Raw genomic sequence first — 55,099 nt, forward strand, 5'->3', positions numbered from 1 at the left:
CGGACCGATCTCGCCGCCCTGCACGCCAGCCGCGCCTACCGCAGCCTGCGCGAACTGTCGGAGCGCCGCAGCACGGTGGAGGCACTGCACACCGCCGCCGCGGCCGCCTTCACCGCCCTCGGCAACGCACACGGCGCAGAAGAAGGCGCGGCCGAGCGGCTGGCCGACGGCGTCGAGCATTTCGGGAGCCGGCTCACCGAACTGGGCACCGAACACCGGGAACTGCTGGCGCAGGCGGAGAAGGCCGGGCTTCCCACCGGCCATCTCGGCGAGGCAGTCGCTCTGCCCCGCACGGTCCGCTCCCAGGCCGTCGAGACCGAGCTGACCGCTCCGGACGGGGAGACGCACATCGTGCGGCACCGGCCGGTTGTCCGCGTGGACACGGCCACGGTGCGGGACGGGCTGCGCTCCTGGCAGGACCAACTGGAGGGCGCCGAGACGGTCGTGAAGAACCGGACCCGGATGGTCCAGGAGGTGACGCGCCTCATCAAGCGGGCCGAGGAGGTCCGGACCCGGGCAGCACAGGCCGATGCCGAGCGGGAACGGCTGGAGGGTGAGACGGAAGAGGCCGCCGGCCGACTTGAGGCCGGCCGCGAGAAGGTCGCCGAGGAGAGCGGTGCATATGCCCACCAGGTCGCCGAGTGGGTCACCCGCACGCAGGCCGCCGTCGGACCCGACTGCCCGTCGCTGGACGCCGTCCGCACCGCGGTCACCCGCGAGAGCTCCACCGACGCCCCGTTCGCGGACCGCACGCTCCCGCCCGACATCGACAGCCAGGTGCGGCAAGCCGCTCACGCCGCACTGGAGCCTTACGGCGAGGAACTCACCGGGCGCCGGGACGCCCTGGCACTCGCTGCCGGCCGGCTCGACGAAGAACTCGACCGCCTGGCGAGTCAGAAGCAGGACTGGGAGCGGCGTACCGATCCCGAGCCGCCGGTCCCCTACCACCGCGTCGCCGAAAGGACACCGGGCAGCGGAGCACCCTTCTACCGGCTGGTGGACTTCACGGATGACCTGACTCCCGCCGACCGGACCGGTCTGGAGGCGGCACTGGAGGCCGGTGGGATCCTGGACGCGTGGGTTGGCGCGGACGGCGCCCTTGTCGATCCCCGCACCCGTGACACTCTGCTGCGCCCCGGTCCCGCGTTGCCGGACGGGCCGACCCTCGCCTCGGCCCTGCACCCGGTGCCCCAGGCGGGGTGCGGCGTCGCATCCGAGCAGGTGGAACGCCTGTTGGCCGCCATCGCGCTCGCACCGGCCGAGGAAACGAACGCTCACGACGCGGTGTACTACGACGGAAGCTGGCGTCTGGGCGTGCTCAGCGGCCGGCACCACAAGAAGGTCGCCGAGTACGTGGGAGCCGCCGTACGCGCCGAGACCCGGCGGCGCATCCTCGCCGAACTGGAGGAGCGGCTCACGCAGACGCGGCAGCGATTGGCCGACGCCCGTCACGAACTCGCCGAGGCCGATGCCCGGCGCCGGGCCCTCCGGCTCGCGGAGCAGGACTTCCCCCGGGCACGAGGTCTGGCCGACGCCTGGAGCAGAACCGAGTCGGACGAGAGGGCACTGCACGATCTGACCGCCAAGGCGACCCGCGCGGCCCGTGCGGCCGAGGAAGCACGCGCTCTCGCCGTAGCGGCGCGCGCCGAGGCGGATGCCACCGCCACCGCCCATGACCTGCCCAGCGACCCCGCCGAACTGGAACGCGTACGCACCGCGCTGGCCGCCCTGCTCACCGGCATCGGACATCTGCGCAGGGCAGTCGGCAGCACGGGTGAGCGGCTCGGCGCCCATCACGCCGATGCCGAGCGGTACGAACGCGCCCTTGACGACCGCCTGGCCGCGGAGGAGAACTACCGGCTCCGCCTCACCGGACTGCGTACCGCACAACAGGACCTGCACACCCGCGAGGAGGCCATCGGGGCGACCGAAGACGAGATCCTCACCCGCGAGCAGGAAGCCAGGCAACGCATCACGCACGCCGTCCAGATCCTTCCGGCGGCACGACGAACTCGCGACGAACTCCACGACCTGCGCGTGCGTGCGGAAGAGGAGGAGAAGCGCCTGCGCGGTGATCTGGCCGACCAGGAAGCGGCGGTCATCGACACCGGCAGCATCCTGCGCGGCGCACTCGGCCGGCCGGAGGTGGTGCGCGGCGCCGGACTGGACCGGTCCGCGCTGCCCGAGGAGGTGGCGGACGATCCCGGCTCGGACGTCCGCAGCCGTCTACGCGCGCTACAGGATCTGGCCGACGCGGTAGAACAGGCCCTCGGCCGCCCGAAAGACGAGGTGTCGGACAGCACCCTACTCAACCGGCACACCGACCTGCGCGACCAACTGGCCGGCGGGTTCGACGCACAGATGGAGGAACGCGACGGGATCAAGGTGTGCCGTCTGATCGACGACCACGGTACCCACGACGTCGCGGCCGTGGGCGAGCGGATCGCCGTCCAGGCCGCCGAGGCCCGGGGGCGGCTCACCGAGCGCGAACGTGAGGTGTTCCAGCGATTCCTGACCGGCGAACTCGGCGACCACCTCTCGGCCCAGGTCATCACCGCGGCGAATCTGGTCGCGGCTCTCAACGACACCCTGCGGACCGTACGCACCTCCCACGGTCTCGGTGTGGAACTGCTGTGGAAGCTGGACGAGGACGTGGACGCGGACGTGCGGGCTGCCGTCGAGCTGCTGCGCAGCCCGTCGAGTCTGCGCACGCGCGAGCAGACCGAGCAGCTCCTCGAGGTACTGCAACGCCGGATCGAGGACGCCAGACGGGCCGATCCTTCGGCCGGTTACGCCGCCCATCTGCGGACCGCGCTGGACTACCGCGACTGGTTCCGCTTCCACACCTTCGTGGTCGAGGACGCCGCCCCGGGACGCAGGCGGAGACTGACCGGCCGCACCGGACTCAGCCAGGGCGAGCAGCGAGTGCTCTCCTACCTGGTGCTCTTCGCCGCGGCCGCCGCCCACTTCACCAGTCTCGCCGAGTCGGCGCCGCAAGCACCGCGGCTGATCCTGCTCGACGACGCCTTCGCCAAGGTCGACGAACCCACCCACGGGCGACTGGGGCGGATCCTCGTCGACCTCAACCTCGACTTCGTCCTCACCAGCGAACGGCTCATGGGCAATTGGCCGGAGGTGCCGTCCCTGCACATCTACGAGTGCCTCCGTGATCCCCATGTGCGCGGGGTGGCCACCTTGCACTACACCTGGAACGGCCGGCATCGGCGTCTGGTGTCCGTATGAGCAAGCTGCCCGCCGCGACACGGGACTGGCTGGCCGGCCCCGGGCTCACCCGGCTCTGGGAGGCGGTACGCAAGCGCCTGGAAGGCAACGGCCTACAGGCCACCGGCTCCCTCCGGCTGACCTCGGTGAGCACCCAGGAACGCAACGACCTGTCGCTTCTGCTGGGCAAACCCGTCACGGGTGCTGCCGTGACTGTGCGCCTCGACGCGCTCGACACGCGGCTGCGCGCCTCGGGGGCCGGACTCGGGCTCAGAGGGGTCCTGGAGGAAATCGGCCCGCCGCTCACCGACCGCCGGGCCGTCCGCGCGGGTATCACGGCACGGCGCGAGCACATGTGGTCGTCGCTCACCTCGGCGCTGGACGCCTCTCCGCTTGCCGGCCAGGAGTGGACCGGCCGGTGGTACGACCTGCTGCGCCGTACCGGCGTACCGAGAGGAGTGACGCCCGAAACGGCGGTACGCACACTTCAGCAGGCTGTCCAGGTCCTCACCGTACTGCTCGGCCCGGAGCGGGGTGGCACCCGAGGCCGAGGAGAACTCGCGGCCCTGGCGACCGGGTCCGCGCACGGCCTGGACGACGGCACCTGGCTCGCGCGCCTCGTCCAGCGTGGCATCGCCCTCGCCCACGGCACCGAGTTTCCCGGCGACGCGGCCGGCCGACGTGCGCTGTGGCGCCTGGTGTCCGTCACACCGGACGAGGTCTCCAGCACAGTGCTGACCTACGGGCTGCGACCCGTCGGCGGAGGCTGGCGGGAGCAGGCCCTGCGGGAGCGGGCCGCCCATCACGCCGAAACCCACCTCACACTGCGCGATCTGCACGGCCTGCGGCTGCAACTGCCCGCCGGAACAGCGATCCACATCTGTGAGAATCCGCGCGTGGTGGAGGCTGCGGCCGACGCGGCTTGCGTCCGCCCCCTAGTGTGCACCTCCGGCAGCGCCGCCACGGTGATCCTCACGCTCCTCGATGCCCTCGCCGCCACCGGCTGCCATTTCGCGTACCACGGCGACTTCGACTGGCCGGGCATCGCTCTGGCGAATCGGATCATCCGCCGCTACAAGGCCCTGCCGTGGCGCATGGGTGCCGAGGACTACGAGCACCTGGCCGCTCGCAGCCAGGCCGAGGGAATCCCTCAGCTACCGCTCGACGGCCGGCCTGTCGACGCGTCCTGGGATCCGGACGTCACCCCCGCCATGACCGCCCTCGGCGTCGCGCTCCACGAGGAGGCCACCCTCGACCTTCTGGTGGACGACCTGTCGGCCGGAGGCAGGAACGCCTGAAGGCGCACAGCAGGTGCTCAGGGTGCGAGCCCGGGGCTCCGGAAGCCGACCGTCTACCTGACGTCGATCATCCGGACCGGCTGCCCGGTGGTGCGGGCGATGGTTTCGAAGTCCCGGTCGTAGTGCAGCAGTGTGAGTCCTGCTTGTTCCGCGGCCGCAGCCACGAGAAGGTCGACGGCTCCGGCACTGCGATGCTCCCCCTTGGCCGTGAGCCCGCGCTGGACGACGCGGGCGCGCCGGTAGACGCCGTCGGGCATGGGGCACCAGGTGAACTGGTTCAGCCGTCCCTGGATGGCTCCGGTTCCGGTCCGGTGCGAGCAGGTCTCGCCGGTGCCGTCTACGCCGCACCGGCTGCCTCGGCCGCAGCCGCCGGCTGAATCAGCCGGGCCAGTTCCTCACGCCCGCGCCTGATGACGTCGAGCGCCGATGCCGGATCCGTACCCGGCGGCAACGGAGTATCGGTGAGCACGTCCGTAAGCGTGTACCGGCCGAGCAGCCACCGCTGCAGTGCACGCCAGTCGGTGCCCCGGTTGAAGGAGAGGTTGTTCTCCCATGGCGACGCCTCGTACCGGGTACCGTCGGCGCCGTTCGCGTGGAGCAGCCCGGAGCGGCGCACCAGACACGGGAAGCAGACGCCGCAGTTGGCGATGGGAGGGCCGCCGCTGCGGCGGGTGGGCGGCTTGCCGCAGCTCAGGGTGGTCTCCAGGTCCGACGGAGTGAGGCCCGCGTCGCGCCCTGCCCTGCACACCTCGCCTTTCGTCAGCTGAGCCAGGGGATTGACCACCCGTACCGCGCTCCCGGCGTCGCTCACGGCGGCAATCACAGCGTTCAGACCGGCCAGCGTCCGCGGGTGCACGGAACGGGTGGAGCAGGCGGCCGAACGCGCGGGCGTCAGAGGTGGATTGAGGGCGACCTGGCCGTTCTCGGGAATGTGGACGGTGGCCACTCCGTGCGCGGTGGCGGCACGGATCGCTCCCGCCGCGTACAGCAGGCCGCGGGTGCGGGAGGAGGTCTCCAGCCGCAGCCTGGAGCCGTCGCCCGCGGGGGTCTGGCTCATCGGTAGCAGCATCACCGGCCGTGGCCCGCCCAGTCGCTCGACGGCCTTGTACACCCGCTGCTGGAGACGCAGCAAGCCGATCTCACGGAACATGACGAGCAGCAGCGGCCGAGGATCATCGGCGCGCGAGCGGGTGGCGGCCCAACTGAGGGAATCCAGCCCACCGGAGAACAGCGCGACTTCCGAGGCACGAGAGTCGCCGGGGAAGATCATCGCCTCCTCGACCCGATGGCCGGCGAGAGGCCGGAAGTCCACACTCCAATGGTCCCCGGTGAGAATCTGGAGGAGCGCGGTGAAGTGGGTACGGATGGCTGCGCTCTGCCACCGCTCGTGCTCCGTGACGGGCACGGTGAGGCTGATGCGGCGGGTCCACCGGTCCCGGACGCCGGTCCGGCGTACGTATTTGTCGGCGATGAACGCGGCTCTGGCGACGCGGAACAGGTCCTCGGCCCAGTCGGGGACCGAACCGGGCAGGTGGTGCCGGCCGGTGACGCGGCGCTCCTTCTCCTGGAAGGCTTCCTCGCCGATCTCCGTCCAGCGGGCATCGCGAGGCCGGTCCCCGCGGTGGCCGCGCCACCAGAGGAAATGGTCGGGCCCGGTCATGCCGCGGCTCCCTCTTCTCCGGTGATCTCGTCGGCGATCAGGCCGAGTACCCTGCCGACCGCCCGCGGCACCAGCGACGCGGCGATCTTGGGCAGCACGGCTGACGGGTCCAGCCCACCGCCCACTACCGACTGCGCGGTGTCCACGGGCTCTGCGAGCTCCGTCGCTTCAGCGGCCACCTCGCAGGGATTCGGCACCAGGTCCACCGTCTTCTCCGCGACCCAGTCGGCGATCCTGCCTTCCGGATCGGTCGCGATGAGCACCGGCACTGCCAGCTTGACGTGCTCGGCAACAACGGATCGGAGGAATTCCCCTACCACATCGGCGAAGAACACCTGGTAGAGATCGCACAGGATGTCCCAGGCGAAGCCGCCGCCCGCGCCGCCCCCGTTCATGTCGTCGTCCAGCTCGGGGTGCCTGTCGCGGACATCGCGGACCGCAGCGGCCACGCCCCTGCGCACCGCGGCGTCGGCGAGTGTGCCACCCTCTCCGCCGACCTCGGAGACGAGACGTGCGACAAGCGCGTCCGCCGGTCCGGCGCCCTCGGCGGCCAGCGAGCTCAGGGCCCCGGCGAGCCGCTCACCGGCCGCGCAGGCCGCGTCGTACAAGCCGAAAGCCGATCGATCAGCACGGAGCGTCTCGTGCAGGGCACGTAGATGGTCCGCGGCGATCTCTTCCAGACGCTGATCCGCGTTGCGCGAGTCCGCCCGCCAGCGCGCCAGCCGTCTCGCAGCGGAACTCCACCGGTCGCCATTCGGCCCCTTCCACCGCGTGGACGTCCCCACAGCACCCCCAGCCCGACAATGTCCCTCCCCGCTCTTCCCAGTCATGGCATCAGACCGGACCATTCCCAGGTAGGGCGCGACTCGGCCAGGGCGGCGCGGACCGGACTGGGAGCCAACCTGCCTCCGGATTCCCTTCGGAGCCATCCGAGACCACGACAGCCCGACGCCTTGACCATGGGAGATGTCATCCGTGCTGGCACGGCTCGCCAACCGAACCTCGTTCGGGACGAAGAGGTCGCGGGTGCAGATTTCGCCACTTCTGGCAAAGGGCGAAGGGCCGATCGTGTGATCGCTGTTGGCTCTTCGCCGTGCTCCGGTGCCACGCGGGGGCGGTGGGCGGGGGCCGCACGCGCGGGGTTGCGCGTGCGGCCGGTCAGGCGGGGGTGCCGGGGGAGCCGTTCGCCGTGGGGGGTGGGGGCTCGTGGTGCAGGCGGCGGAGGACCTCCTCGCCCTGGGGGATGCCGAGGTGGGTGAGCACCTGGGCGAGATGCACGCCGACGTAGCTCCGGTCGTCCTTCGTGAGCCCCCGCAGCGTCGCGGCCAGGCGCCGTTCCCAGCCGTCCCGGTCGGTGAGCAGGTCCCGGTGGGCCACCGTCCAGTCGAGCACGTCCCGGGCCTGGTCGGGGTGTTGGAGCAGCCAGAACGCGGCGAGGTCCGCCGGGCCGCCCACGACCACCTCGCGGTAGAAGCGGTACGCCTCCCGGTGCGCCTCTCCGAAGACCGGTGGCAGCGTGGGCCCGGCGCCGGCGCCCGGTCCGGGCAGGAACCCGGCCGGCGGGTCGAGGAGCCAGTACCTGAGCCCGGCTTCCGGGACCTCTCGCACCTCGCCGGGCGGCACGACCTGGACGGTGCCGTGGTGCGGCGGTGGCTGCCTCAGCGGGTCGGGCTGCCCGGGCGGCGCCGCCCGCGTGCCGAGGTGGTGAGCGATCAGGTGCCCGGCCCGCTCCTCCGTCAGCGCGCTGCGGGCGGCGACGACGGGGTCGTGCACGCGCCAGGCGATCTCGTAGCGCGGCCCCGGCCGGGCGGACGGCGTCGGCCTGCGCGCGGGGAGCTCCACCACGCACCGGCGCTCGGCGAGCGAGACCCACAGGACGGCGAGGAAACGCCCGCCGCGCGCCTCGCCCAGCGTGGGCCGCGGATACCCCCGGTCACCCGTGCCGCGGGGAGGTTCGAGCCGGTCGCCGCCCTGCCTGGACAGGAACACCATGGCGCGCTCCCCCCGCCCGGAGAGGCGGAACCTCAGCAACCGCCAGGCGGGGGCGGAGGCCACCGATGCGATCAGCGGTCCGTCCGCTCCGTTCGCCCTGTTCGCTTCGTTCACTGTGTATGCTCCCGTCGCTCCATTTACTCCGTTCGCTCCGTTCATTCCGCTCACTGCGTTCACGAGGCGGTCCTCTCCGATGTCGACGGGGCGGTGGTGGCGTGTGCGCGGTGGCGGCGCAGCACGAGCCGGGTGAGCCCGCGCCGTCCGGCCGCCGCGTGGGACAGCGCGGCGAGGAACGACGCGCAGGCGGCCCGGTGGCGCAGGTGGGGGTCGCGTTCGATGGCGAGCAGCCCGTCCGCGACGGCCTCGAAGGTGGCCGGCGTGTCGAGGGCGAGGGTCACCAGGGCGAGGGCCTGCCGCGGGTGGTCGCCCAGCACCTCGGCGAGCGCGACCTTGCGGGGGCCGGAGCGGCCGGGCAGGGGGAACGTGGAGCGGGCCATCGCCTGCACCGCGTGCGCCGCGAAGGCGTGCCGCAGCGTTCCCGGCTCGGCCGCGAGCCATGCCGCCATCCGGTCCAGCACGGGGGCGTGGTTGGGCTCCTCGGAGAGCAGCACGCTGAGGGCGAAGGAGACGGCGGTCCACAGGCTCCCTTCCGCGTCCGCCTCCGGGCCGTCGAGCACCGCGTCGAGGAGTCTGAGCGCGGTGCGGGGGTGGGCCAGGCCGTAGCTGCCGGCACAGGTCTCGGCGACGGTGCACCGCAGGGCGGCCGACCGCCGTCGGCTCCACTGGCGCAACTGCTCCCGCACCGCACCGCCGTGTTCGGCGTGCTGCGCCAACTCGCCGAGTGCGTAGGCGACCAGGCGGCGCTGCCAGCGCCGCTCGGACGCCGCGAAGGGGCCGAGCTGACGCAGCGCGTCCGGCCCGGTGGCGTGCGTCAGCACGCGTCCGATGGCCTGGCCGGCCGCCAGGTCGACGCCCGGCTGGTCGGGCAGCGCGGCGAGGGCCCGCCACAGCAGCTCGGCCATGCCCTCGTAGTCCAGCCACAGCCGCCGGAGCAGCACCTCGGAGCGGTGCCGGCCGAAGAAGGCGACCGGCTGCACCGCGTAGCGGTAGCGCCGCGCCGCGCCGGGCTCCCGCGGCAGGGGCCGGGCCCCCACCCGCGCCAGGCGGTCCTCGAAGGCGGGCCCGAGCACGTCGGGCCGCTCCGGTCGGGCGCTCGCCGGGTCCGTCGGCGCCCGCTCGTGCAGCAGCGGGCGGAGCGTGGCGGCGAAGCGCTCGACGACCGTGCGGTCCTGGCGGGGGAGCAGGGCGACGGCGGCGAGGAGGGAGAGCGCGTCGGCGCTGCCGCGGGCGTCGTCCAGGGCCGTGCGGTCCCCGGGGTCGCTCTGCCGCAGGCTCTCCAGCGCTACGGTGACGGGCTTGCCCGTGACGACCACTTCGCGCAGCTCCGCGGCCACTTCGACGCCGTCGCCGGGCAGGGAGCGCCCCCGCAGGTGGTCGGCGAACGGACGGGAGGCGAGCCGACCCAGCGCGTCGGACAGGTGCGCTCCGGTGAGCCGGCCCTCCCGCGCCCACGCGTGCAGGCGTCTGACCGCCACGTCGCGGGGGGACGGCGGCAGGTGCGCCACGTGCCACGGGAGGGCGTCGACCGGCAGCCGCACCCCCGCGCGCACGGTGACGACGAGGTGGGCGCCGGCCTGCCGCAGCAGGTCGGCCAGCGCCCGGAGCGCCACCTCGCCGAGCGCGTCCGCGGCGTCCTGGGGCAGCCCTTGCAGCAGGTAGCCGCGCCGGTCGCCGGGGCGCCAGCGCGCCAGGTCCTCCGCGGGGTCCAGCCCGGTGACGCCGCTCGTCCCGTGCCGCTCGGCCAGCAGGGCGAACGCGGCCGTGCTCGCGCCCGTGCCGCCCTCGGCGCCGAGCAGGAGAACCCGCCGGTCCAGCGCTTTGCGGCACGGGAGGTGGGCAGGTGGCTCGACGAACCCCCGCAGCTTCTCGGCGATCTCGTCGGCCGGGTACGGGCCCTCGCGCAGCGCGGGCTTGAGGATCTCCTCCGTGGCGGCATGGTGGTGGAAGTCGCCGTACACCGCCCCCGTGAACGCCACGCCGTGCTCGACGCGCTGCTGGTTGTCCCGGTAGGTGGCGCCCGGCAGCTCGGTGCGCTCGGTGCGCGCGGTGTCCTCGCGGCTGCCCTCGCGGGGATCTCCGTGCGCGGCCCCGGGGGCCTCCCCGGGCGCGCCGTCGGGCGGGCGGTGCCGGGCGTCCGGCCCGGGGGGCGTGTCGCGCGGCTCGCTCATCGCCGCTCACCGGCCTCGCCGGTGCGCTTGTCGCCGCCGACGTTGTCGCCGCTGCCCCAGTGCTGGTTCGTGCCGTGGTAGGTGGTGGAGCGGCCGGTGTAGGTGAAGTCCCCGCCGACGTCGCCCATCAGCGCGGCGCCCTCGTCGACCCGTTGCGTGTTGCCCTGGTACAGCCTGCCCGGCCGCGGGGACGCGTCCTGCCCGGCGCGTCGCTCCGCGGACTCGCCGGGTCCGTTCCCCGCGGTCTCCTCCCGCGCCAGGACTCCGGCGCGCAGCAGGTTGCCGGACGGCGAGGGGACGTACAGCCACGCCCGCTGCGCGAAGGTCTTGCCCTCGACGGTGGCCGGCACCTCGGTGCAGCGGTCGCGGTGCAGCCCGGTGTAGGCGCCGCGCACCACGTCCTCGTGCACCCGGTCGGAGATGATCACGGCGAGGGGCGTGACCTCCTCGCTCGCGGCGGCCAGCATCGCCTTGACGGGGCGCGAGTCCAGCAGCCGGTGGGTGTCGTTGCGGGCGGTGCCGTTGCCGTCGCCGGGCTTCCCGGAGTCCGGCAGCGGCCCGACGTGGACGCTGGCGCGCAGCCGGATGCGCGGCCCCACGGACTGCCGGTTGTACGCGCTCAGCACGTCGTCCAGGACGCGCAGGAACGGCCAGAGCACGAAGGGCAGGAAGGCGGGGTCGAAGCCGAAGACGATCCCGTCCCCCGTGTTGGCGGGGAACCGCTTGGCGTCCCGCAGTGCGTGCAGCTCCGCACGCTCCAGGGCCTGGTCGACGAGTTCGGGGATCAACTGGCTGACGGGGCCGTGCTGGGCGGCCGGCAGACCGGTGAAGTCCTTCGCGTCCACCGCGAACAGGGCCCGGTAGGGGGGAAGCTTGCGGCTCTCGGCGTACGGGGTGGGGACGGAAACGGGCATGCGCGTGCTCCTCACGTGCGGTGAGACGGGTTCTCGGCACCGCCGAAGCGGTGGCTTCGAGACTCCCGGCGCGCCGACCCGCCGAGTGCACAGCACAGGGCGCAACCGGAGTGACCCGCTTCACACGCGCGTCAGGCGTGCTGCACGCGGCCGCCCCGTCACTCGGCGGAGGCCCACCCGCGCAGGGTGCCTATGTCCTTGACGACGATCACCTTGCGCGCCGTCTCGACGGCGCCCGACGCGCGCAGCCGCCGCAGCCCGGCGATGGCCGCGTTGCGGGTCACGCCGATGGCCTGGGCGAGCTCCTCCTGGGTCAGCCCGCTCAGCCGTACGTCGCCCGACGCGTCCGCGCGCCCGGCCAGTTCGACCAGGCGCAGCAGGGCCCGGGCCAGCCGCGCCACCAGGGGCAGGGTGAGGAGTTCGGTGCGGTGGGTGTCGGACTCCCGCATCCTGGCCAGCGCCTGCCGCATCAGGCTCATGACCAGCCCGCGCTCGTCCACGAACCGACGGAAGCGCTGGGCGTCCAGGACGACGGCCGTGCACGGCGTCAGCGCGACGACGTCCGCCGTCCGCGTGGTGCCGTGGAAGACCGACACCTCGCCGAGCAGGTCGCCCGGCCCGCGGAAGGCGAGCCACGTGACGGCGCCGCCAGGCTCCCGGCACACGACCTTGGCGAGCCCGTCGGTGAGCGCGAGCAGGTGCGTGCCGGGGGAGCCCTGCCGCAACATCACGCTGCGCGCGCGGAAGCGGCGGGACGGCCCCTGGGCCCGCATCTCGCGCCAAACGTCCTCGGGCAGCACACGTCCCCCTGACGGTCCTGTCGCCGGCCTTCTCGACGTCAGCAGTTGTACGCCCCCGGGCGGCTCCGGGGCCGCGGACCCGGCGAGGATGGCCGAGAACGTACGCGGCCCCGCCCGCCTGCGCGCGCCCGGGGCAGGAGCCGGGGCGGCGGGCCCCGACGGGGCTTCAGCCGCCCCCGGCCGCGGCGTCGGGCGCTGTGCCCGGCGCCCCCGGCGCGGGCCGGGCGGTCAGGGCGCTATGCCCGCGCGGCGGGCGGCGGCGAGCCACTCGGGGTAGCCGCCCAGCAGCCGGTCGTACAGGACGGCGTCGGGGACCGCGCGGGGGTCCTCCCCGGCGGGGAAGAAACCGGTGTTGTCCACGGGGCGCAGGCGCGGGACGGCGAGGTCGTCCAGGCGGCGGAGGAAGTCGAACTGCTTGCCCCCCGGGGCGCCGAAGCCGACGAACTGCCAGTACAGCGGGAGTTCGGCGGCCTTGCAGATGAAGCGTTCGGCGGCCAGCTTGCTGGTGGGTCCGCCGTCGGTCTGGAAGACCACGAGGGCGGGGTGGGCGGAGCCGGACGCCAGGTAGTGGTCCAGGACGGCGTCCATGCCCCAGTGGTAGTTGGTGCGCCCCATGTGGCCCAGCGAGGCGGCGAGTTCGGTGACGCGGCCGCAGTGGGCGTCGAGCGACACCTGCGCGGTGCCGTCGACGTCGGTGGAGAAGAACACCAGGGGCACCACCCCGTCGTCGTCCAGGTGGGCGGACAGGCCCAGCACCTGCTCCGCGAGGTGCTGGGCGGTGCCGTCGGTGTAGTAGCGGCGCATGGAGCCCGAGTAGTCGAGCACGAGGTAGACGCTGGCGCGTTCCCCGGCCAGCCGGTGCTTCTCCAGGGATATGGCGGCGGACTTGTAGAGGTTGACGAGCTTCGGGGCCCGCTCCTCCACGGTGCTCAGACTCAGTGGCATGGACCGCAGTTTCCCAGGAAATCGCTGGCCGTGTCCGGCGGTTGGCGACAGGCTGGGGGCATGGAGCACCTGCGGCCCGCGCGGCGCGAGATCCGGGCGCGGTTCGACGCCCACACCGTGACCGTCTACCAGGCGTACCGACCGGAGATCGGCGTCCCCGCGGCACGCACGGGACGCTTCCCCGCGACGTGGCAGCGCGACCGCATGACGTGGGTCAAGCCGTCCTTCCTGTGGATGATGTACCGCTGCGGCTGGGGCGCCAAGGAGGGCCAGGAGACGGTGCTGGCCGTCCGGATCACCCGGGCCGGGTTCGAGTGGGCGCTGGAGCGCGCGTGCCTGTCGCGCTACGACGCCGACGTGCACGCCGACGCGGCGGACTGGCGCGCCCGGCTGCGGGCGGCGCCGACGCGCGTCCAGTGGGACCCGGAGCGGGACCTGCACCTGCGGGCGCTGCCTCACCGCTCCCTCCAGCTCGGCCTCGCCGGTGAGGCGGCCCGGCGCTACGCCGACGAGTGGATCACCGGGATCGACGACGTCACCCCGCTCGCCCACGCCGTGCGCGAGCGCGTGCGCGACGGCGAGGTGGCCGAGGTGGCCGAGGCGGCGCGGTGGCTGCCCGCGGAGCGGCCCTACCCCGTGCCGGCGGGGCTGCTGGCGCACCTGGGGGCGTGAACGGGGCTCCACGCCGTGGCGCGCGCCGTCCCGCCTCGTCGCGCGGCCGGGGTCGCTCGCGTCGGCCGCAACGGCCGGGCCTCGCGCCCCGCGGCTGCCCGGTGCCGGCTCAGGCGGCTTCCGCTCCTCGCTCCCCGGCTCAGGGGCTCCCGGGCCCGCTCACCGGCCCCGGTGCTTGAGCGTGGCCTTCTGCGTCTTGCCGTGGTTCCTGGCGCGTCCGCCCCAGGCGGTGTCCCGCATGGCCTGGCGGGACCGCTGGTCGGCGGCGGCGCTGCGGGAGCGCTCCCGGTCGTCGAAGCCGGCGCGTTCCCCGCGGTGGTGGTGCTTGGACATGGCCGTCCCTCCTCCTCGTCACTCCACTGTCCCTCGAACGGCTGAGTCCGGCATCTCGGGTAGCCCCTCGAACAGACGCCCCCCGGCGCCGTACGATCCGCTCATGGCGAATGACGGCCCACCCAGCGGCCTGCACGACGGCGGGAGCGACGGCGAACGGAACGGCCGGCACCGGGACGAGCCGCCCGCCGCTCGGCGCGGCGGCCAGTGGTACCCGGCGGAGTGGCCGGAGCGGATCAGGGCGCACCAGCGCGGTGAGCTGACGCCGGTGACGCCGAAGCGGGCGGCCACCGTGCTGCTCCTGCGGGACGGCGAGCGGGGCCCGAGCGTGCACATGCTGCGCCGCAGGACGTCGATGGCCTTCGCCGGGGGCGCGTACGCCTACCCCGGCGGCGGCGTGGACCCGCGCGACGAGGCGGCGGTGCGCTGGGCCGGACCGGACCGCGCGGCGTGGGGCGAGCGGCTCGGCGTCGGCCCGGCGGAGGCCCAGGCGATCGTCTGCGCGGCCGTGCGGGAGACCTTCGAGGAGGCGGGCGTGCTGCTCGCGGGCCCCGACGCCGACTCCGTCGTGGCCGACACCACGGGGGAGGACTGGGAGGCCGACCGCCGCGCGCTCGTCGCCCGCGAGCTGTCCTTCGCCGACTTCCTGGCCCGCCGCGACCTGGCCCTGCGCAGCGACCTGCTCGGCGCCTGGGCCCGCTGGATCACCCCGGAGTTCGAGCAGCGCCGCTACGACACCTGGTTCTTCGTCGCCGCGCTGCCGTGCGGGCAGCGCACCCGCAACGCCTCGACGGAGGCCGACCGCACCGTGTGGATCACCCCGGGCGACGCCGCCGCGGGCTACGACCGCGGGGAGCTGCTGATGATGCCGCCCACGATCGCCACCCTGCGCGACCTCACCACCCTGACGCGCGCCGACGAGGCCCTCACCCGCGCCGCCGCGCGGGACCTGGCGCCGGTGCTGGCCCGGGCCACACTGGACGGTGAGGAGATCGTGCTCAGTTGGCCGGGACACGACGAGTTCGAGAAGAGGATCTTCCGGGTATGACGAACGCCGCCGAACTGCCCGGCCAGCCGCGCGGAGCCGTCGTCAGCGGCCCCGCCACGGCGCGGGCCACCTGCGTGCTGGCACCCAACCCCTCCCCGATGACGCTGGACGGCACCAACACCTGGGTCGTCGCCGAGCCGGACGCGGACGTGGCCGTCGTCGTCGACCCCGGGCCGCTGGACGAGGGCCACCTGCGCGAAGTCGTCGCCACCGCGGAGCGGATGGGCAAGCGCGTCGCGCTGACCCTGCTGACCCACGGCCACCACGACCACGCCGAGGGCGCCGCCCGCTTCGCCGAGCTGACCGGCTCCCCGGTGCGCGCGCTGGACCCGGCGCTGCGGCTGGGCGACGAGGGGCTGGCGCCGGGCGACGTCGTCACCACCGGCGGCCTGGAGCTGCGCGTCGTGCCGACCCCGGGGCACACCGGGGACTCCCTCAGCTTCCACCTGCCCGCCGACGCCGCCGTGCTCACCGGCGACACCGTGCTCGGCCGGGGCACCACCGTCGTCGCGCACCCCGACGGGCGCCTTGGCGACTACCTGGACTCGCTGCGCCGCCTGCGCTCCCTCACCGTGGACGACGGCGTGCGGACGGTGCTGCCCGGGCACGGGCCGGTCCTGGCCGACGCGCAGGGCGCCGTCGACTACTACCTGGTGCACCGCGCGAAGCGGCTGGCCCAGGTGGAGACGGCGGTCGAGGACGGGTACCGCACCCCGGCCGAGGTCGTGGCCCACGTCTACGCCGACGTGGAGCGCACCCTGTGGCCCGCCGCCGAACTGTCGGTGCGCGCGCAGCTCGACTACCTGGGCGAGCACGGGCTGATCTGACCGGCCGCGGGCGCCGCCGCCCCGCACGCGGGCCGCGTCGTGCGTCGTGCGGGCCGCGTCGTGCGGGCCGCGTCGTCCCGCGTGCGGCGCCCGGTGCCGGCCCCGGCGGCGCGTCAGCGGCTCCGCTTGGCCAGCCGCTCGACGTCCAGCAGGATCACGGCGCGGGCCTCCAGCCGCAGCCAGCCCCGGCTGGCGAAGTCGGCGAGCGCCTTGTTGACGGTCTCGCGGGAGGCGCCGACGAGCTGCGCCAGCTCCTCCTGGGTGAGATCGTGCACGACGTGGATGCCCTCTTCGGACTGCACGCCGAAGCGGCGCGAGAGGTCCAGCAGGGCCTTGGCGACGCGGCCGGGGACGTCGGAGAAGACCAGGTCGGACATGGAGTCGTTGGTGCGGCGCAGGCGGCGGGCGACGGCGCGCAGCAGCGCGGAGGCGACCTCCGGCCGCGCGTTCAGCCACGGCTGCAGGTCACCGTGGCCCAGGCCCAGCAGCTTCACCTCGGTGAGCGCGCTGGCCGTCGCCGTGCGCGGACCCGGGTCGAACAGGGACAGCTCGCCGATCAGCTCGCCCGGACCGAGGACGGCGAGCATGTTCTCGCGCCCGTCGGGGGAGCTGCGGTGCAGCTTGACCTTGCCCTCGGTGACGACGTAGAGCCGGTCGCCGGGGTCCCCCTCGTGGAACAGGGCCTCGCCGCGGGCCAGCGTCGTCTCGGACATGGAGGCACGCAGCTCAGCCGCCTGCTCCTCATCGAGCGCCGCGAAGAGCGGGGCGCGCCGCAGAACGTCGTCCACGAGTCTTCTCCTTGTCGGCCTGCGCATGAGGGTACGGGCCCCATGATGCCGGACGTGCGAAACAGTGCGATCGCTCACGAGTTTGACGCACCCGTTCCTCCCAGTGTGCGGCAGGGGGCGGGTGGGGCAGGGATTGACCGAGGTCCGGGGCGAATGTCGTCGCCTCCCCTTACGCTGGCCGAGTGGTCAACAGCCCGGTAGGAGCACAGGAAAGGGGCCGGTCGGGTGAGCGCTTCCGGTGATTCCGCTGTGGGTGAACAGCGGCCCGCCGCGCGGAGTAAGGCGGCCGGGGCCGCAGGGGCCCGGTCGGGCGAGCGGACGCCCCGCTCCGACCCCGGGCCGCGCCCCGGCCCGGTGCCCGGGAGCGACGAGGGTCCCGGGGCCGGCCAGGCGCCCGGGGCCGGAGCCGCCGGGGACGCCGGAGCCGCCGGTCGCCGGACGGACGTCGGGCCCAAGGCGGTGCGCAAGGCGCGGCCCCGCAAGGGCGAGACGCGGCTGGGCATGGTGCGCCGCGCCCGCCGCATCAACCGGGAGCTGGCCGAGGTCTACCACTACGCGCACCCGGAGCTCGACTTCGAGAGCCCCTTCCAGCTCCTGGTCGCCACCGTCCTGTCCGCCCAGACGACCGACCTGCGCGTCAACCAGACGACGCCCGCCCTCTTCGCCGCCTACCCCGGGCCCGAGGACATGGCCGCGGCCGACCCGGAGAGGCTGGAGGCGCTGATCCGTCCGACCGGCTTCTTCCGGAACAAGGCGAAGTCGCTCATCGGCCTGTCCACCGCGCTGCGCGACCGCTTCGGCGGGGAGGTGCCCGACTCCCTGGAGGATCTGGTCAGCCTCCCCGGCGTCGGCCGCAAGACGGCGTTCGTCGTGCTGGGCAACGCGTTCGGCAGGCCCGGTTTGACCGTGGACACGCACTTCGGCCGCTTGGTGCGCCGCTGGAAGCTCACCGGGCAGACGGACCCGGAGCGCGTCGAGGCGGAGATCGCCGAGATCATCCCCAAGAGCGAGTGGACGGACTTCTCGCACCGCACCATCTTCCACGGCCGCCGCATCTGCCACTCCCGCCGCCCGGCCTGCGGGGTGTGCCCGATCGCCGAGCTGTGCCCGGCCTACGGGGAGGGCGAGACGGACCCGGAGAAGGCGAAGAAGCTGCTCAAGTACGAGATGGGCGGCCAGCCCGGCCAGCGCCTGAAGCCTCCGCCCGACTACCCCGGCCGCGCCGCGCCGCCGCTGGGGACGCCGTGAGGGTTCCCCGGACGGACGGTGCCGCGGCTCCGGTCACCGTCAGCGCGGACGGCGTGCCAGGCTGGCTGGCGCCCGTGGCGGAGGCGGTGCCGACCGTCCGGCCCGAACAGCTCAGCCGTTTCCTGCCGCCGCCCACCGGAGGGCGGCAGTCGGCCGTGCTCGTCCTCTTCGGTGAGACGCCGACCGCCGACGGCGAGCCGGGCCCCGAGCTGCTGCTCATGGAGCGCGCCAGCAGTCTGCGCTCCCACGCCGGCCAGCCGTCCTTCCCCGGCGGCGCGCTCGACCCCGAGGACGGCGATCCGCAGGGGGACGGCCCCCTGCGCGCGGCGCTGCGCGAGGCCGAGGAGGAGACGGGTCTCGACCCGGCGGGCGTGCAGGTCTTCGGGGTGCTCCCGCGGCTGTACATCCCGGTCAGCGGCTTCGTCGTCACGCCGGTGCTCGGCTGGTGGCGCGAGCGCACCCCGGTGCAGGCCGTGGACGCGGGGGAGACGGCCCGGGTGTTCACCGTGCCGGTCGCCGAGCTGGCCGATCCCGCGAACCGGGGGACGGCGCTGCACCCCAGCGGCTACCGCGGGCCGTGCTTCCAGGTGGCGGACACGCTGGTGTGGGGCTTCACCGCCGGCGTCATCGACCGCGTCCTGCACTTCGCGGGCTGGGAGCGCCCCTGGGACCGGGAGCGGGGCATAGCGCTGGACTGGCACGCCTGACGCGGACGGCCCGGAGCGCTCGCCGACCGGCGCGACCCCGGCCGCTCCGCGATGCGGTGGTGACGGATGATGCATACGGTGCTGCTGATGTGGCAGCACGCGACGCGCACGACCCGCGCGGCGCCCCGGCGGGGCCGACCCGGCCGGAAGGACGGAAGGCGACGGACACGAACACGGCACCCGGTCCCGCGGAGCCGGGCCCGCCAGGCGGCCCCGGGAACGCGGACGGCGGCGGAGGACCGAGCGTCCCCCGGGCGACGGGCGATCCCCGGACGACGGGCGGCCCCCGAGGGACGGGCGATCCCGGGGAAGGAGACGGCCCCGAGGGAGGGGACGGCCCCGAGCAAGGGGACGGCCCGCGTGGGACGGGCGGCACCGGGCGGCCGGGGCGCGCCTGCGGGGTGGTGGGGCGCGCCGCACCAAGCGGCCGCGAAGCGACCGATACGGCGACCGAGGCGAGGGTGACGCGGTGAACGTGCTGGACCTGCTGCTGGTGCTGGCGGCCCTGTGGTTCGCGGTCGTCGGCTACCGCCAGGGCTTCGTGGTCGGCGTGCTGTCCGTGGCGGGGTTCCTCGCCGGTGGCCTCGTCGCCGTCATGGCGCTGCCGCCGCTGTGGAGCCGGCTGACCGGCGGCGCGGCCGCGGGGACGGCGCAGGCGGTGGCGGCCGTCGTCATCGTCGTGGTCTGCGCGTCCGTGGGACAGGCGTTCACCACGCACCACGGCAACCGGCTGCGCCGCCACATCACCTGGTCACCCGTGCGGGCGCTGGACGCGACGGGGGGCGCGCTGGTCAACGTCGTCGCCATGCTCTTCGTCGCGTGGCTCGTCGGCTCCGCGCTGGCCGCCACGTCGCTGCCCACGCTCGGCCGCGAGGTGCGCGGGTCCAGCGTGCTGCAGGGCGTCTCGCAGGCCATGCCGGGCGGTGCCACCACCTGGTTCACCGACTTCAGCACCGTCCTCGCGCAGAACGGTTTCCCCCAGGTCTTCTCGCCCTTCACCAACGAGCCGATCACCAACGTGCCGGAGCCGGACCCGGAGCTGGCGGGCAGCCCGGCCGTCACCCGGGCGAAGGAGTCCATCGTGAAGATCACCGGAACGGCGCCGAGCTGCGGCAAGTCGCTGGAGGGCACCGGCTTCGTCTTCCACGAGGGCCGGGTGATGACGAACGCGCACGTCGTCGGCGGCGTGGACGAGCCGACCGTGCAGGTCGGCGGCGAGGGACGGCTCTACGACGCCGAGATCGTCCTGTACGACTGGGAGCGGGACGTCGCCGTGCTCGACGTGCCCGGGCTCGACGCCCCGGCGCTGGAGCTGTCCGAAGGCGACGCCACCACCGGCGACGGCGCGGTCGTGGCGGGGTTCCCGGAGAACGGCGGCTTCGACGCCCGCGCGGCCCGCGTCCGGGGCCGGGTACAGGCCAACGGACCCGACATCTACCACCGCGGCATGGTGCGGCGCGACGTGTACTCGCTGCGCACGGTCGTGCGGCAGGGCAACTCCGGCGGGCCGCTGCTGACCCCGGAGGGCCGGGTCTACGGCGTCATCTTCGCCAAGTCCCTGGACGACGAGCACACCGGGTACGCGCTGACGCTGGACGAGGTGCGCGAGAACATCACCCGGGGACGCGCCGCCCAGCGCCCCGTCGACAGCCAGAACTGCGCGATGTAGGGAGCTGCCCGGACCCGGACCCGGCGGCGCGGTGGCACCGGCGTCGGGTGGGGCGGCGGGCTCCGGGACGCGCGGCGCCCGGCCGGGCCGGCGCGTGCGCTCGGGTCGGCGCGTGCGTTCGGGACGGCGGCGCCCGGCCGGGACGCGGCGGGCGTCAGCGGTGGCGGAGGCGGGCGCTCACCCAGCGGGCGCGGCGGCCCAGGATGCTGGGGATGCCGATGCGGGGGTCCCCGGCGTCCTGGGCCGCCGGGCGCGGGGCGCGCGGCAGCCGCGGACGCGCACCGGGCCCACGGCCACGGGCGGTGCGGGACACGTCACGTTGGTCGTACGTCCAACCCATACTCGGCACTGTGCCCGCCCCCGCAGGTCGATAACCGTACGAAGTTCAGCCATTCGGCGTATGCGGCGGACACGTGTGCGAGGGGCGGGGTGTGCGCGTCCGGCGCCGGGGCCGGGGCGGGTGGCCGGGGCGGCCGGGGCGGGTCAGCGGTCGGGCTCGGGGTCGCGCAGCCATTCCACGAGCTCGGTGGTGAAGGCCGCCGGGTCCTCCTCGTGCGGGAAGTGCCCGAGCCCGTCGAACAGGCGCCAGCGGTAGGGCGCCTCGACGTACTGGCCGGAACCGGCCGCGCTGCGGGTGCGCAGCACCGGATCGAGCGAGCCGTGCAGGTGCAGCGTCGGCACCCGCACGGGGCGCCGCATGCGGCGGTAGAACTGGACGCCGTCGGGCCGGGCCAGCGCGCGCACCAGCCAGCGGTAGGGCTCCACCGAGCAGTGCGCGGTCGACGGGATGCACATCGCGCGCTGGTAGGTGCGCACGGTGGCGTCGTCGAACGCCTCGGGCAGCCGGGGGCCGGACCACTCGCGGATCAGCCGTCCCACCAGGGCGCCGTCGTCCGCGACGAGTTGCCGCTCGGGCACCCACGGGCGCTGGAAGCCCCAGATGTGCGAGCCCGCCGCCGTCTGCCGCACGTCGCGCAGCATCGCCGAGCGCCAGCGGCGCGGGTGCGGCATGGACACCACCGCCAGGCGCCGGATCAGCTTGGGCCGCATCACGGCCGCCGTCCAGGCCAGGTAGCCGCCGAGGTCGTGGCCCACCAGCGCCGCGTCCGGCTCGCCCAGGGAGCGGATGACGCCGGTGATGTCCAGGGCCAGGTTCGCCGGGTCGTAGCCGCGCGGGGTGCGGTCGCTGCCGCCGACGCCGCGCAGGTCCATCGCGACGGCCCGGTAGCCCGCGTCCGCCAAGGAGGTGAGCTGGTGCCGCCAGGTCCACCAGAACTGGGGGAAGCCGTGCACCAGGAGCACCAGCGGGCCGTCCCCCAGTTCGGCGATGTGGAAGCGGGCGCCGTTGGCGGCGACGTCCCGGTGGACCCAGGGGCCGTCCAGCGCGGGAACGGCGGAGCTGGGCGGATCGACGGCAGGGGTGGTCATGGGGAGCAGTCTGTCACCACACGGCCGTCTTCTCCGCCGCGTCGCCGCCCGCGGCAGCGCCGGTGGGCAGCGCCTGCTCGTTCCGCCCCGTGCCGACGGCCCGCCGGTCGGCGGCCGGGCGGGGGTGCGGCTTGGCGTTCGAGAGCACCCCGGCCGTCTTCTTCGCGGAGGCGATGGACTGCTTGGGCGACTGGATCTTCTTCAGCAGCGCGCGGGCGGCGAGACCGCACACGAGCGCGAAGAGCAGCATCAGGCCGCCGACGATCGCCAGCGCCACGGCCATCGGGACCTTCCACCAGGCCTCCAGCCAGTAGGCCAGCGCGAAGCTGAAGACGGGCAGCGAGAAGAGCGCCAGCACCCCCGCCACGACGATGGCGCCCGTGCCCGCGACGCCGCGTGCCACGGACTCCTTCATCTCCGTCTTGGCCAGTGCGATCTCCTCGTGCACCAGCGCCGACAGGTCCGACGTGGCCGAGGCGACCAACTGGCCGAGGCTGCGGCCGTCCTGGGCTCCGCTCATGGCTCACTCCCTTGACTGTGCTGTCTCGTTCCGTGGTGACGCCTTCCCGGTTTCCGGCTCCGGTCTCCTCATTCCCGGCAGCCGGTGGCCGGCGGACAGCCACGTTACCCGCGGGTACCCAGGGTCGTCGCGATCATCGGGCACGGCAGGGCGCCCAGCGTAGCCAACACGGCGGAAGGGCGCCGAAGCTGCCACGCTCCGGCGCCCTTCGGGGACGAGTCCGCTCAGTCCTCGCTGGCGGCGCCCGGCAGCTTCGCCTGGATCAGCTCCATCACCGAGGAGTCGGTCAGCGTGCTGACGTCACCGAGCTCACGGTTCTCCGCGATGTCGCGCAGCAGGCGCCGCATGATCTTGCCCGAGCGCGTCTTGGGCAGCTCCGCCACCGGCAGGATGCGCCGGGGCTTGGCGATCGGACCGAGCTGCTTGGCGACGTGCGCCCGCAGCTCCTCCGTCAGCCCCTCGCTCTCGGCCGCGGTGCCGCGCAGGATGACGAAAGCGCAGATGGCCTGTGTCGTCTGCGGGTCGGTGGCGCCGACGACCGCGGCCTCGGCCACCGAGGGATGCGACACGAGCGCCGACTCCACCTCGGTGGTGGAGATGTTGTGCCCGGAGACGAGCATGACGTCGTCCACCCGGCCCAGCAGCCACACGTCGCCGTCGTCGTCCTTCTTGGCGCCGTCGCCCGCGAAGTAGCGGTTGGGGAAGCGCGACCAGTAGGTGTCCAGGTAGCGCTGGTCGTCTCCCCAGATGGTGCGCAGCATCGACGGCCACGGCTCGGTCAGCACCAGGTAGCCGCCGCTGCCGTCGGGCACCTCGTTCGCCTCGTCGTCCACCACGGTCGCGGCGATGCCGGGCAGCGGCACCTGTGCGGAGCCCGGCTTGGTGGCGGTGACGCCGGGCAGCGGGCTGATCATCACGCCGCCGGTCTCCGTCTGCCACCAGGTGTCCACGATCGGGGTACGGCCCGCGCCGATGTGCTCGCGGTACCAGATCCACGCCTCCGGGTTGATGGGCTCACCGACCGAGCCCAGCAGGCGCAGCGAGGACAGGTCGAACTTGGCGGGGATGTCGTCGCCCCACTTCATGCTCGCCCGGATCGCGGTGGGCGCGGTGTAGAACAGCGTGACGCCGTACTTCTCGGCAATCTCCCACCAGCGGCCCTTGTGCGGCGTGTCCGGCGTGCCCTCGTACATCACCTGGGTGGCGCCGTTGGCCAGTGGCCCGTAGACGATGTAGGAGTGGCCCGTCACCCAGCCGATGTCGGCGGTGCACCAGAAGACGTCCGTCTCCGGCTTGAGGTCGAAGACCGCGTGGTGGGTGTAGGCGATCTGGGTGAGGTAGCCGCCGCTGGTGTGGAGGATGCCCTTCGGCTTCCCCGTGGTGCCGGACGTGTAGAGGATGAACAGCGGGTGCTCGGCCTCGAACGCCTGCGGCGTGTGCTCCGGGCTCTGCCGGCCGACGACGTCGTGCCACCACAGGTCCCGCCCCTCGGTCCACTCGACCTCCTGCTCCGTGCGCCGCACGACGAGCACGGTGCGGACGTTCTCGGTGCCCGGGCGGGTCAGCGCCTCGTCCACGGCCGGCTTGAGCGCGCTGGGCGCGCCCTTGCGGTGGCCGCCGTCCGCGGTGATGACGACGCGCGCGTCGGCGTCCTGCACCCGGGTGGCGAGCGCGTCGGCCGAGAAGCCGCCGAAGACCACCGAGTGCGGGGCGCCGACGCGCGCGCAGGCCAGCATGGCGACGACGGCCTCGGGGATCATGGGCAGGTAGATCGCCACCCGGTCACCGGCCCGGACGCCCAGCTCCGTCAGCGCGTTGGCCGCCTGGCACACCTCCCGCTGGAGGTCGGCGTAGGTGAGCGTGCGGGTGTCGCCCGGCTCGCCCTCGAAGTGGATCGCGACGCGGTCCCCGTGCCCGGCCTCCACATGGCGGTCCACGCAGTTGTAGGCGACGTTGAGCTTGCCGTCCTTGAACCACTTGGCGAACGGGGGGTTGGACCAGTCGAGCGTCTCGGTCGGCTCGGTGGCCCAGGTGAGCCTGCGCGCCTGCTCGGCCCAGAAGCCCAGTCGGTCGTCCCGCGCGCGCTCGTACGCCTCGGCGGTCACGTTGGCGTGCGCGGCCAGCTCGGCCGGTGGCTCGAAGCGACGCTCCTCCTTCAGGAGATTCGCCAAGCTCTCACTGCTCACGGCATCCGCCTTTCCCGGTGTGTGCGCTGTGTCCCAGCTCATACCTCAGCAGGTCGGCGGGGGGTGTGACAAGGGTTCTCAGGCAAGTGGTTTAGACCTGTTGCGGTGAGCGGTCGCACGGGCCACCCGAACGGCCCACGGACGGCCGGCGTCCGGCCCGCCACCGGGCGTGCCGTCCGCACCGGTCGGCGTGCGGGGCGCCGGGGCCCGGCTGCGGCGGGTGGGGTGAGTGGGGTGAGTGGGGGCCGTGGGGTATGCCGAGCGCTCGGCAGGTGTGCGGGGCGGGCCGGCGTTCCGTGCGTGCGGTGGGCATCAGCGCGGCCGGACCGGGGTGAACACCGGCGGCGTCGCGCCACCCGTCGCGTCGAGCACGTAGGCCTGGGCCTCGCCCACGTGGAAGTACATGCCGTGGAGCTCCAGGGAGCCGTCGGCCACCCGCCGGGCCACGCACGGGTGCGCCCGCAGGTGCTGCAACTGCTGGACGACGTTGGCCAGGCACAGCCGCTCCACCGGGTCGGGGGTGGGGCGGTCCGCGAGCCGGGGGGCCGGTTCGGCGGCGACCGCCAGGCGCTCCACGCTCGGTCCGCCGTGGCGCAGCCAGCGCGCCAGCGAGTGCGGCAGCGCGTCCGGGCGGCCCGGCCGCCGACCGGTGTGCAGCGCCTGCATCGCGCCGCACCCGGAGTGGCCGCACACCGTCACGGAGCCGACCCGGAGGACCTGGACCGCGTACTCGATGGCCGCCGCCACCGAGTGGTCTCCCGCCTCCTCACCGGGCGGGGGCACCAGGTTGCCCACGTTGCGCACGGTGAACAGGTCGCCGGGGCCGCTACTGGTGATCATGCTCGTGACCAGCCGTGAGTCGGCGCAGGTCAGGAACAGGTGGGAGGGCTGCTGTCCTTCCCGCGCCAGCCGGGACAGCTCGGCGCGCACCCGTGGGGCCGTGTGCCGCTGGAAGTTCCGTACTCCGCCCAGCAGCTGCCCGCGCCGCTCCGGACGCCCGCCGGTGGCGGCCGCGTCGAGCGCGGGCTCGGGGCGGGTGCACTGGTGGTTGCGCCACGGCGTCCAGGGGGTGCAGTGGTGGGCGGCGGCGGGCTCGGCGATCCGGGCACCGGCCCGACCGGCGATCTCCGCCCGGCCGCCGTGCGCCACGTGGGCGGTGCGCCAGTCCTGCAACGTCTCGTAGGCGGCGTGGTCCATGAACGAACCGTCCAGCTCGACGTGGGCCCGGGCGCCCGGTGGCACCTGGCTCAGCGCCCGGCCGAGCCGGGGCACCGCGAGGAACGTCAACGGGCCGTGGACCACCACCCGGTGCGGGCCCGCCGCGTCGCCGCCGCCGTCGCCGCTCGCTGTGGGCGGCGCGTAGGTGATGCGGGTGCGGGTCAGACGGTGCAGGGCGACGGCGACGGCCACCGCGACGCCGATGCCCACGCCCTCCAGCACGCCCAGGAGGACCACGCCCAGCGTCGTCGCGGCGTACACCGGCACCTCGCGGTGGTGCGTGACGGTGCGGAGGTGGGTGATGTTGACCATCTGCACGCCGACCACCATGACCAGCGCGGCCAGCGCGGCGAGCGGGATCAGCTCCAGCAGCCCGACCAGCAGCGCGGTGGCCAGCGCCACCCAGCAGCCGTGCAGGATCGCCGAGCGGCGGCTGACCGCGCCCGCCCGCACGTTCGCGGTGCTGCGCACCGCCACGCCGGTGACCGGCAGTCCGCCCAGTGCGCCGGAGACGGTGTTGGCCGCGCCCTGGCCGCGCAGCTCGCGGTCGAGGTCGGCGCGCGGCAGGGGTGGCTCACCGGTCTGCTGGACGCGGGTGGCGGCCAGCTTGTCGATGGCGACGGCCGACAGCAGGGACTCCACGCTGGCCACCAGCGTGACCGTCAGCACGGCCGCCAGCAGCCCGAGCACCGGGCCTTCGGGCAGCGCGGGCAGCGCGTGACTGCTCCAGGAGGGCAGGTCGACGCGCGGCAGGTCCAGCGCGGCGAGGACGGCGAAGCCGGTGGCCAGGGTGACGGCGACGAGCGGACCGGGGGCCGCGCGCAGCACCTGCCCGAACCGGCCGCGCAGCCGGGGCCACAGCAGCAGTACGCCCGCGGTGAGCACGCTGACGGACAGCGCGGCGGGATGCAGGTGCGTGAGTTGGTGCGGCAGCTCCGCGAGGTTGGCGATCACCGAGCTCTCCGGGCTGCCGCCGAGCACGATGTGCAACTGGGCGATGGCGATGGTGACGCCGATGCCCGCCAGCATGCCGTGCACGATCGCGGGGCTGACCATCAGCGCCGTGCGGGCCACCCGGAACCGGGCCAGAACCAGTTGGCTGAGCCCCACCAGGACGGTGATCGCGCACGTCGTCCGCCAGCCGTAGGCCTGGATCAGATCCGCCACCACCACGGTCAGTCCGGCCGCCGGGCCGCTGACCTGGAGCGGGGCGCCACCGAAGCGGCCGACGACGACGCCGCCGACGGCCGCGGCGACCAGCCCGGCCTGAAGCGGGGCGCCGGTGGCCAGGGCGATGCCGAGGGACAGCGGCAGTGCCACCAGGAAGACGGAGACGGAGGCGGAGACGTCGGCCCGCCACGGCGCGCGGGGCGGGGCCGGGGCGCGGGCCGACCCGGCGCCGGCGCGGGCCGGGACGGACGGCCGGACGGCGCCGCCGTCGGGGGCGGGGCCCTCGGCAGAGGCGTGGCGCCCGGGGCGCGGGTCGGCCGCGCCGGAGTCGGCGGTGGCCGACGGCGGGCCCGGGTGTTCGGGGGGCGGGGCGTCGGCGCCGGGTGGGGCGTCGGCGCCCGGCGGGGTGGTGGCGCCGGGCGGGGTGGCGAGCGGGGGTGTGGGGACGCGGTCGGACATCGATCCCTCTTCGTCTGGGTCACGGCGGAGGCCGGGTGGTCAGCTCGGGCGCGGGACCGCTGCCGGCCGCACTGAGCTGCGGGAACACACGTCGGCGCACCACCAGACGGTGGTCACGGTGCGTAGCTGGTCGATCACTTCCAAGAAAAGGTAAACGGCTCGCAATGAAAGGTAAAGCGGGCCTCGGGGGTCCGAGGCGAAAGGGCGTGCGCATTCCTTCGGACGGGTGAAGTTCGCCGGAAAAGCTGTTTGTCATATCAATACTTCAATCACATTGTGCGACTTTTCTTGTACGCGACGTGAGCGGCGGGCAGTGCCCCGGCGTGCGCCGCGAGCGAAGGCGTCGAGTGGAGAGGTGACCGATGGCGGGCGTACGGAGGCGTCGCGGCGGGGCCGCGCTGACGATCGCGACGGCGGTGCTGGTGACGGGCTGCGGTGGCGCGGCGGACGACGGCGACACGGGCGGCAAGAGCCGCACCGCCGCGGAGGCCGCGCGGCCCGAGGCGCCGCGGGTGATCGGTGACGGTTCCACCTCCTTCACCGGGCCGCAGCCCGGGCAACCCGAGGCGACCCGGCTGGCGCCGGGCGAGCGTCCGCCGCAGTTCGTCGTCTTCTCCTGGGACGGCGCCGGTGAGGACGACAAGGAGCTGTTCTCCCACTTCCGCGAGGTCGGCCGCGCGTACGACGCGGACATGACGTACTTCCTCAGCGGCATCTACGTGCTGCCCGAGGACGAGGCGCACCGCTACGACCCGCCCGGCGACCGGGGACCCGGCGCGTCGGACATCGGGTACCTGAGCGACGAGAACGTCCGGGCCACGCTGGAGCAGGTGCGCGGCGCCTGGCTCGACGGCAGCGAGATCGGCACCCACTACAACGGCCACTTCTGCGGCCCCACCGGCGTCGACACGTGGTCGGTGGCGGACTGGAAGGACGAGATCTCCCAGGCCAAGTGGTTCGTCAAGCACTGGAAGACGACCACCGGATGGCAGGACGCCGACGCCCTGCCGTTCGACTACGAGCGCGAGCTGATCGGCGGCCGCACCCCCTGCCTGGAGGGCCGGGAGAACCTGGTGCGGGCCGCCCGCGACCTGGGCTTCCGCTACGACTCCAGCGGTATCGGGCGCCAGGTCTGGCCGGAGAAGGAGCAGGGGCTGTGGGACATCCCGCTCCAGCTCGTCCCGATGCCCGGCCGCTCGTTCGAGACCCTCTCGATGGACTACAACTTCATGGTCAACCAGTCCGGCCCCGGCAGCGGGGACCCGGCCAAGTGGCCGCAGTGGGAACGCCAGATGCGGGACGGTCTGCTCGCGGGCTTCGAGCGGGCCTACGAGGGGAATCGCGCGCCGCTCATCATCGGCAACCACTTCAACGGCTGGAACGGCGGCATCTACATGAACGCCGTCGAGGACGTGATCAAGACGGTGTGCGTACGGGACGAGGTGCGCTGCGTGTCCTTCCGCCAACTCGTGGACTGGCTGGACGCGCAGGACCCGGCCGTCCTGGAGAAGCTGCGCTCGCTGGGCGTGGGCGAGGAGCCGGAGCAGGGGTGGCGGGCGTTCCTCGCGCCGCCACCCGCCGCGCAGGCCGGCGACGGGGCGCGGGCAGCCGCGCGCTCCTGACGCGGGCCGGGGTCCCGCACCGGCCCGCGCGCCGGGCCCCGCGGGCCTCGTGGACCCCGTGCCGGTCTGGCTCCGGTCCCGCGCCCGGCCCGCTCCGGTCCCACGCCGGCCGCGCGTCGCCGGTGCGTCGGCCCCGCGTCGGCCCCGCGTCGGCCCCGCGTCGGGCTCGTGTCCCGCCGCGGGGCCCGGGCCGTGGGCGCGGCGCCGGCGTGCGGCCGGGCCGACGGGGTGCGGGTGGCCGGTGGGCCCCCGGCCGCCGGCGCGCGGTGCGGAGGAGCGCTGTCCGGGGGTGCCGACTCAGGCGGGCTGCGCGGCGGCGACCGCGTGCTCGCTCAGCACGAACTCCGGGTCCACCTGGGCGGCCAGGTCCGCCCCCGTGCGGGCGTTGCCCCAGCTCTCGGCGTTGCGCAGGTGGAAGTGGACCATCTGACGGGTGTAGCGCTCCCAGTCACGCCGGTCGTAGGCCGCGTCGGCCGTCGCGTACAGGGTTCGCAGGGCCTCCCGGTTGGCGTCCTCCAGCTCGGCGAGCGGCAGCGGGCGGCCCTTCTCCATCGCACGCACCCAGTCCGAGTGCCCCACCGTCACCAGCAGGTCGTCGCCGACCTCGGCGCGCAGGAACGCCAGGTCGTCCGGGCCCTGCACCTTGTTGCCGACGACCTTCAGCGCCACCCCGAAGTCCCGGGCGTACTCGCGGTACTGGCGGTAGACGGCCACGCCCTTGCGCGTCGGCTCGGCGACGAGGAAGGTCATGTCGAACCGGGTGAACAGGCCGGAGGCGAAGGAGTCGGAGCCGGCCGTCATGTCGACGACGACGTACTCCTCCCGGCCGTCGACGAGGTGGTTCAGGCACAGCTCCACGGCGCCCACCTTGGAGTGGTAGCAGGCCACTCCGAGGTCCGCCTCGGTGAACGGGCCGGTGGCCATCAGCCGCACCTGGCCGTTGTCCAGCGTGAGCGGGCGGGCGCACGCGTCGTAGACGGGGTTGTCCTCGGTGACGCGCAGCAGCCTCGATCCGGTGCCCGGCGGCGTCGTCTTGATCATCTCGTCCGGACCGCTGATGCGCGGGTTCGCGCCGCGCAGGTAGTCCTTGATCAGCGGGAGGTGGGCGCCCATCGGCGGCAGCGCGGCGGCCTCGGTGTCCGTCAGGCCGAGCGCCGCGCCCAGGTGCTGGTTGATGTCCGCGTCCACCGCGATGACGGGGGCGCGACGGGCCGCGAGGTGGCGGACGAAGAGGGAGGACAGCGTGGTCTTGCCGCTGCCGCCCTTGCCAACGAAAGCGATCTTCATGTTCGTTAGCGTAGGCCGGGCGGAGACGGGGAAGGGTGCAGGCGGTGGCCGAGTGAAGAAGACCACTCGTTCGTGGGGTCATCGGGGGAAACGGGGTGCGTAGGGTCGTGCCCATGAGTACGAGTCGTGACGCTCTGGCCCCGCTCGCCGCGCTGCCCGGTGTCGAGGCGGCCGTCGCGTCGATGCGCGAGACCGTGGACCGGGTCTACGGGCACCGGGTGATGCGGCGCCGCAGCACGGAGGTGACCGCCGAGGCGGTGCTGCGCGGAGCGCGTGCCTCGGCCGCCCTCTCCGGGGCCGACTGGGCGCTCGAAGAGGTGCGCCGGCGCACCGACTTCGGCTCCGACGAGCAGGCCAGGACGGTGGGAGCGGCGCTGCGCGTCACGGCGGAGGCCGGACAGCTCCTGCCGGTGTGGCGGCACTCGCCGCTGCGCGTCCTGGCGCGGCTGCACCTGGTGGCCGCCTCCGGCGCGGCGTCCGAGGACGCCGTGGGGCGTCCGCGCCAGGCGGGGGAGCCGGTGGACGAGCCGGGGATCGGCCTCCCGCTCCCCGACGCCGCCGAGGTCTCCGCCCGACTGGAGGGGCTGGCCGACGTCGTGGTGGCCGACTCCTCGGCCCCCGCGCTGGTCACGGCGTCGGTCGTGCACGGGGAACTGCTGGCGCTGCGGCCCTTCGGCTCGTACAACGCCCTCATCGCGCGCGCGGCCGAGCGCATCGTGCTGGTGGGCAGCGGGCTCGACCCCAAGTCGATCTGCCCGGCGGAGGTGGGCCACGCCGAGCAGGGGGCGCGGGAGTACCGGCGCGCGCTCGACGGCTACGCGGCGGGGACGGCCGAGGGCATGGCCGCGTGGATCGGGCACTGCGGGCGCGCGGTCGAGCTCGGTGCCCGCGAGTCCACGGCGGTGTGCGAGGCGCTGCAGCGCGGCGCCGCCTGACGCTTCCGGCGAAGTGGGTGACGGGGCGGTTGGGACGCGCCCGTGCGCCCGCGGGGCTGTCTCCGCGCATGTCGGGTTCAGCCATGTTTGAAGATGAAAGTAAAGAAATGAGGCCGGGGTTCCGCTTCGCCCGCTTCCGGAGTACAAAGGACGTAACGGCCCGCGAGACCGGCGGCGCTCCGAGAGGAGCCCCGTTCAGTACCAAGGCCCACGGACCGAAGCACGGACACGCAGAACCCACGCGACGCCGACCCGTCGATTACGGGCCTACCGCATCAGGTGGCGGGCGAAAGACTCCGCTCTGATCGGACCTATCGAGCACGCACTGGTACCTGGGTGGACGTGCCAGCGGCGGTCCCGCTCCCCGAGCGGGGCCGCCGCAGCCCTGTGCGCGCTGGGCCTGGCGCGCGCGTCGGCGGGGGTGCGCCTGCCGACTGCGGCGCGCGTGCCGACGGAGGTGCGTGTGCCGACCGAGGCGGTGCGTGTCGGGGCTGGCGCGCGGCCGGGCGCCAGCGGGGGCCGCTCCGGGCCCACGGCCGCTTCCGGGTCCGGCCGCCGGTGGGCGTCTCTCGCGTCCGCCGTCCTCCGCGCGCCGGCGACCGCCGTTCCCGACGATCCTCGCGATCGTCCTCCCCGGGCGCGTCCCTCTGGCGGCCGGCCCGCGCGTCAGCCCTCGCTCCCCCCTCAGGCCCCTCCGGTCAGGCGCGGCGGCGGCTCGCGTACCAGACGAGCCCGGCCGTCGCGGCGGCGGCGCCCAGCGCGGCGGCGGCGAGTACCGGCCCGGAGGGCATCGACAGCTCGGGCAGCCGCTGCCGGAGCCGCACCGGGCGCGAGAAGGTGAGGACCGGCCATTCCCGGGCCGTGGCCTCCCGGCGCAGGGCGCGGTCGGGGTTGACGGCGTGCGGGTGTCCGACGGCCTCCAGCATCGGCAGGTCCGTGGCGGAGTCGGAGTAGGCGTAGCAGCGGGAGAGGTCGTACCCCTCGGACTCGGCCAGCTCGGCGATGGCCTCGGCCTTGGCCGGCCCGTAGGCGTAGTACTCCACCTCGCCCGTGTAACGTCCCTCCGCCACCACCATCCGCGTCGCCACCACGCGATCCGCACCCAGGAGCTCGCCGATCGGCTCGACGACCTCCGCGCCCGAGGTGGAGACGATGACCACGTCCCGGCCGGCGAGGTGGTGCCGCTCGATGAGGGAGGCGGCCTCGTCGTAGATGATCGGGTCGATGATGGCGTGCAGCGTTTCGGCGACGATCTCCTTGACCTGCTCCACGTTCCAGCCCCGGCACAGGGCCGACAGGTACGTGCGCATGCGCTCGATCTGCTCGTGGTCGGCCCGACCGATGAGAAAGATGAACTGCGAGTAAGCGGTTCGCAGCACAGCGCGTCGATTCATCAGCCCGCCCCGGTAGAAGGACTTGCCGAAGGTAAGCGTGCTCGACTTCGCAATGACCGTCTTGTCCAGGTCGAAGAAGGCGGCGGTGCGCGGCAGCGAGGTGTTTTCCACGAGAGAGAGGATAGAGGGCCGCCGCGCCACCATTCGGCGTAAACTGTGGCGTGTGGGTTTGCCTGAGAGGGCTCTCGGGTACACCATGGAAGTCACGGATCGTTCGCGACCGTGCTAACCCGGTTCGACTCCTCCCCCCCCCGAGTCGACCGTGGAAGACGACCCCCGCTCTCCCCCCCGGCGGGGGTCGTCGCATGTCCGGGGGCTTTTTCACGTTCCGTCATCGCCGGTTCTCCGCTCCGTGGTCGCTGTGGGCCCTCCTGTGCCACCCATCAAACACGTAACCGAACGTAATCGGTAGGGTGCGCTGCGGATGTCACCGGGAAGGGTGGCGGAGTTATTCACAACTGGCGAGTTCTCCCCAGATTTGGACCAAGATCCCCGGAATTCCCCCGGCGCCCGCACGGTGTTTGCGCACGGCCTCCGCGACCCGTTCACGGAGGCGAGAGCGCCAAGCCGGAAGGAAAGACCCATGGCCGAAACACGCGGGGAACCCGTCCTGATCATCACGGAGGACGCACCGCTCCTCGACGACCTGCTGCGGCTGTGCGCGGCCGCCGGGGCCGAGGCGGAGGTGGCCCACGGCGCGCCGGTGGACGAGCTGCGCTGGCGCGCGGCGCCCCTGGTGCTCGTGGGGGACGACCGGGCCGAACCGCTGCGGAGCTCGCGCGGCGGGCCGCCGCACCGGCCCGGCGTGCTGCTGGTCGGGCGGGATCTGGACGACCACGGGATCTGGCAGCGGGCCGTCCGGCTCGGTGCGGAGCAGGTCGTCTTCCTGCCCGACTCCGAGTCCTGGCTCGCCGGCCGCATCGCCGACGCCACCGAGGGGGTCGCGGAACCGGCGCTCACGGTGGGCGTGGTGGGCGGCCGCGGGGGCGCGGGCGCCTCGACGCTGGCCTGCGCCCTGGCCGTCACCGCGGCCGACCACGGCCGGCGCGCGGTACTCCTGGACGGCGACCCCCTCGGCGGCGGCCTCGACGTCGTGTTGGGCGGCGAGTCCGCCGACGGGCTGCGCTGGCCCGCGTTCACCGGCTCGCGGGGCCGCGTCGGCGCCGCCGCCCTGGAGGAGTCGCTGCCCCTCCTCCACGGAGTGCGCGTCCTGAGCTGGGACCGCGCCGCGCCGACGGCGCTCTGCCCCGAGGCGATGCGCTCGGTGCTGGCGGCGGCCCGGCGACGGGGCGGCGTCGTCGTGGTCGACGTACCGCGCGGGCTGGACGAGTCGACGGCCGAGGCGTGGGCCCAGTTGGATGTGGCGCTGCTGGTCGTACCGGCCGAGCTGCGCGCCGTCGCCGCGTCCGGGCGGCTGGCCTCCCGGCTCTCGCTGGCCGTCCGGGACCTGCGGGCGGTGGTGCGCGGGCCGTTCACCGCCGGCCTGGACGGCCCCGAGATCGCCCGCCTGCTCGGGCTCCCGCTGGCCGGTGAGCTCCCGGCCGAGCGCGGCTTGTCGGCGGCCGTCGACAGCGGTGTGCCACCCGGAGCGGCGGCGGGCGGCCCCCTCGCCCGCTTCTGCTCCGCCTTCTGGGAGCGGGCCCTGCCGGCTGGCGGCCGCGGGAGCGTGGCGGCATGAGGACACTGCGCGAAACGCCCCGAGTACGCGTCGCGGAGGCCGGCGCCCTGCCGCCTCCGGCCGCGTCCCGCGTACCCGGATCCCCGCCGCTCCTCCCCGCCTCCGGCCCCGCGCCGCGGGCTCCCGGGTCCGGGCAGCCCTCCGCCGAACTGGTCGACGCCGTACGGCTGCGGCTCGCCGAGTCCGGGGGTGAGCCGACACCGGCCCGCGTGGCCGCCGCGCTGCGCGCCCAGGGACGACTGCTGGGGGACAGCACCGTGCTCGGCATCGTCGCCGCCCTGCGCTCCGAGCTCGTCGGCAGCGGCCCGCTCGAACCCCTCCTGGCGGACCCGGAAGTGACGGACGTCCTGGTCAACGGGCCTGACGAGGTGTGGGTCGACCGGGGCCACGGACTGCGCCGCACCGGCGTCCGCTTCCCCGACGCCACCGCCGTGCGCCGCCTCGCCCAGCGGCTGGCGGCCGCGGCCGGGCGCCGCCTGGACGACGCCCGGCCGTGGGCCGACGCGCGCCTGCCCGACGGCACGCGCCTGCACGCCGTGCTGCCACCGGTCGCCGTCGGCGCACCGTGCCTGTCCCTGCGCGTGGTCCGGCCCCGGGCGTTCGACCTGGCCGAGCTGGTGGCCGCCGGCACGCTGCCGCCCGGCGGGGACCGGCTGCTGCGCGCCGTGGTGGACGCCCGGCTGTCCTTCGTCGTCTCCGGCGGCACGGGCAGCGGCAAGACGACGCTGCTGAGCACCCTCCTCGGCCTGGTGGGCCCGGGTGAACGGATCGTTCTCGCCGAGGACTCGGCCGAACTGCGTCCCGTCCACCCGCACGTCGTCCGCCTGGAGAGTCGGCCGCCCAACCAGGAGGGGGTCGGCCGGGTGAGTCTGCGGGACCTGGTGCGCCAGGCCCTGCGCATGCGCCCGGACCGCCTGGTCGTCGGCGAGGTCCGCGGCCGTGAGGTGGCCGACCTCCTCGCGGCCCTGAACACCGGCCACGAGGGCGGGTGCGGCACCGTGCACGCCAACGCCGCCGCCGATGTGCCCGCCCGTCTTGAGGCGCTGGGCATGACGGCCGGGCTGGACCGCGCGGCCCTCCACAGCCAGCTCGCCGCCGCCCTCGCGGTCGTCGTCCACCTGGCGCGCGACCGGTCCGGGCGGCGCCGGGTCGCCGAGGTGCACGTGCTGGAGCGGGCGGCGGACGGGCTCGTCCACACCGTTCCGGCGGCCGTGTGGGAGGCGGACGGGTTCGTCCGGGCCGCCGGCTGGACCCGGCTGCGGGAGCGCTGCGAGCGGGGCGGGGGCGCGCTGTGACGGCGGTGGCCACGGGCGGGCCCGGAGTCGTCTACGCGGTGTTCGCCTGCCTGGGCGCGGCCGCCTGGCTGGCCCACCGCCCAGGCGGCGCCGCGCGCCGCGCCCGGCTGCTGCTCGGCGGCGGCACCGCGACGGCCGCGCACGCGCCCCCGGCGCCGCGGGCGGTCCCCGTGCCGCGTCGGCTGCTGCGGCACGCACGGCGTGTCGGGCGGCGGCTGGGTCCGCACTGGCTGGCCGTCCCGACGGGTGCGCTGCTCGGCGTGGCCGGCGGTTCCGTGCTCCCGGCCCTGGTCGGCGTGGCGGCCGTGCCCGTCCTGGGGCGCTGGCTGGCACGCCGGGAGGCGGCACGGGCGGCGGAGCGTCGAGCGGCGGCCGTCGTCGAGCTGTGCGCGTCCGTCGCGGCCGAACTGCGCGCGGGACGCCAGCCGGAGCAGGCCCTGACCGCGGCGGGCGTGGACGCCGCGCTCGGGGACGCCGGGGCGGCCGTTGTGGCCGCCGCCCGCTTCGGCGGCGACGTCCCCGGGGCACTGCGCCGGGCCGCCCGGCAGGCCGGAGCCGAAGGACTGAACGGTGCCGCCGCCTGCTGGCGTGTCGCCGTGGACGGAGGCGCCGGGCTCGCCGACGGGCTCGACCGCGTCGCCGAGGCGCTGCGCGGGGAGCACGGTCAGCGCGAGGAACTGCGTGCCCAGTTGGCCGGGCCGCGGTCCACCGCCGCGGCGCTGGCCCTGCTGCCGGTCCTCGGCCTGCTGCTGGGCACCGCGATGGGCGCCCAGCCGCTGCGGTTCCTGTTCCACTCCCCGGCGGGCTGGGCGGTGCTGGGCGCCGCCATGCTCCTGGAGTGGGCCGGACTCGCGTGGACGGCGCGCATCGTCCGCACCGCCGAGGGCACGCGCCGGTCCCCACGGAAGGGGTCGGCCGATGACCGCTGAGGTCGTGCACAGCCTGTGGACGGCGGCGGCCCTGGTCCTCGCCGCGGCCCTGGCGGCGGGTCGGCTGCGGGCCCACCGGGCGCAGCGGGCCGGGCATCGGCGGCGGCGGGCCGTGCTGGGCGGCCCGGGCCGCCGCCCCACCCCGGGGCACAGCCGCCGTGCGCCGGACGCGGGGCGGCGACGCCCGGGGCCCGGCCACCGCCCGGCGGGGTCGGCGCGACGGCGGCGTAGACGCCGGGTCGCCGCCCTCCCCGCGCCCGTGCGGGGCGCCCTCGCGGCCTGCGGCACGGGGGCCCTGGTGGCCGTCCTGGCCGGTGGGGTGACGGGCACGCTCGCCGGGCTCGCCGCCGCCTGCGGCCTGTGGTGGTGGCCGCGCGTACGGGCCGCCGGGCCCGACCGCCGGGCAGCCGCCGCGTTGGAGCGCGCGGTGGCGGCGCAACTGCCCCTGGCCGCCGAGTTGGTGGCGGCCTGCCTGGCCGCAGGTTCCTCGCCGCTCGACGCCGCCCGCGCCGTCGGCTCCTGCCTCGGCGGCCCGCTGGGCGACCGGCTCACGCGCACCTGCGACGAGCTGCGGCTGGGCGCCGAGCCGGCGCGGGCGTGGGCCCGGTTGGCGGAGCTCCCCGGCGCCGGGGTACTGGCCCGCTGCCTGGAACGGGCGCACGGTTCCGGAGCCCCGGCGGTGGCCCAGGTCGGGCGGCTCGCGGCCGAGTGCCGGGCGGGGTGGGCCCGGGCGGCACAGGCCCGCGCGCGGCGCGCCGGAGTGCTGGTCACCGGTCCCCTCGCCCTGTGCTTCCTGCCCGCCTTCCTCCTCGTCGGCGTGGCCCCGGTCGTCGTCGGCCTCGGCCGCTCGCTCCTGTGACCCCGACGCCCCGACGGACGAGCTCCCCGCCCACGACTTCTACGACGGCGCACCGAAGCTCGCAGCGGCTCACTTGGTCCCGGGCCCCGCCGGGCCTGCGGAGTCCCGCAGGCGCACACGAGCGCGCACGGTGCACGTCCCAGTGCCCACCGGCCTGCGAGGGCTCCACGGGCCGCACCCGACGACCGAGTCCCGCAAGGCCGCACGCGCCACTCCCGTAACCGATCAACCGACACTCCGACGATCGTTCCGACGAAAGGCAGACCCATGAAGAACGTCCTGCGCGCCTCCGTGCCGACCGCGACCCACCCCGTCCGGGGGAACCGCGCCCTGGCGCGGGCCCGGCGCGCCGTGCGCTCCCTGCGGCGGGACGCGGGCATGAGCACGGCCGAGTACGCCGTCGGCACGCTCGCGGCGTGCGGCTTCGCCGCCGTGCTGTACCAGGTGGTGACGAGCGACCCGGTCAGCTCGGCGATGCAGCGGCTGGTGGAGAAGGCCCTCAGTGCGAGCCTGTGAACCGCGGGCCGACGACCGGGGCCAGGCCTCGGCCGAGCTGGCGGCCGTGGTCCCCACCCTGGCGCTCCTGGTCACGGTGTGCGTCTGGGGGCTGCTCACGGTCGGGGCGCAGATCCGGTGCCTGGACGCCGCCCGGGCCGGGGCGCGTGCGGCGGCCCGGGCGGAGCCGCTGGACGCGGTGCTGGCCACCGCCCGCTCCGCCGCGCCCCCGGCAGCCGCCGTCAGCGCGGAGCGGGAGGGAGCGCTGGTGCGGGTGCGGGTACGGGCCCAGTCGCCCGGGCCCGGCCCGCTGACCCTCACGGTGAGCGGGGAGGCGGTGGCCCATGCGGAGGAGGGCGGACGCGGGCGCTGATCCGCCGGCGGACCGCGGCTCGGCGACGGTGTGGGCGGTGGCGTGTGCGGCACTGCTGTGCACGGTGTTCACCGGCGTGCTCGCCGTGGGGCAGGTGGTGGCCGCGCGGCACCGGGCCGCGGCGGCGGCGGACCTGGCCGCGCTGGCGGCCGCCGACCACGCCCGGCTCGGTGAGCGCGCGGCCTGCGCCGTGGCGGAACGGGTGGCCGGAGCGCAGGGCGCCGTGGTCGTCCGGTGTGCGGTGCGGCTGCTCGTGGCCGACCTCACGGCCCAGGCCGGTTGGGGTCCGTACGACGTGCGGGCCCGCGCCCGGGCCGGTCCCGCCTCACTGTCCCCCGCAGCCCCGCAGCAACTCCGTCAGCACCCGGACGGCTCCTCGCTTGTGCAGCGGGTCGTTGCCGTTGCCGCACTTGGGGGACTGGATGCAGGACGGGCACCCGCTCTCGCACTCGCAGGCGTCGATCGCCTCCCGGGTCGCCGTCAGCCACTCCCGCGCGGTGTGGAAGGCCCGCTCGGCGAAGCCGGCCCCGCCGGGGTGGCCGTCGTAGACGAACACGGTGGGCAGGAGGGTGTCCGGGTGCAGCGGGACGGACACGCCTCCGATGTCCCAGCGGTCACAGGTGGCGAACAGCGGCAGCATGCCGATGGACGCGTGCTCGGCGGCGTGCAGGGCGCCGCCGAGCACCTCCGGGGTGACGCCGGCGGCGTCGAGCTGGTCCTCGGTGAGCGTCCACCACACCGCGCGGGTGCGCAGGGTGCGCGGCGGCAGGTCCAGCCGCGTCTCGTTGAGCACCTCGCCGGTGACCAGCTTGCGGCGCAGGTAGGAGACGACCTGGTTGGTGACCTCCACGGAGCCGAACGCGAGCCGCGCGGCGCCCCACGGCACCTCGGTCTCCGTCTCCAGCACGGTGATCGCGGTGGTGTCGCGCGCCATGGTGGTCCACGGCGGGCTGGCCTGCTCCACCAGGGCCACGGGGCCGCCCTCGGCCTCCGCCAGCTCCAGGTGCCGCACCACGTAGGTGCGGCCCTGGTGCAGGTGGACGGCGCCCTCGTGCACGGTGGTGTGCGCGGCCGCGGCGTCCACCGTGCCGAGCAGGCGCCCCGTGCCCTCTTCGACGACCTGCACCGGCCGTCCGCCCTGACCCCGGATGTCGGTGAGGTCGGCGGCCCGGCGGCGGCTGGTCCAGTACCAGGCGGCACCGCGCCGCCGCAGCAGCCGACGCTGCTGAAGCTGTGGTATCAGCTCGGCGGCGGCCGGGGAGAACAGGGCGAGGTCGCCCTCGGTCAGCGGCAGCTCGGCCGCGGCGGCGCACAGGTGGGGCGCGAGCACGTACGGGTTGTCCGGGTCGAGCACGGTGGTCTCGACGGGCTTGCGGAAGAGGGCGTCGGGGTGGTGGACGAGGTAGGTGTCCAGCGGGTCGTCCCGGGCCACCAGCACCGCCAGCGCGCCCTGCCCCCGGCGCCCGGCCCGCCCGGCCTGCTGCCACAGCGAGGCCCGGGTGCCGGGGTATCCGGCCAGCAGCACGGCGTCCAGCCCGGAGACGTCCACCCCCAGCTCCAGCGCGCTGGTGGCGGCCAGGCCCAGCAGGTCTCCCGAGTGCAGCGCGCGCTCCAGCGCCCGGCGTTCCTCGGGCAGATATCCGCCCCGGTAGGCCGCCACCCGTCCGGGCAGCGAGCGGTCGACCTCGGCCAGCCGGTCCTGGGCCAGCACCGCGATCAGCTCCGCGGCGCGCCGGGAGCGCACGAAGGCGACGGTGCGGACACCGCCGACGGCGAGGTCGGTCAAGAGCTCGGCCGTCTCGGCGGTCGCCGTGCGCCGCACCGGGGCGCCGCGCTCTCCGCGCAGCTCGGTCAGTGGTGGCTCCCACAGGGCGAACACCAGCTCACCGCGCGGCGAGGCGTCGTCGGTGACCTCGGTGACCGGCACCCCGGTCAGCCGGGACGCGGCCCGCCCGGGATCGGCGACGGTCGCGGAGGCGAGCAGGAACGTCGGCTCCGCTCCGTACCGCGCGGCCACCCGGCGCAGTCGGCGCAGCACGTGGGCGACGTGCGAGCCGAAGACGCCCCGGTAGGTGTGGCACTCGTCGACGACCACGTAGCGCAGCGCGCGCAGGAAGGAGGACCAGCGGGCGTGGCCGGGCAGGATGCCGCGGTGGAGCATGTCCGGATTCGTGAGCACGTAGTTGGCGTACTGCCGCACCCACTCGCGCTCCTCGGGCGGGGTGTCACCGTCGTAGACGGCCGGACGCACCGCCGTGCCCAGGGGGGCGGCCAGCTCGGCCAGGGCGCGCCGCTGGTCGGCGGCCAGCGCCTTGGTGGGGGAGAGGTACAGGGCCGTGGCCCCGCGCCCGCCGGGCCGCTCGGCGCCGTCCAGCAGCGCGCTGAGCACCGGCACGGCGTAGGCGAGCGACTTGCCGGACGCCGTCCCGGTGGCCACGACGACGGACTCGCCGCGCAGCGCCCGCTCCGCGGTGCGCGCCTGGTGCTCCCAGGGGCGTCCGATGCCCGCGTCCGCCACCGCGTCGATCACTTCCGGCCGAATCCGGGCTGGCCAGTCGGCATGACGTCCCGCGCGCGGGGGCAAGTGCTCCGTATGGGTGATGCGTGCGGAGCGGCGCGCCCCGGCGGTGAGCTGTTCGAGCACCGTCCGGGGCGGCACTGAGGCGGGCGTCGCCCCCGCCGGGGGCGGGCGTCGCCCGTCGACGCGCCCGTCGCGCCGCCTGTCAGGATTGCTGGCCATCGGTACCGAGTGTGTCACTGGCGCGACGGACAATGGCGGCAAGGCGTCGTGCACGCTTGTACTGAAGTGATTGAATGCCCCTGCGGCTGCCGATCCATGGGGGGCGACCGCTCGCTAGCAAGGTGCTGGAGGATATCCGTGGACCTGTCCTTGTCGACCCGAACTGTCGGCGATCGCACGATCGTCGATGTTGGCGGCGAGATCGATGTGTACACCGCTCCCAAGCTGCGTGAGCAGCTCGTGGAGCTGGTGAACGATGGCAACTTCCACCTTGTCGTGGATATGGAGCGCGTCGAGTTCCTCGACTCCACCGGTCTCGGTGTGCTCGTCGGTGGGCTCAAGCGCGTACGGGCCCACGAGGGCTCACTGCGCCTGGTGTGCAACCAGGAGCGCATTTTGAAGATTTTCCGGATCACCGGTCTGACCAAGGTGTTCCCCATCCACAACTCGGTCGACGAGGCCGTCGCGGCCACCGACTGACACGACTTCACCGGCCCCGGGCGGAGGCGCCCGGGGCCTGCTCCGAGCGCCCGGGTGCCGGGCCCCGGGGTGAGGCATCCGTACGACCTCCAGGGGGATGGCATGGCCACCGTCGAACTGCGTTTCAGCGCGCTTCCGGAGCACGTACGGACGGCGCGGCTCGTCGCGGCCGCGGTCGCCCGCCGTGCCGGGGTGGACGAGGCCGTGCTCGACGAGGTGCGCCTGGCCGTCGGTGAGGCGTGCAGCCGCGCCGTGGGCCTGCACCAGCGCAGCGGTCTGGACTCCCCGGTGCGGGTGGCGCTGTGCGAGGACGAGAAGTCGTTCTCCATCGAGGTGGGCGACGACGCCTCGGCCGTCCGGGCGGTGCCCGGCGCGCGCGGCCGGGAGGCCGCCGAGTCGGCCCAGGAACCGCCGGCCGAGGCGGAGGTCGACATGGGCCTGGCCGTCATCAGCGGCCTCGTCGACGACGTCGAGGTCTCGGCGGACGAGCGCGGCGGCCTTATCCGCATGTCCTGGCCCACGACGACGGCAGCCGTCCTGCCCTGAGCCCCCCGAACGTCGCGTTGACGGCGCATCCCCTCCGGGGGTGCGCCGTCAACGTGTGCGCTGCCGCGGTACGCCCCCGTTGCCGGACGCGTCCCCGCGTCCGGGCCCGTGACCTCCGGCGGCGTGATCGGATTCCGGGATCTTCCGTGCTGAGCTGCCGATAAACCCTGAACCGGTGATCTTTTATTGAGATCATCCATTCGGGGTCAGGGAATTCCCTCCCCTCCTCCTTGTGAGCGAATTCTCGCGGCGCTGCCGCCGTTCGATCTTCGCTGGGACAGGCTCGTTCCGGCTCATTCCCGTTCCCGCGCACTGTTTTGGTGCGGCGGTAATCCCTAGAATCCGCCACACATCTTTCCCGCACAACGCCACCAGCGCGCCCACGCGCCACACGTCAAGGAGGACGAATGGCGGGGCAACTCTCCCCACTTCCACACCACCAGCACCTGGCCGCCGATGCCGTACTCACCTCCGGCAACCGCGGCCTGGTGGTGGTGATCGCCGCGATCGCGGTGGCAGCACTGGCCGTCGCGGTGGTACTGCTGCGCCAGGTCCTCGCGGCCGGCGAGGGTACCGACAACATGAAGAAGATCGCCGCGGCCGTGCAGGAGGGCGCCAACGCCTATCTCGCCCGGCAGCTCCGCACGCTGGGCGTATTCGCGGTCGTCGTGTTCTTCCTGCTCATGCTGCTGCCCGCGGACGACTTCAACCAGCGCATCGGCCGCTCGCTGTTCTTCCTGGTCGGCGCCGCTTTCTCGGCGGCGACCGGGTATATCGGCATGTGGCTCGCCGTCCGCAGCAACGTACGCGTCGCGGCGGCCGCCCGGGAGGCGAGTCCCGGGGTCGGAGAACCGGAAAAGGATCTCACCGCGGTTTCCCACCGCGCGATGAAGATCGCATTTCGCACCGGTGGCGTCGTCGGCATGTTCACCGTCGGCCTCGGTCTGCTGGGCGCGGCCTGCGTCGTGCTCGTCTACGCGGCCGACGCGCCGAAGGTGCTGGAGGGCTTCGGCCTCGGTGCGGCCCTGATCGCGATGTTCATGCGTGTCGGCGGCGGCATCTTCACCAAGGCCGCCGACGTCGGCGCGGACCTGGTCGGCAAGGTCGAGCAGGGCATCCCCGAGGACGACCCGCGCAACGCCGCCACCATCGCGGACAACGTCGGCGACAACGTGGGCGACTGCGCCGGAATGGCGGCCGACCTCTTCGAGTCCTACGCCGTCGTGCTCGTCGCCAGCCTCATCCTGGGCACCGTCGCGTTCGGCGACGCCGGGTTGGCCTTCCCGCTCATCGTCCCGGCCATCGGCGTGCTCACCGCGATGATCGGCGTCTTCGTCGTCGCCCCCCGGCGCACCGACCGCAGCGGCATGACGGCGATCAACCGGGGCTTCTTCGTCTCGGCGGTCATCTCCCTCGCCCTGGTCGCGGCGGCCTCCTACGCCTACCTGCCCGCCACCTTCGCGGAGCTGGACAACGTCGGTGACGCGGGCATCGCCGCGCACGGCGGCGACCCGCGGCTGATCGCGCTCGTCGCGGTGGCCATCGGCATCGTGCTGGCCGCCCTCATCCAGCAGCTCACCGGCTACTTCACCGAGACCACCCGCAAGCCCGTGCGCGACGTGGGCCGCACCTCGCTGACCGGCCCGGCGACGGTCGTCCTCTCCGGCATCTCGCTCGGCCTGGAGTCCGCCGTCTACACCGCGCTGCTCATCGGCCTGAGCGTCTACGGCGCCTTCCTGCTGGGTGGCGCGTCGGTCATGCTGGCGCTGTTCGCGGTGGCGCTGGCCGGCACCGGTCTGCTGACCACCGTGGGTGTGATCGTCGCGATGGACACCTTCGGTCCCGTCTCCGACAACGCCCAGGGCATCGCGGAGATGTCCGGTGACGTGCAGGGCGCCGGCGCCCAGGTGCTCACCGACCTGGACGCGGTCGGCAACACCACCAAGGCCATCACCAAGGGCATCGCCATCGCCACCGCCGTACTGGCCGCGGCGGCGCTCTTCGGCTCCTACCGGGAGGCGTTCGAGACGGCCGCCGCCGAGGTGGGCGCACGGGCGGACGAGCTGGGCCTGAGCCTGGACATCGCGCAGCCGAACAACCTCGTCGGGCTGGTGCTCGGCGCCGCCGTGGTGTTCCTGTTCTCCGGGCTCGCGATCAACGCCGTCTCCCGCTCGGCCGGCGCCGTCGTCCTGGAGGTGCGCCGCCAGTTCCGCGAGCGTCCCGGCATCATGGACTACTCCGAAAAGCCCGAGTACGGGCGCGTGGTCGACATCTGCACCAAGGACGCCCTGCGCGAGCTGACCACACCCGGCCTGCTGGCGGTGCTGGCCCCGATCGCGGTCGGGTTCACCCTCGGGGTGGGCGCGCTGGCCGCGTTCCTGGCGGGCGCGATCGGCACCGGCCTGCTCATGGCGGTCTTCCTGGCCAACTCCGGTGGGGCGTGGGACAACGCCAAGAAGCTGGTCGAGGACGGCCACCACGGCGGCAAGGGCAGCGAGGCGCACGCCGCCACCGTCATCGGCGACACGGTGGGCGACCCGTTCAAGGACACCGCGGGCCCGGCGATCAACCCGCTGCTGAAGGTGATGAACCTGGTGGCGCTCCTGATCGCCCCGGCCATCGTCACGCTCTCCTACGGCGAGGACGCCAGCGCGGGGCTGCGCGCGCTGGTGGCGGTGGCGGCCCTGGTGGTCATCGTGGGCTCCGTCTACGTGTCCAAGCGACGCGGTGTGACCATGGACGGGGAGGAGGAGGGCAAGGCCGAGCGCCAGTCGGCCACGCCGTCCCCCGATCCGGTGTCGGCTCCCTGACGCACCCGCGGTGGACGCCGGGGCCCGCGCCGGGCGCCCGGCCCCTGTGGGCCACTGCGAGCGGGTGACGTGTCGCTGGACGCGTCACCCGCTCGCGCACGTCCGCCTCCGTCCCCGCCCCGCCCTTCCGCAGGGCTCGAGTACACCCCTGGGCAAACGCCTGCTTTAATGCGCGAAACGGGCGAATCGCGCACCCGGGTCGCCGTCGCGGCCGTCACGGCGTGTATCTTCCGGCCCGGTAGCCACGAAGGGATGGGTCAACCGGTGAACAAGAAGCTTGCCCTGGCGCTCTGCACCAGCGCGGTCCTGGCGGCGACGGCGACCGGGTGCGGCGACGACACCGACGAGCGCATCCAGTCGTGGGCACAGGAGGTCTGCAACGAGGTCGGACCGCAGGTGGAGAAGATCCAGAACGCCAACAACACCATCGCGGAGGCGGGGGGTGAGGACACCGCCCCGGCCGAGGTGCAGGAGGCGGACTCGCAGGCCTTCCAGAGTCTCTCCGAGGCCTACGGCGCCCTGGCCGACACGGTGGACGAGGCCGGCGACCCGCCCGTGGAGGACGGCGCCGAGCTGCGGGAGAACGCGGTGGCGGAGCTGAACGACATCTCCGACGCCTACTCGGGCCTCAAGGAGCGCATCGACGGCCTGGACACCGACGACCAGAGCGCCTTCGCCGACGGCCTCAACGGGATCGTCGAAGAGCTCAACCAGCTCGGGCAGAGCAGCCAGAACGCGCTGAGCGAGCTGCAGTCCGGCGAGCTGGGCCAGGCCATGTCGGAGCAGGAGGGCTGCCAGAGCCCCGCCCCGGGCGGCGACGCCTCGCCGGACGCGTGAAGCCGCCCGGCGCGCGCCGGAGTCGGCCGGTCGGGCGTACCCGCGCGGCCGCTCCGGGCGCGGTTCGGCCCACGGCCGGGGCGGCGCGCGGGCAGTGGCCACAATGGGAGGCGTGAGTACACACCCGCGAGCCCCCGAGCGTCCCCCGCACCCGCAGCACCTGCCGCACGCCGACGGCACCGGCACGGCACGGCTGCGCGAGGCCTTCCTCAGCGCCGACTTCACCGTCGACGGCCTGCTGGAGCTCCTCGGCGCCTCCGCCTACGCCGCACTCGCCCGCAGCGAGACGGTTCCCGCCGCGCGCGTCACCCGGGGCGGCGGTCCGCTGGAGACGCTGGTGCGGCTGTTCCTGCTCCAGCGTGCCGTGCCCCGGGCGCGGGCGGAGGCCGCGCTGCGCGGGGCGTACGCCGGGGCGCTCGCCGACGGGTGGCTGGCCCCGGCCGGGGCGGACGAGGTCCGCGCCACCGTCGACGTGCGCCCCTACGGCGGGCCGGAGGGCCAGGACTGGTGGATCGTCTCCGACCTCGGCTGCGCGGTCGGCGGCACCAGCGGTGTCGGCGACCGCCGGGCGGACGTCGTGCTCGGCGTGGGCGGCGCCTCCACCACGCTGGCCGGGATCACCGTGCGCACCCCCGTGCCCCGCGCCCTCGACCTCGGCACGGGCTCCGGCATCCAGGCGCTGCACGCCGCCCAGCACGCCACCTCGGTGACCGCGACCGACGTCAACCCGCGCGCACTGCGCTGCGCCGCGCTCACCCTGGCGCTCTCCGGAGCGGGCGAGCCCGATCTGCGCGAGGGCTCGCTCTACGCGCCGGTGGCCCACGACGAGCCCTTCGACCTGATCGTCTCGAACCCGCCCTTCGTCATCACCCCGCCCGGCGCCGGGGGCGCCCGGCTGGTGTACCGGGACGGCGGTCTCGGCGGCGACGACGTGTGCCGCACCCTGGTGCAGAGCGCCGCCGACCACCTCGCCGACGGCGGCTACTGCCAACTGCTGGCCAACTGGCAGCACGTCGCGGGGGAGGACTGGCGCGAGCGGCTGGCCTCCTGGCTGCCGCGCGGCTGCGACGCCTGGGTGGTGCAGCGCGAGGTGCAGGACGCCGCCCAGTACGCCGAGCTGTGGCTGCGGGACGCGGGCGACCACCGCGCGGAGCCGGACGGCGCGGACGGCTACGCGGCGCGCTACGACGCCTGGCTGACGGAGTTCGAGCGCACCGGCACGCAGGCGGTGGGCTTCGGCTGGATCACCCTGCGCAAGTCGGGCGCCGACGACCCGGCCGTGACGATCGAGGAGTGGACCCACCCGGTCGAGCAGCCGCTCGGGGACACCGTCCGCGCCCACTTCGAGCGCCAGGACTTCCTGCGCACGCACGACGACGCGGCGCTGCTGGGCACCCGGTTCGAGCTGGCGGAGGGAGTGCTGCAGGAGCAGATCGGTCCCCCGGGCGCCGAGGACCCCGAGCACGTCGTGCTCCGGCAGAGCCGCGGCATGCGCCGCGCGTCCCAGGTGGACACCGTGGGCGCCGGGTTCGCGGGCGTGTGCGACGGCACGCTGCCGGCCGGCCGCATCCTGGACGCCATCGCCCAGCTCGTCGGCGAGGAGCCGACCGTGCTGCGCGACCGCACGCCGCAGGCGATCCGGCTCCTGGTCGAGCAGGGGTTCCTGCTCCCGGCCGGGGAGGGCGGCCCCGCCGCGTAGGCGGCCGTTGGAGGGATCTTCAGCCCGTCGTTCACCCGATGTTCGGTCCACCGCCGCCCGGAACTGCGACGCTCCCGCCATGGAGAGTGCACCCGCGGCCTTCACCGGAGTCGTCTGCGCCCTGTTCGGCGTCGCACTGCTGTGCTGGACGGTCTCCCGTGTCCGGCAGGGCCGCCCGGTCGTCGTGGGCACGACGGCGGTCACTCCCTCCAGGGCCGCGGCGGTGGCCGCCGGCTGGGGTGTGGCGCTGTCCGCCGTCGGCGTGTGGCTGCTGACCGAGCTGTGACCCGCCCGCCGGACCGACCCGCCCGGCCCGCGCCGACGAAGTCGCGCGGCACCCTCCACGCGGCGGTCGGCGCGACGGCGGCGATGGCGCGGCCCCGCATGCCAAGCACCGACCGGTAGCGCCACCCGTCCGACCCCGCGAGCGGCCGGGGGCCGTGCGCCACCCGGGTATCGCCACAGGCCGGGCGGCCCGCCCGGACGGAGCCCCTCCGAGTGGCCCCGGAGCCGGGCGCCACGCCCGTCTCCAGCACGACACACACCCGTGCGGGCCCGACGCGCCACCCCGCGCGCCGGGGTAGTCGGGTGCCGGAGCCCGGCCCACGCGCACGGCCGCCGCCGGATTCCGCGCCCCTGATCAACCCGGGCGGCGGCCGCACCCGCGCACAATGGTCGGGGGCCCTGTCCCGCGCACCGGCCCGCGAACCTCCGCCCCCGCGCAAACCGCCGCCGCACCAATCCGCCCCCGCGCAAACCCGCCCCGCGCATCTCCCGGCGGCGTCGGCTCGCGCGCCACACGACGGGTCACCGGTGCGCGTCTGTCGCGTATGCGCGCAAAGACCGCTACGCGCGTTGCGTCCCCCTGTTCGACGTACCGGAGTGGCGCCGCCCGGTCCGGCGTGCCGGCGGCCGACCCGGGGCCGGACGACCTGGGTACCCTCGGCGGTGGTGCAGCCGCGCAGGGGCCACGCAGGGACCACGAGAGACCGGTCGACGCGCTGCCGAACGGCGGCGAGGTGATAAGTCGGGTTACCGTTCGAGTGGCGTTGCTGACTTTTCCCGTTTGACAGGAGAGCGGGAGGTACGGTCACACTCCGACCCACCGGCGCGGTGCAGTGCGCTGCACGGTACGCGCGTCGGGCACGGGGGCAGGCCGGAGCTGCCGACCCCGCCACCCGACGCGAGCCACCGCACAGGAGTGACCTCGGCACCGCTGACCACCGACCGGAGAGAAGAGCAGAAGTTGTCCCCGACCAGCGATACCGCAACCAGCGGGCGCCGCCTCGTCATCGTCGAGTCGCCCGCCAAGGCGAAGACGATCAAGGGCTACCTCGGCCCTGGCTACGTCGTCGAGGCGAGCGTCGGGCACATCCGCGACCTGCCGAACGGCGCCGCCGAGGTGCCCGCCAAGTACAAGGGCGAGCCCTGGGCCCGGCTCGGCGTGGACGTGGACCACGACTTCGAGCCGCTCTACGTGGTCAACAGCGACAAGAAGGACCAGGTCAAGAAGCTCAAGCAGCTCCTGGCCGAGTCCGACGAGCTCTACCTCGCCACTGACGAGGACCGCGAGGGCGAGGCCATCGCCTGGCACCTGCAGGAAGTGCTGAAGCCGAAGGTGCCGGTGCGCCGGATGGTCTTCAACGAGATCACCAAGGACGCCATCCGCGACGCCGTCAACAACACGCGCGACCTGGACCAGAAGCTGGTGGACGCGCAGGAGACCCGCCGCATCCTGGACCGCCTCTACGGCTACGAGGTCTCCCCGGTGCTGTGGAAGAAGGTCATGCCGCGCCTGTCGGCCGGCCGGGTGCAGTCGGTGGCCACCCGCCTGGTCGTGGAGCGCGAGCGCGAGCGCATGGCGTTCCACACCGCCGAGTACTGGGACCTCACCGGCACCTTCGGCACCGGTCGCGCCGGCGACGCCTCCGACCCGCGCCAGCTCACCGCGCGGCTGTCCGCCGTCGACGGCCGCCGCGTCGCGCAGGGCCGCGACTTCGGTCCCGACGGGCAGCTCAAGCGCGCCGACCAGGTGCTCCACCTGGACGAGCCGGGCGCCCGCGCGCTCGCCGCCGCCCTGGCGGACACCCGGTTCGCCGTCCGCTCCGTCGAGTCCAAGCCGTACCGCCGCTCCCCGTACGCGCCGTTCCGTACGACGACGCTCCAGCAGGAGGCGTCGCGCAAGCTCGGGATGGGCGCCAAGGTGACGATGCAGGTCGCCCAGCGCCTGTACGAGAACGGTTTCATCACCTATATGCGTACGGACTCCACCACGCTTTCGGGCACGGCCGTCAGCGCCGCCCGCGCCCAGGTCACGCAGCTCTACGGCGCCGACTACCTGCCGGACCGGCCGCGTGCGTACGCCGGGAAGGTGAAGAACGCGCAGGAGGCCCACGAGGCGATCCGCCCTTCGGGTGACCGTTTCCGCACGCCGGCGGAGACGAGGCTCACCGGCGAGCAGTTCAAGCTCTACGAGCTGATCTGGAAGCGGACGGTGGCCTCCCAGATGAAGGACGCCGTCGGCCAGTCCGTCACCGTCAAGGTGGCCGGGCGCTCGGCGGACGGCCGCGACGCCGAGTTCTCCGCGTCCGGCAAGATCATCACCTTCCACGGCTTCCTCAAGGCCTACGTGGAGGGCGCCGACGACCCGAACGCCGAGCTGGACGACCGCGAGCGCCGGCTGCCGCAGGTCACCGAGGGCGACGCGCTCACCGCCGAGGAGATCACCCCGGACGGGCACGCCACCAAGCCCCCCGCGCGCTACACCGAGGCCACGCTGGTCAAGGAGCTGGAGGAGCGCGAGATCGGCCGCCCGTCGACGTACGCGTCGATCATCAGCACCATCCTGGACCGCCGCTACGTGTTCAAGAAGGGCACGGCGCTCGTCCCGTCCTTCCTGTCCTTCGCCGTCGTCGGCCTGCTGGAGAAGCACTTCGGCCGCCTCGTCGACTACGACTTCACGGCGCAGATGGAGGACGACCTCGACCGCATCGCACGCGGTGACGCCGAGTCCGTGCCCTGGCTGCGCCGGTTCTACTTCGGCGAGGGCCAGGCGGCGTCCCCCGGCGGCGCCGCCGAGGCCGGGAACGGCGACGGCGACCACCTGGGCGGGCTCAAGGAGCTCGTCTCCGACCTGGGTGCCATCGACGCCAAGGGCGTGTCGTCCTTCCCCGTCGGCGACGGCATCGTGCTGCGCGTGGGCCGCTTCGGCCCGTACGTGGAGAAGCCGGGCCCCGAGGGGGAGACCGGCCAGCGCGCCGACGTACCCGACGACCTGCCCCCGGACGAGCTGACCGTCGAACTGGCCGAGGAGCTCTTCGCCAAGCCCAGCGGCGAACGCGAGCTGGGCACGGACCCGGGCAGCGGTCGCCCGATCGTCGCCAAGTCGGGGCGCTACGGGCCCTACGTCACCGAGGTGCTGCCCGAGGGCACGCCGAAGACGGGCAAGAACGCGGTCAAGCCGCGCACGGCGTCGCTCTTCAAGACCATGTCGCTCGACACGGTGACGCTGGACGACGCCCTGCGCCTGCTCTCCCTGCCCCGCGTCGTGGGCGTCGACCCGGAGTCGGGCACGGAGATCACCGCGCAGAACGGGCGCTACGGGCCGTATCTGAAGAAGGGCACCGACTCCCGCTCCCTTCAGACCGAGGACCAGCTCTTCACCGTCACCTTGGAGCAGGCCCTCGCCCTCTACGCCCAGCCCAAGCAGCGCGGTCGGGCCGCCGCGAAGCCGCCGCTGAAGGAGCTGGGCAACGACCCGTCCAACGACCGCCCGGTCGTGGTCAAGGACGGCCGCTTCGGCCCCTACGTCACCGACGGGGAGACGAACGCCACCCTGCGCCGCGACGACGACGTCGAGACGATCACCCCCGAGCGCGCCTACGAGCTGCTGGCCGAGAAGCGCGCGAAGGGCCCGGCGAAGACCGCCGCGAAGAAGACGACGACGGCCAAGAAGAGCGCGGCCAAGAAGACGACGGCGAAGAAGAGCGCGGCGAAGAAGACCGCGGCGAAGAAGACGACGACGGCCAAGAAGAGCGCGGCCAAGAAGACGACGGCGACGAGGTCCGCCGCCGAGAAGGCCCCCAGCTCCGCGGAGTGACGACGGGCCGCGCCCGCACCGGCTGACCGGCGGGCGCGGTCGTCCCCACCGCCGCGCCGCCCACCCGGCGGTGCGGCGGTGAGGAAACAGCCGCGGCCGGGCCCAGCGACTCAGGCCGCGGCCGGGCCCAGCGACTCAGGCCGCGGCCGGGCACAGCGGTTCGGCGCGGCGGTCGGCGCGCGCCCGGAGTCGGCCGCTGCCCGCCAACGTCCCACCCGCCGCTGCCCACCGCGCACCGCCGCAACACGCCGTAGGCCGTATGTTCGGGTCCGCGCCGACCCTGTCGGCGCAACTCGATACGCTGCCCGTATGACGCGTGCAGAGCAGCCATCGGTCGGTAGCGCCGCCTCCGAAGCCCTCGCCGCGGACTCCCGCGAGCGCGCGGTGCGGGCCCTGGTCCGCTACCCGCCCCTGCGCCGACTGTGGAGCGCCCACTACGTCAGCGGCATCGGCGACGCCCTGGCGCTGTTCGTGCTGACGCTCCTGACGGTGCAGGCGGTGCTCGGCGTCATGCTCACCGGCTCCACGACCGTGTTCGGCGGCGGTTACCGCGGCGTCGCCCTGGCCGTCGCCGCCGTGTTCGCCACCCGGCTGCTGGCCACGCTGCTCTTCGGCGCCGTACTGCTCGGCCCCGTCTCGTCCCTGCTGACGCCCGGCAGCGCGCTGGACCGCCGCTGGACGATGATCGGCGCCGACGGCTTCCGGGCCGCGCTGCTGATCGTCGCCCCGCTGTGGATCACCTGGACGCCGGCCAACGCCTCCGCGTTCCTGCTGATCACGGTGTTCCTCACCGGCGTCGCGGAGCGGCTGTGGGCCGTGGCCAAGGACAGCGCGGCCCCGGCCCTGCTCCCCGCCCCGCCGCCCGAGGGCGCGGCCGTGCGCCCGCTGCCGGACCACCACGAGGCGCTGCGCCGCCTGTGGGTGCGCGGCAGCTTCCTCGCCTTCCCCGCCGCGGGCGTCGTGCTGCTCGCCGTCTCGCTGCTCAGCAACCTGCTGGGCACCTTCCTGACCTGGTTCACCGAGCACCAGGCGGCCCTGGCCTCCTACGTCGCCGCCGGGCTGTTCGCGGCGTCGGTCTCGCTGCTGGTCTTCCTGCGCGTCCCCACGGGCCGCACGCCGCGGCCGCGCTCCCCCTTGGAGGGCCTGCGCCGGCCGCGTACCGACACCGGCCCGGACACCGGCCGCACCGGCGCCGTGCCGCTGCTGGTGCTGACGGCGGCCGCCATCGCGGGCACGGTCGCCGCAGCCGTCGCGCTGGCCGTGCCGCACGCGCTGGACCTGGGCGGCGGTCCGGTCACGTACGCGCTGCTCCTGATCGGTCTGACGGGGGGGACGGCCGCCGGAATCCGGCTGGCCGCGCGCGCGCTGCCGGGGCTGTCCCCGCGCCGCCTCCTGGCGCTCGCCCTCACCGCGACGGGCGTGGCCCTGCTGCTCACCGGCCTGGTGGCCGACACCGCGACGGTGCTGGCGGCCGCGCTGGCCACCGGCGTCGGCGCGGGCGTCGCCGCCCGTACCGCGCACAACCTGCTGGACCAGGAGACCGAGGACGCCCGCCGCCCCCGGGTGACCGAGCACCTGGGCGCCGTCGTGCGGCTCACCGTCGCGCTCGCCGCCATCGTCGCCCCGGTGCTGGCCGCGCTCATCGGCGACCAGCGTGTGGAGAGCGGCAAGTTCGTCTTCGCCCACGGCGGCGCCGCGTTCGTCCTCATGCTGCTCGGCGCGCTGCTGCTGCCCGTCGCGGCCCTGGTGCTCACCAAGGCCGACGACCGCCGGGGCGTGCCGCTGCGCCGCGACGTGCTGGACGTCCTGCGCGGCGGCGACCCGGCGCAGGCCCCGTCCGGCACCGGTTTCCTCATCGCCCTGGAGGGCGGCGACGGCGCCGGGAAGTCGACGCAGGCCGAGGCGCTGGCGGAGTGGATCCGCGGCAAGGGCCACGAGGTCGTCCTCACCCGCGAGCCGGGCGCCACACCGCTGGGCAAGCGGCTGCGCTCGATCGTGCTGGACGTCTCCTCCACCGGGCTCTCCGACCGCGCCGAGGCCCTGCTCTACGCGGCCGACCGCGCCGAGCACGTCGAAAGCGTCGTGCGCCCGGCCCTGGAGCGCGGCGCCGTCGTCATCACCGACCGCTACATCGACTCCTCCGTGGCCTACCAGGGCGCCGGGCGCGAGCTGGCGCCCACCGAGGTCGCCCGGATCTCGCGCTGGGCCACCGGCGGCCTCGTCCCGCACCTGACGGTGCTGCTCGACGTCTCGCCGGAGACGGCCCGCGAGCGCTTCACCGAGGCGCCGGACCGGCTGGAGTCGGAGTCGGCCGACTTCCACCAGCGGGTGCGCTTCGGCTTCCTGGCGCTGGCCGCGGCCGACCCGGCCCGGTACCTCGTGGTGGACGCCGGGCAGGAGCCGGAGTCCGTCACCGGCGTCGTCCGGCACCGGCTCGACCAGGTGCTGCCGCTGTCCGAACAGGAGATCAGGGAGCGCGAGGAGGCCCGCCGCCGGTCCGAGGAGGAGCGCAGGCGGCGCGCGGAGGAAGAGGCCGCACGCCGGGCCGAGGAGGAGCGCCGCAAGGCCGAGGCCGAGCGGCTGGAGCGTGAGCGGCAGGCGGAGCTGGCCCGGCTGGAGCGCGAACGCGAGGAGGAGCTCGCCCGGCAGCGCGCCGAGGAGGAGGCCCGCGAGGAGGAGCGCCGCCGCCGGGAGGCGGAGAACGCCCGGCGCGCGGCCGAGGCCCGGCTCGCCGAGGAGACGCGTCGGCGCGCCGAGGAGCTGGAGCGGCAGCGCGAGGAGGAGCGCCGACGCCGCGAGGCCGAGGAGCGGGCCCGGCAGGAGGAGCAGGAACGCCTGCGCAGGCGGCACGAGCGGCAGCAGCGGGAGCGGGCGGAGGAGGCCGCCCGCCGCGCGGAGAAGCAGCGCCAGGCCGAGGAGGCCCTGCTGCGGGCCGAGCGGTCCCGGGCCGCGCGGGGCGCCGCGCCCGGCCCGGACGAGGACACGGTGCAGGTGCCGCAGGTCGGCCCGGACGCCCCCGCCGCGCAGCCGCCGGAGGCGGACGGGACGCGCAAGCTGCCCCGGGTCTCGCTGGAGAAGGACGACGACGCCGCCCCGGACGCCGTCCCCGGTGCCGCCGCGGACGCCGCCCCCGGTGCCGACGACCGCACGCGGGAGATCCCGCGGCTCGAAGAGGACCGTACCCGGGAGATCCCGCGGCTCGAAGAGGACCGTACCCGGGAGATCCCGCGGCTCGAAGAGAACCGCACGCGGGAGATACCGCGGCTCGAGGAGGACCGTACCCGGGAGCTGCCCCAGGTCGACGCCGAGGGCCGCCCGGCCCGCCGCCGTCCCGCCTGGGCCGAGGAGACCCCGATGGACGACCTCCCCACCCTCGCCGACGAGCTGCTGGGCCCCTACCGGAACGAGCCCGGTGACCGGTCGCGGGACGCGGCGGCAGCGGACGACGACCGCCCGGACGGCGATCACCGCTGACGTCTCCGCCCGCCCCGGCCCGGCGGGCGTCGGCCCGCGCCGGGCCGGGGCGGGCGCGGGGCGACGGCGCCCCGGCGCCTTCGCGCGGCCTCGCCGCGCAGCAGGTCAGCCGGTCACCGGGCGACGGGGGCGGAGGAGCGGGAACGGCAGGGGCA

Annotated in this window: 40 protein-coding genes and 2 pseudogenes (1 of these 42 cut by a window edge); 25 read left to right on the forward strand and 17 right to left on the reverse strand. The window is 74.7% G+C overall.

Features of this window, described 5'->3' with window-relative positions; all coding sequences use genetic code 11:
- On the forward strand, window positions 1–3,243 hold the 3' portion of the coding sequence (locus tag OSB71_RS16755) for a TIGR02680 family protein (RefSeq protein WP_265948919.1). It extends 996 nt beyond the left edge of the window; the window shows 3,243 of its 4,239 coding nt (coding positions 997–4,239); its start codon lies beyond the left edge, outside the window; its stop codon occupies window positions 3,241–3,243.
- Complete coding sequence (locus OSB71_RS16760; RefSeq protein ID WP_265948920.1) at window positions 3,240–4,520, forward strand: TIGR02679 family protein; 1,281 nt, start codon at window positions 3,240–3,242, stop codon at window positions 4,518–4,520. The genes OSB71_RS16755 and OSB71_RS16760 overlap by 4 nt, the downstream gene beginning before the upstream one ends.
- Window positions 4,521–4,573: 53 nt before the next feature.
- On the opposite strand, the pseudogene OSB71_RS16765 reads toward OSB71_RS16760, so the two are convergent.
- The 8 genes and pseudogenes from OSB71_RS16765 to OSB71_RS16800 all read right to left on the reverse strand — a co-directional run.
- A pseudogene (locus OSB71_RS16765) lies at window positions 4,574–4,816 on the reverse strand (PIN domain-containing protein); the annotation flags it as partial.
- 41 nt (window positions 4,817–4,857) lie between these two features.
- A complete protein-coding gene (locus OSB71_RS16770) occupies window positions 4,858–6,180 on the reverse strand; it encodes a 7-cyano-7-deazaguanine synthase (RefSeq protein WP_265948921.1) in 1,323 nt (440 codons plus the stop codon).
- A complete protein-coding gene (locus tag OSB71_RS16775) occupies window positions 6,177–6,788 on the reverse strand; it encodes a hypothetical protein (RefSeq protein ID WP_265948922.1) in 612 nt (203 codons plus the stop codon). Before OSB71_RS16775 ends, OSB71_RS16770 begins: the two co-directional genes overlap by 4 nt.
- 550 nt (window positions 6,789–7,338) lie before the next feature.
- Window positions 7,339–8,172: a hypothetical protein gene (locus tag OSB71_RS16780; protein WP_265948923.1), complete on the reverse strand. Its 834-nt coding sequence runs from the start codon at window positions 8,170–8,172 to the stop codon at window positions 7,339–7,341.
- A 173-nt stretch (window positions 8,173–8,345) separates the two neighbouring features.
- On the reverse strand, window positions 8,346–10,460 hold the full coding sequence (locus OSB71_RS16785) for a hypothetical protein (RefSeq protein ID WP_265948924.1): 2,115 nt from the start codon (window positions 10,458–10,460) through the stop codon (window positions 8,346–8,348).
- Window positions 10,457–11,374 carry a hypothetical protein gene (locus tag OSB71_RS16790; protein WP_265948926.1) on the reverse strand — a complete coding sequence of 306 codons (918 nt, stop codon included), beginning with the start codon at window positions 11,372–11,374 and terminating at the stop codon, window positions 10,457–10,459. Before OSB71_RS16790 ends, OSB71_RS16785 begins: the two co-directional genes overlap by 4 nt.
- 158 nt (window positions 11,375–11,532) lie before the next feature.
- On the reverse strand, window positions 11,533–12,174 hold the full coding sequence (locus tag OSB71_RS16795) for a Crp/Fnr family transcriptional regulator (RefSeq protein ID WP_265948927.1): 642 nt from the start codon (window positions 12,172–12,174) through the stop codon (window positions 11,533–11,535).
- Between the two features lie 228 nt (window positions 12,175–12,402).
- A complete protein-coding gene (locus OSB71_RS16800) occupies window positions 12,403–13,119 on the reverse strand; it encodes a VWA domain-containing protein (protein ID WP_265948928.1) in 717 nt (238 codons plus the stop codon).
- A 60-nt stretch (window positions 13,120–13,179) separates the two neighbouring features.
- Here OSB71_RS16800 and OSB71_RS16805 point away from each other — a divergent pair, with 60 nt between their 5' ends.
- Entirely contained in the window at window positions 13,180–13,791 is a 612-nt protein-coding gene (locus OSB71_RS16805; protein ID WP_265948929.1) for a DUF4291 domain-containing protein, read from the forward strand.
- 159 nt (window positions 13,792–13,950) lie between these two features.
- Here the strand turns inward: OSB71_RS16805 and OSB71_RS16810 are convergent, their stop codons facing one another.
- A complete protein-coding gene (locus OSB71_RS16810) occupies window positions 13,951–14,124 on the reverse strand; it encodes a hypothetical protein (RefSeq protein WP_265948931.1) in 174 nt (57 codons plus the stop codon).
- A gap of 103 nt (window positions 14,125–14,227) precedes the next feature.
- On the opposite strand from OSB71_RS16810, the gene OSB71_RS16815 reads away from it, so the two are divergent.
- Together OSB71_RS16815 and OSB71_RS16820 are read left to right on the forward strand one after the other, a co-directional pair.
- Window positions 14,228–15,172, forward strand: coding sequence for an NUDIX hydrolase (locus tag OSB71_RS16815; protein WP_265948933.1), 945 nt, complete (start codon window positions 14,228–14,230; stop codon window positions 15,170–15,172).
- Window positions 15,169–15,999 carry an MBL fold metallo-hydrolase gene (locus tag OSB71_RS16820; protein ID WP_265948934.1) on the forward strand — a complete coding sequence of 277 codons (831 nt, stop codon included), beginning with the start codon at window positions 15,169–15,171 and terminating at the stop codon, window positions 15,997–15,999. Before OSB71_RS16815 ends, OSB71_RS16820 begins: the two co-directional genes overlap by 4 nt.
- Window positions 16,000–16,112: 113 nt before the next feature.
- Here OSB71_RS16820 and OSB71_RS16825 read toward each other — a convergent pair whose 3' ends face one another.
- Window positions 16,113–16,787, reverse strand: coding sequence for a Crp/Fnr family transcriptional regulator (locus tag OSB71_RS16825; RefSeq protein ID WP_265948936.1), 675 nt, complete (start codon window positions 16,785–16,787; stop codon window positions 16,113–16,115).
- 354 nt (window positions 16,788–17,141) lie between these two features.
- Here OSB71_RS16825 and nth point away from each other — a divergent pair, with 354 nt between their 5' ends.
- The 3 genes from nth (at window position 17,142) to OSB71_RS16840 (ending at window position 20,411) form a co-directional block, all read left to right on the forward strand.
- Window positions 17,142–18,035, forward strand: a complete 894-nt coding sequence (gene nth, locus OSB71_RS16830) for an endonuclease III (protein ID WP_323055302.1) — start codon at window positions 17,142–17,144, stop codon at window positions 18,033–18,035.
- Window positions 18,032–18,742: an NUDIX hydrolase gene (locus OSB71_RS16835; RefSeq protein ID WP_265948939.1), complete on the forward strand. Its 711-nt coding sequence runs from the start codon at window positions 18,032–18,034 to the stop codon at window positions 18,740–18,742. Before nth ends, OSB71_RS16835 begins: the two co-directional genes overlap by 4 nt.
- Before the next feature lie 469 nt (window positions 18,743–19,211).
- The gene (locus OSB71_RS16840; protein WP_265948940.1) at window positions 19,212–20,411 is read left to right on the forward strand and encodes a MarP family serine protease; all 1,200 of its coding nucleotides are present in this window, start codon (window positions 19,212–19,214) and stop codon (window positions 20,409–20,411) included.
- 483 nt (window positions 20,412–20,894) lie between these two features.
- Here OSB71_RS16840 and OSB71_RS16850 read toward each other — a convergent pair whose 3' ends face one another.
- The 4 genes from OSB71_RS16850 to OSB71_RS16865 form a co-directional block, all read right to left on the reverse strand.
- Complete coding sequence (locus tag OSB71_RS16850) at window positions 20,895–21,839, reverse strand: alpha/beta fold hydrolase (RefSeq protein WP_265948942.1); 945 nt, start codon at window positions 21,837–21,839, stop codon at window positions 20,895–20,897.
- A 13-nt stretch (window positions 21,840–21,852) separates the two neighbouring features.
- Window positions 21,853–22,359: a phage holin family protein gene (locus OSB71_RS16855; protein WP_265948944.1), complete on the reverse strand. Its 507-nt coding sequence runs from the start codon at window positions 22,357–22,359 to the stop codon at window positions 21,853–21,855.
- A 224-nt stretch (window positions 22,360–22,583) separates the two neighbouring features.
- On the reverse strand, window positions 22,584–24,545 hold the full coding sequence (gene acs / locus OSB71_RS16860) for an acetate--CoA ligase (RefSeq protein ID WP_265948945.1): 1,962 nt from the start codon (window positions 24,543–24,545) through the stop codon (window positions 22,584–22,586).
- A 312-nt stretch (window positions 24,546–24,857) separates the two neighbouring features.
- The gene (locus OSB71_RS16865; RefSeq protein ID WP_265948946.1) at window positions 24,858–27,392 is read right to left on the reverse strand and encodes a SulP family inorganic anion transporter; all 2,535 of its coding nucleotides are present in this window, start codon (window positions 27,390–27,392) and stop codon (window positions 24,858–24,860) included.
- A gap of 362 nt (window positions 27,393–27,754) precedes the next feature.
- Between OSB71_RS16865 and OSB71_RS16870 the strand changes: the two genes are divergently transcribed.
- Entirely contained in the window at window positions 27,755–29,014 is a 1,260-nt protein-coding gene (locus OSB71_RS16870) for a polysaccharide deacetylase family protein (protein WP_265948947.1), read from the forward strand.
- Between the two features lie 297 nt (window positions 29,015–29,311).
- On the opposite strand, the gene OSB71_RS16875 is transcribed toward OSB71_RS16870, so the two are convergent.
- Entirely contained in the window at window positions 29,312–30,301 is a 990-nt protein-coding gene (locus OSB71_RS16875; protein ID WP_265948948.1) for an ATP-binding protein, read from the reverse strand.
- A gap of 113 nt (window positions 30,302–30,414) precedes the next feature.
- Here OSB71_RS16875 and OSB71_RS16880 point away from each other — a divergent pair, with 113 nt between their 5' ends.
- Window positions 30,415–31,236: a Fic family protein gene (locus OSB71_RS16880; protein ID WP_265948950.1), complete on the forward strand. Its 822-nt coding sequence runs from the start codon at window positions 30,415–30,417 to the stop codon at window positions 31,234–31,236.
- Between the two features lie 698 nt (window positions 31,237–31,934).
- Here the strand turns inward: OSB71_RS16880 and OSB71_RS16885 are convergent.
- Window positions 31,935–32,753, reverse strand: coding sequence for an HAD family hydrolase (locus tag OSB71_RS16885; RefSeq protein ID WP_265948968.1), 819 nt, complete (start codon window positions 32,751–32,753; stop codon window positions 31,935–31,937).
- A gap of 460 nt (window positions 32,754–33,213) precedes the next feature.
- Here OSB71_RS16885 and ssd point away from each other — a divergent pair, with 460 nt between their 5' ends.
- The 7 genes and pseudogenes from ssd to OSB71_RS16920 form a co-directional block, all read left to right on the forward strand.
- Window positions 33,214–34,308, forward strand: a complete 1,095-nt coding sequence (gene ssd, locus OSB71_RS16890) for a septum site-determining protein Ssd (RefSeq protein ID WP_265948951.1) — start codon at window positions 33,214–33,216, stop codon at window positions 34,306–34,308.
- Complete coding sequence (locus OSB71_RS16895; RefSeq protein ID WP_265948952.1) at window positions 34,305–35,603, forward strand: TadA family conjugal transfer-associated ATPase; 1,299 nt, start codon at window positions 34,305–34,307, stop codon at window positions 35,601–35,603. Before ssd ends, OSB71_RS16895 begins: the two co-directional genes overlap by 4 nt.
- Window positions 35,600–36,532 carry a type II secretion system F family protein gene (locus tag OSB71_RS16900; RefSeq protein WP_265948953.1) on the forward strand — a complete coding sequence of 311 codons (933 nt, stop codon included), beginning with the start codon at window positions 35,600–35,602 and terminating at the stop codon, window positions 36,530–36,532. The genes OSB71_RS16895 and OSB71_RS16900 overlap by 4 nt, the downstream gene beginning before the upstream one ends.
- Entirely contained in the window at window positions 36,522–37,391 is an 870-nt protein-coding gene (locus OSB71_RS16905; protein ID WP_265948954.1) for a type II secretion system F family protein, read from the forward strand. The genes OSB71_RS16900 and OSB71_RS16905 overlap by 11 nt, the downstream gene beginning before the upstream one ends.
- Before the next feature lie 267 nt (window positions 37,392–37,658).
- The gene (locus OSB71_RS16910; RefSeq protein ID WP_265948955.1) at window positions 37,659–37,907 is read left to right on the forward strand and encodes a DUF4244 domain-containing protein; all 249 of its coding nucleotides are present in this window, start codon (window positions 37,659–37,661) and stop codon (window positions 37,905–37,907) included.
- Window positions 37,894–38,259, forward strand: coding sequence for a TadE family type IV pilus minor pilin (locus OSB71_RS16915; protein WP_265948957.1), 366 nt, complete (start codon window positions 37,894–37,896; stop codon window positions 38,257–38,259). Before OSB71_RS16910 ends, OSB71_RS16915 begins: the two co-directional genes overlap by 14 nt.
- Window positions 38,231–38,521, forward strand: a pseudogene (locus OSB71_RS16920) (Rv3654c family TadE-like protein); the annotation flags it as partial. The gene OSB71_RS16915 and the pseudogene OSB71_RS16920, both read left to right, overlap by 29 nt.
- A 63-nt stretch (window positions 38,522–38,584) precedes the next feature.
- Here OSB71_RS16920 and OSB71_RS16925 read toward each other — a convergent pair.
- Entirely contained in the window at window positions 38,585–40,999 is a 2,415-nt protein-coding gene (locus tag OSB71_RS16925) for a DEAD/DEAH box helicase (protein WP_265948958.1), read from the reverse strand.
- Window positions 41,000–41,137: 138 nt separating this feature from the next.
- Here OSB71_RS16925 and OSB71_RS16930 point away from each other — a divergent pair, with 138 nt between their 5' ends.
- The 8 genes from OSB71_RS16930 to tmk all read left to right on the forward strand — a co-directional run bounded on the left by OSB71_RS16930 (window position 41,138) and on the right by tmk (window position 54,944).
- The gene (locus tag OSB71_RS16930; RefSeq protein WP_191209393.1) at window positions 41,138–41,479 is read left to right on the forward strand and encodes an STAS domain-containing protein; all 342 of its coding nucleotides are present in this window, start codon (window positions 41,138–41,140) and stop codon (window positions 41,477–41,479) included.
- A gap of 102 nt (window positions 41,480–41,581) precedes the next feature.
- Entirely contained in the window at window positions 41,582–42,025 is a 444-nt protein-coding gene (locus OSB71_RS16935) for an ATP-binding protein (protein ID WP_265948959.1), read from the forward strand.
- A 407-nt stretch (window positions 42,026–42,432) separates the two neighbouring features.
- Window positions 42,433–44,835 (forward strand): sodium-translocating pyrophosphatase, encoded by a 2,403-nt coding sequence (locus OSB71_RS16940; RefSeq protein WP_265948960.1) that lies wholly within the window; start codon window positions 42,433–42,435, stop codon window positions 44,833–44,835.
- A 264-nt stretch (window positions 44,836–45,099) separates the two neighbouring features.
- The gene (locus OSB71_RS16945; protein ID WP_265948961.1) at window positions 45,100–45,672 is read left to right on the forward strand and encodes a small secreted protein; all 573 of its coding nucleotides are present in this window, start codon (window positions 45,100–45,102) and stop codon (window positions 45,670–45,672) included.
- Between the two features lie 103 nt (window positions 45,673–45,775).
- Complete coding sequence (locus tag OSB71_RS16950; RefSeq protein WP_265948963.1) at window positions 45,776–47,371, forward strand: DUF7059 domain-containing protein; 1,596 nt, start codon at window positions 45,776–45,778, stop codon at window positions 47,369–47,371.
- Between the two features lie 79 nt (window positions 47,372–47,450).
- A complete protein-coding gene (locus tag OSB71_RS16955) occupies window positions 47,451–47,657 on the forward strand; it encodes a hypothetical protein (protein ID WP_265948964.1) in 207 nt (68 codons plus the stop codon).
- 960 nt (window positions 47,658–48,617) lie between these two features.
- Window positions 48,618–51,470 carry a type I DNA topoisomerase gene (gene topA / locus OSB71_RS16960; RefSeq protein WP_265948965.1) on the forward strand — a complete coding sequence of 951 codons (2,853 nt, stop codon included), beginning with the start codon at window positions 48,618–48,620 and terminating at the stop codon, window positions 51,468–51,470.
- A gap of 309 nt (window positions 51,471–51,779) precedes the next feature.
- Entirely contained in the window at window positions 51,780–54,944 is a 3,165-nt protein-coding gene (gene tmk / locus OSB71_RS16965) for a dTMP kinase (protein WP_265948966.1), read from the forward strand.
- Window positions 54,945–55,099: the final 155 nt, after the last annotated feature.

This window comes from Streptomyces marinisediminis, from assembly GCF_026262575.1.
GTDB lineage: Bacteria > Actinomycetota > Actinomycetes > Streptomycetales > Streptomycetaceae > Streptomyces > Streptomyces marinisediminis.

Bases quoted from the DNA above. Each gene is read 5' to 3' on its own strand.
- OSB71_RS16895 (WP_265948952.1), top strand. From the start codon at position 34,305: ATGAGGACACTGCGCGAAACGCCCCGAGTACGCGTCGCGGAGGCCGGC.
- ssd (WP_265948951.1), top strand. From the start codon at position 33,214: ATGGCCGAAACACGCGGGGAACCCGTCCTGATCATCACGGAGGACGCA.
- OSB71_RS16940 (WP_265948960.1), top strand. From the start codon at position 42,433: ATGGCGGGGCAACTCTCCCCACTTCCACACCACCAGCACCTGGCCGCC.
- OSB71_RS16925 (WP_265948958.1), bottom strand. From the start codon at position 40,999: ATGGCCAGCAATCCTGACAGGCGGCGCGACGGGCGCGTCGACGGGCGA.
- OSB71_RS16780 (WP_265948923.1), bottom strand. From the start codon at position 8,172: ATGGTGTTCCTGTCCAGGCAGGGCGGCGACCGGCTCGAACCTCCCCGC.
- OSB71_RS16850 (WP_265948942.1), bottom strand. From the start codon at position 21,839: ATGACCACCCCTGCCGTCGATCCGCCCAGCTCCGCCGTTCCCGCGCTG.
- OSB71_RS16910 (WP_265948955.1), top strand. From the start codon at position 37,659: ATGAAGAACGTCCTGCGCGCCTCCGTGCCGACCGCGACCCACCCCGTC.
- tmk (WP_265948966.1), top strand. From the start codon at position 51,780: ATGACGCGTGCAGAGCAGCCATCGGTCGGTAGCGCCGCCTCCGAAGCC.
- OSB71_RS16810 (WP_265948931.1), bottom strand. From the start codon at position 14,124: ATGTCCAAGCACCACCACCGCGGGGAACGCGCCGGCTTCGACGACCGG.
- OSB71_RS16880 (WP_265948950.1), top strand. From the start codon at position 30,415: ATGAGTACGAGTCGTGACGCTCTGGCCCCGCTCGCCGCGCTGCCCGGT.
- OSB71_RS16820 (WP_265948934.1), top strand. From the start codon at position 15,169: ATGACGAACGCCGCCGAACTGCCCGGCCAGCCGCGCGGAGCCGTCGTC.
- OSB71_RS16855 (WP_265948944.1), bottom strand. From the start codon at position 22,359: ATGAGCGGAGCCCAGGACGGCCGCAGCCTCGGCCAGTTGGTCGCCTCG.
- OSB71_RS16815 (WP_265948933.1), top strand. From the start codon at position 14,228: ATGGCGAATGACGGCCCACCCAGCGGCCTGCACGACGGCGGGAGCGAC.
- OSB71_RS16785 (WP_265948924.1), bottom strand. From the start codon at position 10,460: ATGAGCGAGCCGCGCGACACGCCCCCCGGGCCGGACGCCCGGCACCGC.
- OSB71_RS16805 (WP_265948929.1), top strand. From the start codon at position 13,180: ATGGAGCACCTGCGGCCCGCGCGGCGCGAGATCCGGGCGCGGTTCGAC.
- OSB71_RS16870 (WP_265948947.1), top strand. From the start codon at position 27,755: ATGGCGGGCGTACGGAGGCGTCGCGGCGGGGCCGCGCTGACGATCGCG.
- OSB71_RS16875 (WP_265948948.1), bottom strand. From the start codon at position 30,301: ATGAAGATCGCTTTCGTTGGCAAGGGCGGCAGCGGCAAGACCACGCTG.
- OSB71_RS16935 (WP_265948959.1), top strand. From the start codon at position 41,582: ATGGCCACCGTCGAACTGCGTTTCAGCGCGCTTCCGGAGCACGTACGG.
- OSB71_RS16905 (WP_265948954.1), top strand. From the start codon at position 36,522: ATGACCGCTGAGGTCGTGCACAGCCTGTGGACGGCGGCGGCCCTGGTC.
- OSB71_RS16760 (WP_265948920.1), top strand. From the start codon at position 3,240: ATGAGCAAGCTGCCCGCCGCGACACGGGACTGGCTGGCCGGCCCCGGG.
- OSB71_RS16790 (WP_265948926.1), bottom strand. From the start codon at position 11,374: ATGCCCGTTTCCGTCCCCACCCCGTACGCCGAGAGCCGCAAGCTTCCC.
- OSB71_RS16865 (WP_265948946.1), bottom strand. From the start codon at position 27,392: ATGTCCGACCGCGTCCCCACACCCCCGCTCGCCACCCCGCCCGGCGCC.
- OSB71_RS16955 (WP_265948964.1), top strand. From the start codon at position 47,451: ATGGAGAGTGCACCCGCGGCCTTCACCGGAGTCGTCTGCGCCCTGTTC.
- OSB71_RS16950 (WP_265948963.1), top strand. From the start codon at position 45,776: ATGGGAGGCGTGAGTACACACCCGCGAGCCCCCGAGCGTCCCCCGCAC.
- OSB71_RS16770 (WP_265948921.1), bottom strand. From the start codon at position 6,180: ATGACCGGGCCCGACCATTTCCTCTGGTGGCGCGGCCACCGCGGGGAC.
- OSB71_RS16800 (WP_265948928.1), bottom strand. From the start codon at position 13,119: ATGCCACTGAGTCTGAGCACCGTGGAGGAGCGGGCCCCGAAGCTCGTC.